The sequence below is a fragment of the Heyndrickxia ginsengihumi genome (assembly GCF_011008565.1).
GTDB lineage: Bacteria > Bacillota > Bacilli > Bacillales > Bacillaceae_C > Weizmannia > Weizmannia ginsengihumi.
This window is the reverse complement of record NZ_JAAIWK010000007.1, coordinates 1-57,671: the sequence shown is the minus strand read 5'-3', so window position 1 is coordinate 57,671 and position 57,671 is coordinate 1. Positions and strand designations below refer to the sequence as shown.

Below are 57,671 nucleotides of genomic sequence, written 5' to 3'. Positions count from 1 at the left end.
AAGCATCGTTTGCACTCTTTGCTGGATATCACGTTCAATTTGATGCTTTATATTCATTTGTTCTGTATAAGCATCTCCTGATGAATCGGAAGAATTTAAATCATAATACTCAAAGTTTTGATTCATAATGACGATATTATCAGTAGGAAGATTAGGGACACTTTTTGAAACTAAATTATACATCGCTTTAATTTGCTTATCGTCAATATTAAATCCCGGCTTCACATTTAGCACAATTGACGCAGATGCTTCTGCCTTTCCATCACTTACAAACACACCTTGATTTGGAAGATTAATCATTACTTTTGCTTTATTAATTCCATCCATTTCCTCAATAAGATTGGAAAGTTCGGTCTGCATCGCATCTAATTTAACAACATTAAACTCATTATCCGTCATACCAAACTTTGAATTCTGACTAAAAAAAGAATAATCAATACTACCAGTCTTTGGCAGACCTTCAGCAGCAAGTTTTACTTTTAAATTATCAACTTGATCTTTTGGCACTTCAATCGTTTTACCACCATCTGTAATTTTCGATTGAACACCATCTTTGTCCAATTCTTCCTTAATTGAACCAGTTTCAGATGCTTCTAAACCGCTATACAATGGTGCATAGCTTGTTCTCGTCGTGAAATATGTTACTAAAGCAACGAGTAAAATAAATAGGATGACTCCTGAAACACTGAATATTTTCTGTTTTTTTGTTCTTTGATTCCAATAATTTTTTGCTTGACTAAAAGTTTGCTTCAATTTATCATTCATTCATCATTATCCCCCAGGATAAAAAATCTCAATCTATCAATTATTTTTTTATTACTATTAAAGCTTTTTATACTTGCATTCTCATCATTTCTTGGTATCCTTCAACTGCTTTATTTCTAATTTCTAAAGCTGTCTGCATCGTAATATTAGCTTTTTGCGTCGCAATCAATACTTGATAAAGGTCAACATCTCCGCCAGTCGCTAATTTATTAATCATCTGGTCAGAAGTATTTTGCTGTTGATTTACTGCGTCTATAGATTTTTTTAGTATATTAGAAAATGTATTTGAAGTTCCTTTAGAGGAATTCGAAGATGTAGTGTTTTGTAGATTTCCACTAATAAGATTTGAAGTAATATTTTGAATAGCCAATCACATAAACCTCCTATTATCTTTTATCATTATTGTCCAATTTCAAGTGTCTTCATTAACATGTCTTTAGACGAATCCAAAGCTGTTACGTTAGCTTCATAAGAACGAGTTGCACTCATCATATCAACCGTTTCATTTAGGATGTCGACATTCGGCATTTGTACATATCCATTTTTATCAGCATCAGGATCATCAGGGTTGTATACTTCTTTAAATGGTGAGTTATCTTCTGTAATTTGTGCAACCTTTACACCATTCCCAGTTTGAGTTGAGCCCAGGGCTGATTGAAACATAGAAGAGAAACTTGTTGGGTTCGATTCTAGAACTACTTGTTTTCTTTTATACGGCTGCCATTTTCCATTCACAAGCGTACTTCTCGTAGTATCAGCATTGGCTATATTAGACGAAATAACGTCCATTCTTAATCTTTGCGCACTTAACGCTGATGAAGTTATATTCATACTAGAGAACATCGACATGTTATTGACCACCTTTCACAACATTTAACAGTGAAGAAAGTTTGCCTTTTTCTAGCTCAATTAAAGACTCATAAAAAATTTGATTGCTAGCTAAATTTGACATTTCATTATCAATATCAACACTGTTGCCGTTATTATTATAGGAACCATTATTTTGTGTAATAGTTACATTACTGTCAGTGCTATCATCGCTTAGATCAAAATGACGTGGATCAGTCCGAATCGTTTTAATCGAATCAATAGAATCCTGTAAGACATTTTTAAAACTGACATCCTGTGCTTTATAATTTGGTGTATCAACATTGGCAATATTGTTTGTAATGACTTTTTGCCTAGTAGATGAGTAATTCAGCGCATTTTCTAAAGTTGAAAATGTATTCGAAAATAAATTCATGATTTAACACTCCGTTACAATAATATGACATTTTTTTCTAATATACGACAAAAAAACCTCTTTTTCTCTATTTTAATTGTTTCATTAAAAACTGTAAATGCACTTTATTAGTCTTTTTTAACATTTTTGTATAATTTATTAAAAAAAAGGCAAATTCATGAACATCATTACATTCTTTTAACAAATTTCTACTATTTTTTAAATGAACAAACTGATAATAAATAGTGGAAATTAAAGCTATTATCATTGTGAGATTAATGTATAATTTTGCGAATATTTCATCGGTTGTGATTCAACAAAAAAGGGTATACAGGAAATCCTGTATACCCTCTTACATCGTTTCTATAAATTAGTTAGATTTAACTTTTTCTAATTCAACTAAGAATTTGTTATTTAATACTTTGATATATGTTCCTTTCATACCTAGAGAACGAGATTCAATTACTCCGGCACTTTCAAGTTTACGTAGCGCATTAACAATTACTGAGCGTGTAATCCCTACACGGTCCGCAATTTTTGAAGCTACTAGTAAACCTTCTTTACCATTTAATTCTTCAAAGATATGTTCGATTGCTTCTAATTCACTATATGATAATGAACTGATTGCCATTTGTACAACGGCTTTGCTTCTTGCTTCTTCTTCGATTTCTTCTGATTTTTCACGAAGAATTTCCATACCTACAACTGTTGCACCATATTCAGCTAGAATTAAGTCTTCATCATCAAATTGCTCTTGAAGACGAGCTAAAATTAATGTTCCAATTCTATCTCCGCCACCAACAATCGGTACAACCGTTGTTAATCCTGAAGCAAATAAATCTTTGTTTTCAATTGGAAAAGCTGTATATTCACTTTCAATTGTTAAATTTGGAGATGTTTCATTAATGTTGAAAAGGCTTTTTGTATATTCTTCTGGGAAGCGACGGTCTTCAAACATTTGTTTCATACGGTCATTTTCGATTTGTTGGTTTACAGCAAATCCTAATAACTTTCCACGGCGACTTACAACGTAAATATTTGCATCAATGACTTCACTTAATGTTTCTGCCATTTCTTTAAAATTAACTGGGCGACCCGCAGCCTTTTGTAGCATTGAATTAATCTTTCTTGTTTTATCTAATAAACTCATGTTTATTCCTCCTAGCTTGATTCACTATACTAATTATTAAATATCCATTTCTGTATGCGGAAGATTTTTTTCTGAATTTTTAATATAATACCCAATTAGAATGTATTACAAACTATTACAAAATAAATTGACTTAAATCCTTATTTTGAGAAATCTTTGTTAATTTCTCATCAACATATTGTGGAGTAATTGTAATCTTTTCTAATGAGATATCAGGTGCTTCAAATGAAAGATCTTCCAATAACTTTTCTAAAATCGTGTGCAATCTTCTTGCACCAATATTATCAGTATTTTGATTCACCTCAAATGCAAGTTCAGCAATTCTAGTTATAGCTTCGTCAGAAAATTCAACAAGTATACCTTCTGTTTCTAATAATGCAATATATTGTTTAATTAATGCATTATCCGGCTCCACTAATATTTTGACAAAGTCTTCAACTGTTAGCTTTTCAAGCTCAACACGAATTGGGAATCGCCCTTGCAATTCAGGAATTAAATCGGACGGTTTTGCCATATGAAAAGCACCGGCGGCAATAAATAATATATGGTCTGTTTTAATCGTTCCATACTTTGTTACAATCGTAGATCCTTCTACAATGGGTAAAATATCCCTTTGGACACCTTCTCTGGAAACATCCTGTGAAGATGTAGCACCACTTTTACTGGCAATCTTATCAATTTCATCAATAAAAATAATCCCCGTTTGTTCAGCGCGGAAAATTGCCTCTTGTGTAACTTCATCCATATCGATTAACTTTTGCGCCTCATCTTGGGTTAATACTTTCCTTGCTTCTTTTACCGTAACTTTACGTTTCTTCATTTTTTTCGGCAGTAAGTTACCAAGCGCATCTTGGACATTTACCCCCATTTGTTCCATGCCTGAACCTTGAAAGAAATCAAACATTGATGATGATTGTTGTTCTTCAACCTTAATCGTAACAATTTGATTTTCAAGTTCACCATCTGCAAGTTTTTGTGCAATTACTCTTTTTTGTTCTTTCTTTGTTAAGTCATCTTCATTTTGCTCTTCATCATTCTCATTTGTAGATTGATTTCCATCACCAAAAATCATTTCAAACGGATTTTTAAAATTCGTCTGCTTCTTTTTTGATGGAACGAGTAAATCAACTAAACGACGATTCGCATTTTTCTCAGCTTGCACCATGACACTGTTCATTTTTTCAGTCTTAACTAAGCGGACAGCAGTTTCAACTAAATCGCGAACCATTGATTCAACATCACGTCCAACATATCCAACCTCTGTGAATTTTGTCGCCTCGATCTTGACAAAAGGAGCCCCAACTAATTTCGCCATTCGTCTAGCAATTTCAGTTTTTCCGACACCTGTTGGCCCAATCATTAAAATGTTTTTAGGAATAATTTCCTCTTTCATTTTTTCGTTTAATAGATTTCTGCGATAACGATTTCGAAGTGCAACCGCAACTGCTCTTTTTGCATCTTTTTGACCTACAATATACTGATCTAATCGTTCTACAATCTGTCTAGGTGTTAAACTGTTTGCAATTTTATTCGCTTCTGCCAAACCGCTCACTCCTTTATGAAAATGCGACCAAACTGATACATGGTAACAAACAATGTAAAATAATTAAATTATAGTTCCTCAACTATAATATTTGAATTTGTAAACACACAAATTTCTGAAGCAATATCTAGAGCTGCCTTTGCGATTTCTTTTGCAGATAAGTTATCCCCAGCATAACGTTTTAACGCCCTGCCTGCAGATAAAGCATAATTTCCTCCAGAACCAATAGCTAGTATACCATCATCTGGTTCGATTACTTCGCCAGTGCCTGAAACGAGAAATAAATTGTTGTCATCCATCACAATCAGCATTGCCTCGAGTTTACGGAGAACTTTATCACTTCTCCACATTTTTGCTAGTTCCACGGCTGCTCTTGTCAAATTCCCGTTAAACTCTTGCAGCTTTCCTTCAAACATTTCTGATAATGTGAAAGCATCTGCAACTGACCCTGCAAAACCTGCTAGTACTTTTCCATTAAAAAGTCTTCGAACCTTTTTGGCTGTATTTTTCATCACAACGGAATTACCTAGAGTAACTTGACCGTCTCCAGCCATAGCACTTTTTCCATTGTGTTGAATGGCGAAAATCGTCGTAGCATGGAAATCACCCATACTAAGCACCTCCTATGTAATCATACAGAGAATTTTTAAACATTCACTATTAAGTTTATGCTCTTGGGTGATAAGACATATACGTTTTACGTAAATGTTCTTTCGTCACATGTGTATACACTTGAGTTGACGATAAACTTTCATGGCCTAATAATTCTTGAACAGTCCGCAAGTCAGCACCATTATTCAATAAATGGGTTGCAAAAGTGTGTCTTAGCATATGCGGATGCATTTTGCCAGTCAGCGCCGCTTTTTGGATCAACTTATTTAATATATAACGGACCCCTCTATCAGTCAAAGGTTCTCCTCGAAAATTAACAAATAAGTAAGAATGTGATGAAGCGTTCTCCATCAAACCCGTTCGTGCTTGATGAATATACTTCCATAAAGCATCGCTAGCAAAGTGGCCAAAAAGGACGATTCGTTCTTTTTTCCCTTTTCCTTTAACAACGATCGTTTCAAAATCGAAATCTATATGTTGTAATTGTATGTTGACACATTCACTTACACGAATTCCTGTAGCATATAAAATTTCAAGCAAAGCCCGGTTTCTGATAGATAAAAACTCTTCTCCATCGCATGCTTGAAATAGCTGTTCCAATTCTTCTTCATAAAAAAACTTCGGCAATTGCACATGTTGTTTAGGTTGAGATAAAAGAGCAAATGGATTTTCATTTACGAATTTTTCACGCATCAAAAACTTGTAAAAACTTCGTAAGCTAGATATCTTCCTAGCCACGCTTGCTCGACTATACTGATGCTGATAAAGTTCAGTTAAATAGAGCCTTCCATCGGAATACTCGACAGTGGTTAATGCGGAGATTCCTTGCTCAGACATGAACAAAAAGAAGTCTTCTAAATCTTGACGATAATATTGAATCGTATATTCAGAGTAATTTTTCTCAACTTGCATATATTCGATAAAGGAATTTAAATAATGATGTTGTTCATCGTTCATGATGCCCAGCACCTTTCAAGGCATATTAAATCATATCATAACACAGTAATTCTTTGCAATGAATGTTACGCACTTTTCATAAATTTTCGAATTGTTTCTAGGTCGTTCATATCAGTCTGTTTTAATATGAAACTTCTTCGATAGATACTTGTAACAAAATAATTATTCACCATGCTCCCCTATTATCAGCATGTCTTACCCTAACGATGTTTACAAAACCTATCACATTGAACCCCCTCTTTTTCAATAAACATTGTATAAAACCATTATATGATCCTTGTTCAAGAAAAAGAGCGCTAAACTTATCATCATGTCCCTTAAGCATTTTACACCACATGTCGAAATATGTAAAAGAAAAATAAGTTTTTTTATGAAAGTTAATAGCAAATGTGGCAAATTTAAAACAACAATCGGAGCAAGTAACTACTTACTCCGTCATGAGCATCTAATTTTTAGCGCTAGGATATGTTATATAGCAATGTAGCTCATCTACACGAATATAGAATTGCTTTACCATTACTCAACCGTTTTCTCTTTATAATCACAATTAGTACATTGAATTTGTGTACCCTTCTTCAACTTTTTCTCTACAAGTAAATGATCACATTTCGGACATTTTCTTTCAATTGGTTTATCCCAGGAAAGAAAATCGCACTCTGGATATCGATCACAGCCATAGAAAATTCGTTTCCTTTTTGATTTTCTTTCGATAATTTCTCCCTCTCCGCATTTCGGACATTTCACACCAATTTTTTTCACAATTGCTTTTGTGTTTCTGCATTCTGGAAAATTGCTACATGCCATAAATTTACCATAGCGTCCCATTTTAAATACCATTGGACTTCCACAAACTTCACAATCTTCTCCGGCAAACTCATCTTTTATTTCAACCTTTTCCATTTCTGATTCTGCTTTTATTAAATTCTTTTCAAAGCTTCTATAAAATTCATCTATAATTTTGACCCATACTACTTTTCCTTCTTCAATTTCATCGAGATCTTTTTCCATTTCAGCTGTAAACTCAACATCTATAATTTCTGGAAAGAACTCAACAATTAAGTCTGAAACAATTTCTCCTAATTCAGTTGGAACGAATCGTTTATTATCTAAAGCAACGTAGCCACGCTTTTGGATCGTATCTAATGTTGGCGCATAAGTGGATGGTCTTCCTATTCCTAATTCCTCTAATGTTTTCACTAGACGGGCTTCCGTATATCGTGGAGGTGGCTGTGTAAAGTGCTGTTTCGGTTCTATCGTTTCGGAGCTTATTTCATCTCCTTTTTCGATATCAGGCAAAAAGCGTTCACTTTCTTCCTGCTGATCATCTGAGCCTTCAACATACACTTTCATAAATCCCGGAAATTTTATCTTCGAGCCAGTTGCGCGAAAAACAACAGGCCCATTGGTTAAATTGACGCTCATCGTATCTAATATAGCAGAAGCCATTTGACTTGCTGCAAATCTTTCCCAAATTAGCTTATACAATCGCAACTGGTCACGGCTTAAAAATGTTTTTAGTGATGCTGGATCACGATAAATACTTGTCGGGCGAATACCTTCATGAGCATCTTGAGCATTCGTTTGTTTTTTTTCCTTTCTTTCTTCATGCTTAACAAATTTGTCACCAAATTTTTCTAGAATATATTTGCTAGCTTCTTCCTTCGCAACATCTGAAATACGAGTAGAGTCTGTCCTCATATACGTGATTAAACCGACTGTTCCCTCTTTTCCTAAATCAATTCCTTCATATAATTGTTGCGCAATCATCATAGTCTTCTTAGCCCTAAAATTTAATTTTCGCGCCGCTTCTTGCTGTAGTGATGAAGTTGTAAAAGGTGGAGCCGGATTTCTTCTTTTCTCCTTTTGCGTAAGTGAACTAACGGTAAATTGCTCTCCCTGAAGCAAGTTTAAAATTTCTTTGACATCATTTTCTGATTTCAATTCTTTCTTTTCACCATTCACACTATAAAATGAAGCCTGAAATGTTTCTTCTTCCTTATTAAATACCCCTGTTATCGTCCAATATTCTTCAGGAACAAAAGCTTTAATTTCATTCTCTCTATCAATAATTAGACGAACAGCTACTGATTGTACACGTCCTGCACTTAAACCTTTTTTAACTTTTTTCCAAAGTAGCGGACTAATATTATATCCTACTAGCCGATCTAGCACACGGCGGGCCTGCTGTGCATCAACAAGATCCATATTAATTGGACGTGGATGTTTAAACGATTCCTTTATTGCATCTTTTGTAATTTCGTTAAAAACGACACGACAGTCAGAATGAGTATCCAATTCTAGACTATTAGCTAAATGCCATGCGATCGCTTCCCCCTCTCTATCGGGGTCAGCTGCGAGATAAACTTTCTTCGCTTTTTTTGCTGCCGTTTTAAGATCCTTTAAAACAGGACCTTTTCCTCTAATCGTAATATATTTTGGTTCATAGTTATGTTCAATGTCCACTCCCATTTGACTTTTAGGTAAGTCTCTAACATGTCCCATAGAAGCTTTTACTTTATATTTTTTTCCTAAATATTTTTCTATTGTTTTCGCTTTTGCGGGTGATTCCACAATTACTAGATAGTCTGACATTCAAAATCCTCCCCAGAGGTGTAAAACATCCTCTATTTACAACATTATCTAATTCATTAGTTTCATCATATAAAATCAAATGTAAATATTAGACTTGATCAATCCTTTTGTCAATGTCCACATTTTTAGACTTATAAATTGTTATTTGTTTAACTACATAAAGACAAAACGAAATCGTTTCCATTTTTTCGTTGATATTCTATTTTCATCTTACTTTCATGATGTATATTTAAATGTATCATTATTTATTAAGAACATATTCATTCATTTTTGTCAATTATTTAAATTATTTTACCAAATATATTTACATTATTTTACTATATTATCACGTTATGATATATCGTTAAAGATATTCGTCTAGAATATCTTTACTAGTTAATACAAGTTTTGCCCCTTCTTGAATTAATCTTAGTGTTCCTTCTGATAATGGATCAAAAAGAGCACCTGGTATGCAAAAGACCTCTCTCCCCTCTTGTAACGCATAATCTGCTGTTATTAATGACCCACTCTTTTTCTCTGCTTGTACAATTAAAACTCCTTGTGATATTCCACTAATAATTCGATTTCTTTCTGGAAAAAACCATTTTTGCGCCCGCATATACGGTGGATATTCAGAAATGATTAAATCATTTTGTTTCAGCCGCTCATATAATTGCAAATGTTCACGAGGATAAATATGAAACAAGCCACTGCCTAAAACAGCAATCGTACGTCCATTAAATTTGATTGCTGCCCTATGGGCCATTGAGTCTACCCCTTTTGCAAGTCCACTTGTAATGACAATATTATGTGCTATAAGTTGTGGTACTAATTGCTCAATCGCCTTTTCAGCATATCCATTTGCCTTCCTTGAACCTACAATTGCCAATGAACGTTTTTTCAATAATGCTATATTTCCTTGAGTATATAAAATGAGGGGCGGCTGATAGGTGTGTTTTAATAGATAAGGATATTCATGGTCGTTAATAGATATGATACCGATTTGATGTTTTCTGTATAAATGAAGGATGGAGTGAATATTAATATGTTGGAAATCATGATAAAAGAGGTCAAATTGTTTTGAAGAGAATTGAAGAATAGATTTTAAAAGGGTAGGCGGCCATTGATAAAGATCTTCTAAATTTGGTTCATAAGCCAATAACTTCATTAAATGTTTCAAGTAGATTCCTCTACAATGTTGAAGATGACATAATTTTACCGTCAATGCATCCATAACATTCCTACTTTCAATTTTTTGTTTAATAAAAACGAAACCGAAGAGAACTGATTATTAAATAAATCAGTTCTCACACGGTTTACATTACAACTTAATGATTAATGGGTTTTACATTTTTCGTATAGACCTTTTTCTTTAATCACACGAATTAATGTTTCACCAATGACTGAAGGCGTATCTGCCACTTCAATTCCGCATTCGTTCATTGTACGAATTTTTTCAGCAGCTGTACCTTTACCACCGGAAATAATGGCACCAGCATGGCCCATACGTTTTCCTGGAGGGGCTGTTACACCACCGATAAATCCTACAACAGGTTTTTTCATATTTGCTTTTACCCAATTTGCTGCTTCTTCTTCAGCTGTTCCGCCAATTTCACCAATCATAATGACAGCTTCTGTTTCAGGATCTTCATTAAAAGCTTTCAAAACATCGATGAAGTTTGTACCGTTTACTGGGTCCCCGCCGATCCCAATTGCACCAGATTGACCAATGCCAGCTTGAGTTAACTGATGAACAGCTTCATATGTTAATGTACCAGAACGGGAAACAACGCCTACATGTCCTTTCTTATGAATATATCCTGGCATAATACCGATTTTACATTCATCAGGTGTAATGACTCCTGGACAGTTTGGACCGATTAAGCGAGTTTTCTTTCCTTCCATATAACGCTTCACTTTAACCATATCCAATACAGGAATATGTTCAGTAATACATATTACTAAATCAAGTTCTGCATCTACTGCTTCCATAATTGCATCCGCTGCAAATGGTGCTGGCACGTAGATAACAGATACTGTCGCACCTGTTGCGTCAACTGCATCCTTTACTGTATTGAAAACAGGAACTCCTTCAACTTCTGTTCCTCCTTTTCCAGGAGATGTTCCACCAACAATTTTTGTTCCGTATTCTAAACATTGCTTAGTATGGAAAAGAGCTGTCTTCCCTGTAATCCCTTGCACAATTACTTTCGTATCTTTATTAACAAAAATACTCACCTTGTTCCCCCTGCCTTTCTGCATTCAAGCATTTTGCTCGTTTTGTTAAGGAAAAGTTTTTATAATGCTATTAGCCTACTAAATTTACGATTTTTTGGGCACCGTCTGCCATTGATTCTGCAGCAACAATATTCAAGCCAGATTCATTTAAAATTTTCTTACCAAGATCCACATTTGTACCTTCAAGACGAACAACTAATGGAATTTGTAAGCCGACTTGTTTAGATGCTGCTACAACACCTGCAGCAATAACGTCACATTTCATAATGCCACCGAAAATGTTTACAAAAATTCCTTTTACTTTATCATCTGATAAAATAATTTTAAAAGCTTCTGTTACTTTTTCTTCAGTAGCACCGCCACCAACATCAAGGAAGTTTGCAGGGTCTCCGCCGTAATACTTAATGATATCCATTGTTGCCATCGCCAAACCAGCACCGTTTACCATACAGCCAATATTTCCGTCAAGAGCGATATAACTTAAATCATACTTAGAAGCTTCAATTTCTTTTGGATCTTCTTCGTCTAAATCGCGATATTCTAAAATATCTTTTTGACGGAATAAACCATTAGAATCAAAGTTTAATTTTGCATCCAATGCCATTACTTTTCCATCACCTGTTACAACAAGTGGATTAATTTCTGCAATGGAACAATCTTTTTCTACGAAAACTTGGTATAAACCAGTCATGAATTTAACCGCCTGATTTACTAGTTTACTAGGAATATTAATATTGAATGCGATACGACGTGCTTGGAAAGGTGTTAAACCAACAACTGGATCAATTGTTTCTTTAAAGATTTTTTCCGGTGTTTTTGCTGCCACTTCTTCAATCTCAGTTCCACCTTCTTCTGATGCCATAAGCACAACTCTTGAAGTAGCACGGTCTAATACTAAGCCAACATAGTATTCCTTTTGAATGTCACAACCTTCTTCAATAAGAAGGCGCTTAACTTCTTTACCTTCAGGACCTGTCTGATGTGTAACAAGAGTTTTTCCTAAAAGCTCTTCTGCATATGTACGAACTTCATCCAAATTTTTTGCAACTTTAACGCCGCCCGCCTTACCACGACCACCTGCATGGATTTGAGCTTTCACAACACAAACATCTGTACCTAAACTTTTAGCAGCTTCTACAGCTTCATTAACAGTAAAAGCGACTTTTCCATTTGGTACAGCTACCCCGTACTTTCTGAGGATTTCTTTGCCTTGATACTCATGAATATTCATTTTCCATCCTCCTATCATACTCTTAAAAAAATAACTGCGCTTTCATTTTAATAAAACAATCATCATATGTCTACCTTTATGAACTAAATTTTCATAATATTATTCAGAAATATTTTTTTGTGAATGTTTCATAGATTGATCAACACGGTAAATAAACGCAAAAACTTCCGCTACAGCCTCATAAAGTTCTTCCGGTATTGCTTCATTCAAATTTAACTGTCCGAGCATGGCCACCAAGTTAGGATCTTTTTGAATGGGGATGTCAAGCTCACTCGCTTTACTCAAAATTTGCTCTGCAACTAAGCCTCTCCCCTTTGCAATGACAATAGGAGCAGCATGAGCTTCAGCTTTATAAGTTAAAGCAACTGCCTCTTTTTGCCTATTCTGATTTTCCTTCATATGCGAATATCAACCCCTTTAAAGTTTGTATAAGCGTTATGAACAGAGTTTGGTTGTTTTGCACTGTGAGCAGCAAAAGGGAGGTAATGGACAGATGATAATGTATAATTCAATTGCTCCAGGCCCGCCTTTAATGCCGGCATAAAAGGCTGTGCCATTTGCTTTAAGTATGGATGTTCATTGCTAACTTTAAGTGTGACAATTCGATGTTGAACATTCATCTCAATTAATATGTCTCCTAAATATTGCAACTGCAAATAAAATAATATTTTACAAAAATTACTGTCTATCTTTCCATCTTCTGTTTTTTTACCGGTCCATTGAAATGTTAACTCTGACTGATGATGTGGAAATTGAAAAGGTATTTGAAACAAGATTTGCTGGATAGCTGTTTGTTCTACCGATAAAATTTGCTGACCATTCATTTTCATTAATAGCAACTCAACATTGTCACGAATTTTCGAATGTTGATCAACCTCTTGCAAATATTGCACTAATAAAGGCTTCAAAGAATCTTCAACATTAAATGAATCGGCTTGTCCAATTTCATTCTCATAAAACATCCCTAGTTTATTTATCGTTGCTTTCAATTGGGAAAGAATATCAGCACGATCAACATCCTGATTTGCCTGATTCAACAACTGTTTAAGTAAATCTGCTTCTTCTTTTGAAATATTTGCTACACCTTGCTCAAGATCACTAAATAACAATGGTTGCAATTTATGTAGAGCAGACTCTAACGTCTCTTTTGTAATCATAGAAGACGGTTTCGCAGGATTTGCATTTTCATTTAAATCAATCTGCTGACGATCAGCAATAGATGGTTCCAACACGAAACCTATTTTTTGTAAAATACGGTTAGCGGCTTCGTTTTGCTGTTGTCCTAAGTTGGTCAATTGACGAATGACTTTTTCAGCTAGATGTAAATGATTCGATTCAAGGATTGAATGAATGATCGCTGACATGCTTTGCGTACTAGGAACTTGCGGTTCATTTTTAAGTTGTGTTAATAAATTATTTAATAATGAATGAAATGTGATAGGCTGTTCAGCAGCTGTTAACGAGCGAAATACATCTTGAGAAATTGGAAACTGATTTGTTATCATTGCTTTAATCGTTTGCATTCCTTTGTTCATATCAGGTACTTCTTTTAACCAACTCCCCATATTTGTAACCATCTCTTTTGTAAAAGGAATATGTTCCTTTGTAAAAAAAGAAACGAGCTCACGGTGTTGCTTTGTGGATGATATGGATAGTTGTGATAAAACTGCTGTAGACTGATTATCCGCATTACTTTGGCTAACAAGTTGCTTTAAATGCACTTCTCCGTCGATTGATGTGACTTGAAACCAATAATTTTTCCCTGCTTCCATCGGGATTTGCAATTTTGCAATAAAACTATGTGATCCCGCTTGTACCATTGCCATATTATTTGGATATAGGTGTTGAATTTTCCCTGAAAAAACTTGACCAACTTTGAACTCGAACGTTTTCATATTCGCTTCTTGTAAATTCGACAGCGCGTTTCCAATGATGGAATTCAGCATGTAAACTCCCGCCTTCTCTTTCCGTTTAACACTTTTTTTATTATATCGTCCCTTCAAGCAAATCTTTTACAGGAGCAAATGTTTTTCTATGTATCGGACACGGACCATATTGTTTTAAAGCTTCGATATGTAATGCCGTTCCGTAGCCCATATGTTGATCAAATCCGTATTCTGGATATTGAATTGCCATTTTCTGCATTAAATGGTCACGTGTAACTTTTGCAACTATTGAAGCCGCTGCAATCGATATACTTTTAGCATCACCTTTTATTAAAGATAGTTGGGGACAAGGTGTTTCTAATTTCATCGCATCGATTAATAAATGATCAGGCATCATTTTCATTTCTTGAATGGCATCTAGCATCGCCTTTTTCGTTGCCTGGTATATATTTAGGCGATCTATTTCATCTGCTTCTATTTGGCCGATTCCTATATGTTGAGCCTCTTCCTGTATGATGTGAAAATATTCTTCACGTCTTTTTTCACTCAATTGTTTTGAGTCGTTTAACCCAGGTAAATAAAACCCGTCTGGCAGGATGACAGCAGCAGCAATAACAGGGCCTGCAAGCGGACCGCGTCCAACTTCATCAATACCGCAAATAAGTTGATATCCTTCTGCTTTTAATTGTTTTTCGTACATCATCATTTGTTGAAATTTTTTTCTAGTTTGTCTTTCTTTTTCCAGCCTTTTTTCCCACTTGATTAATTGTTTTTGAACGCCTTTGCGTTTATCCTTTTTCAATTCCTCAATCAATGGATTATAAGGATCTGTAATCAATGATAATTGCCGCTCTATCTCTTGAATGTTCAATTGAAATCCCTCTCATGACAAAAATAAAACCTCCTAGAAACGGAGGTCATACATCAATATCAAATGTTAAGTTCCCTAATTTTTGTCCACGAATATCACGAATAATCGTTTCTGCCGTTTTATCGTAATTTATTTCTCCTCCTGCCATTAAACAACCACGCAAACGACCGATATGTTCAAACATGTCTACGATTTCTTCCGGGATCGTTTCAAACTGATATCTTTCCATTAATACATTTGGATAGTTAGATTGTAAAAAGCGCAATCCATATACCGCGATATCCTGCAAATTTAATATCGTATCTTTTATTGCTCCTGTTAATGCTAACTTATAGCCAACCTCTTCATCTTCAAACTTCGGCCATAAAATTCCGGGGGTATCAAGTAATTCTAAAACTTTTCCTACCTTTATCCATGCTTGCGCCTTCGTTACACCTGGCGTGTTCCCAGTTTTTGCAATATTTTTCTTTGCAAGCCGGTTAATAAGTGTAGATTTGCCCACATTCGGAATGCCAACAATCATTGCACGAATTGCACGAGGTTTTATCCCTTTTGCGCGCATTCGATCGAATTTAGGTTTTAAAATAGACTCAGCCATTTTGATCATTTTATCTAAACCAGCACCTGTTTGCGCATCAATTGCTAACACATGTTGGTTTTGATTTTCAAAATGCTCTATCCAGCGAGCTGTCATATGCTTATCAGCCATATCCGCTTTATTTAATAATTTAATTCGTGGTTTTTGCTGAATGATTTGGTCAATCATTGGATTGGCAGAAGAGATAGGAATTCGGGCATCTACTAATTCAAAAATAATATCTACTAGCTTTAATTTTTCTGTTACTTCCCGTCTAGCTTTTGCCATATGCCCGGGAAACCATTGAATTGTCATACTTCTTTCAACTCCAACATATTTATTTCACAATATGTGCATCTTTCAGCGGCCAGAAAACAAATTTTGTTTCTCCAACCACTTTTGACAACGGTATTGTCCCGATGTATCGACTATCTTTACTAAAGCGCCGGTTATCTCCCAACACGAAAATTTGCCCTTTCGGTACCCTCTCTTTACCCGTAATTTCTTTTAAAGTAAAATCTTGCGTTAGTGTACCTTCAGTTAATTGACTTTTATATTTATCTAAATATGGTTCTTTATAAGCCTTCCCATTTATATAGAGAACATCATTCTTGTATTCAATCTTGTCGCCTGGCAGTCCGATGACTCTCTTAATATAATCTTTTCCTTCTGGAGCATGAAAAATGACAATATCAAAACGTTTTGGCTTAACTAGTTTATTTACAATCATTCGATCACCATTTTTCAAAGTCGGCATCATTGATGAACCGTTAACCAAAATTGGAGCAAATATGAAATAACGGATTACCCCTGCTAAGGCAACTGCTATTAAAAGCGCTTTGGTCCATTCCCATAGCTCATTTTTTCGTTTTGTTTTCTCTGCCATATTTCCACCGCCTCATAAAGTTTCTCCCTATCACAACCATTAAACCATCATATGTATACATTATATTTCATACTATTCTATTCATTCACTAATGAAATTTTAATGTTTTTCCCTATAGTAAGAAAAGGGGCTATTAGCCCCTTTTCTTAAATAGTATTGATTCAATTTATTAGCGAATTTCTTTAATACGAGCGGCTTTACCACGTAGATTACGTAGGTAGTAAAGTTTCGCACGACGAACTTTACCGCGACGCACTACTTCTAATTTCGCAATTTTTGGAGTGTGAAGAGGGAATGTACGCTCAACACCAACACCATAAGAAACTTTACGTACAGTAAAAGTTTCACTAATTCCACCGCCACGGCGTTTAATAACAACACCTTCGAACACCTGGATACGTTCGCGTGTTCCTTCGATAACTTTTACGTGTACACGTACAGTATCACCTGGACGGAAACTTGGAATATCACTGCGAAGTTGATCTTTTGTAATTTCATTAATAATATTGTGCATCGTATTCAACTCCTTCCAACAGATGCTCTTACAAATCTTTTATCATAAATGTAGCGGAACATCGTTTTCACGCAACCTGAAAGATAACAAGTCACAAAAGAAATCATAGCATATAAGTCAATCGAATGCAATATCTATTTCTTCTCTGCTTCCCATTCTTTCAACCATTTTTTTTGTTTATCATTTAGTCGATAATGTTCTAGTAAATCTTTTCTTCTCGTAAAAGTTCTTCGTAAAGACTCTTTCTCGCGCCATTCATCAATATGTTGATGATTCCCAGATAAAAGAACATCCGGGACTTTCATTCCACGGAAATCCGCCGGTCTGGTGTATTGTGGATGTTCTAACAGTCCTGTAGAGAAAGAATCTGTAATTGGTGAATCCTCATTTCCTAAAACACCTGGCAATAAGCGAACAACACTATCAATGACTACCATTGCTCCAAGTTCCCCGCCAGTCAGTACGTAGTCGCCAATTGAAATTTCATCTGTGACAAGATGTTCGCGAATCCGCTCATCGTAGCCTTCATAATGGCCGCAAATAAAGATGAGATGATCTTCTTTTGCAAGCTCTTCAGCTTTTTTTTGCGTGTATGTCTCTCCTTGCGGACATAGTAAAATAATTCGTGGTTTGCTACTTGCCTTTTTTTCTTTTAAACATTCAACTGCATCAAATATTGGCTGTGCTTTTAAAACCATGCCGGCGCCACCGCCGTAAGGATAATCATCAACGGTTTTATGTTTACTATCACTAAAATCCCGAAAATTGACTGTTTGATACTGAACAATTTCTTTCTCTTTTGCCTTTTTTAATATAGATGAACCAAACACTCCAGAAAACATCTCAGGAAATAATGTTAAAACATCTATCTTCATGACAACAAACCTTCCATTGGCTCAATAATGATCTTTTTCTCATCAATATTCACGTCTTTTACAACGTCCTCAATATAAGGAATTAAATATTCCTTATTATGATCACCTTTGACAACCCAAACATCATTAGCACCTGGTGTTAATATTTCTTTCACAATCCCGATTTTTTCTAGATCAGTTGTAAATACGGTGCAGCCAACAATCTCATGAAAGTAAAATTCATTTTCCTCTAAATCACCTAACTGATCTTTTGAAACTTTTAATAGCCCATTTTTCCATTTCTCTACATCATTAATACTGTTATATCCTTCAAAACTTAGTAGATCAAATTGTTTATGAGTCCGATAACTTTTAATTGTTAATTGAATCGGCTCTTTTTCATTTGCTAAAAACAAGTATAAGTGATTTCCTACTTGATAACGTTCTTCGCGAAAATCTGTTTTTGAGATCACTCTTACTTCTCCTTCAATACCATGTGTATTGACGATCTTCCCAACATTAAACCATTGTTCCATTCTATTCACCTCTCACGTATTTCTGAGATGATTCCATCTTTTATAATAATAATTTTTTCTTGAGTAATCGAATTCCAATCATCTCCAACTTGAACATCGAGTATCGCTTGCACTTCTTTTTCCTTCAACTCAGTTCCAATCGGCAAAATATTCAGCTGTTCTATTTGAAAGTCAACAAGTTTAATTTTTTCTTGTCTACTACTAATTTCTTTATCAAAATGAATTTTTAAACTTGTTCCAGAAAACTTCTTTGCTTTCTCAAGTTTTTTTGATTCAAACCGCAATTGTTCACATTCTTTTTGTAATTGCAATTTCTTTTGATGATATTTTTGTAATAAGTCATTTTTACTTGTTTCTGTTAAAATTTGTTTGACTGTAACCGTTTGTAGTATCTTCAATTTTATCCAATACCTCCTTTATCCAGTTTTCCCTTTTAAAAATGGATGAAATGAAGGATTTATGTAATCATGCCGTCTTTCTTTGTTAAATTGTTCTTTTCAGCCAGCATACAATGAGATTTCAGTTACTGCTGATTGCATTTTAAATTTTAAAATAGACAGAGTCATTTAACAAAGCTCTTTAAAAAGAAATGATGATATGTAAAAAGGGAGGTATGATCCTCCCTTTTTTACTATGCCGCAAACAACGTTATTTATGTTGTTAGTCGACAATTTCTAAATGAATCTTTTTATGTTGATTTGCACCTGCTGCATAGACAACAGTTCGAATCGCTTTAGCAACACGCCCTTTTTTACCAATCACCTTTCCGATATCATTTGGATGAACATAAAGATTCAATTGAAGTACATCATGATCCTCTTTTTGCTCAACCTTCACATCTTCAGGATGATCTACTAAAGGCTTAACGATCGCTAAAATAAGTTCTTCCATCTTGTGACGATTTATTTGCCGTTTTTAGCATTATGGAATTTTTCCATAATACCTTGTTTAGAGAACAAGTTACGAACTGTGTCAGATGGTTGAGCACCATTTTGCAACCATTTTAATGCTAATTCTTCATCAATTTTAACTTCTGCTGGGCTTGCTACTGGATTGTAACTTCCAACAGTTTCAATGAAACGTCCATCACGTGGTGAACGAGAATCAGCTACAACAATACGATAGAAAGGAGATTTTTTTGCTCCCATACGTTTTAAACGAATTTTTACTGCCATTTTAAAAAGCACCTCCGAATAGTTATACACAAGAAATTATATTACCAAAAAAACATTATGGTGTAAAGTGTTTTTTCTTAACACATAAAAAAAGTTACATAAATGGGAACTTAAAGCCCCGTTTTTTCCCTTTTTGCTGAAAATTAGTCATTTGTTTCATCATTTTCTTCATTTCTTCAAATTGTTTTAAGAGACGATTTACCTCTTGTACAGAAGTACCGCTCCCTTTTGCAATTCTCTTTTTCCGGCCAGCATTAATGATTTCAGGCTGCACTTTTTCAGCTTTTGTCATCGATTGAATAATCGCTTCTACATGGGTAATCTGCTTCTCATCAACTTGTAAATTATCCATACCTTTAATCCGGTTAGCACCAGGTATCATTTTAATAAGCTCATTTATAGGGCCCATTTTACGTACCTGTCCAAGCTGTTCTAAAAAGTCATCAAGCGTGAAAGACATATCACGCATTTTCTTTTCTAGTTCTTTTGCTTTTTCTTCATCAACAGTTGCCTGTGCCTTTTCAATAAGAGAAAGCACATCACCCATTCCGAGAATACGTGAAGCCATACGCTCTGGATGGAACGGTTCCAGTGCATCCAATTTTTCACCCATACCGGCGAATTTAATTGGCTTTTCAGTCACCGCCCGAATAGATAAGGCAGCACCGCCACGAGTATCGCCATCGAGTTTTGTTAAAACGACGCCTGTTATACCTAACTGTTCATTAAAGCTTTGTGCAACATTCACCGCGTCCTGACCAGTCATTGCATCGACAACGAGAAAAATTTCATCTGGATTTGCTAATGCTTTAATTTCTTTTAATTCATCCATTAATTTTTCATCAATATGAAGTCGACCGGCAGTATCAATAATCACATAGTCTAGATGATCTTCCTTCGCTTTTTTTATCGCTTCTTCTGCAATTTTCACTGGACTTACTTGATCCCCTAAGGAAAAAACAGGCATACTTAACTGTTTTCCAAGCGTCTCCAATTGTTTAATTGCAGCAGGGCGATAAATATCTGCAGCAACGAGCAATGGGTTACGGTTATATTTCTTCCGCAATAAATTTGCAAGTTTACCGGTTGTTGTTGTCTTCCCTGCACCTTGCAAACCGACCATCATGATTACTGTTGGCGGACGTTTAGCGACAGCAATTTGACTTTGCTCCCCACCCATTAAATTAGTTAACTCTTCTTGAACAACTTTAATAACCTGTTGTCCAGGAGTTAAACTTTTCATAACTTCTTGGCCAACAGCACGCTCACTAACTTTTTTAATAAAATCTTTTACAACTTTAAAATTAACGTCTGCCTCAAGTAAAGCAAGGCGTACTTCACGCATCATTTCTTTTACATCGCTTTCAGATACTTTTCCTTTTCCACGTATCTTTTGCAACGTTCCTTGTAAACGGTCGGCGAGTCCTTCAAATGCCATATTTGTCGCCTCCTAATCTAATTTTTCAAGGGTTTCAATTAAAGATGTTAATTCTTGATTTGAATCTTGTTTATCAAGGATCTTTCGAATTTGTTTAAATATCGTTGAACGTTCTTGGAATTTTTGAAATAAGAGCAGTTTTTGCTCATACTCTTCAAGCATTTGTTCTGTGCGTTTAATATTATCATACACGGCTTGGCGACTAACACCAAATTCTTCCGCAATTTCTCCAAGCGAAAAGTCATCTAAATAATAAAGGGACATATAGCTTCTCTGTTTTGGAGTTAACAACGATTGATAAAAATCATATAAATAATTGATTCTCGTTGTTTTCTCTAGCATCATCACAGCCCCCTGTTAAGTGAAAATCCTTTACATTTGTAAGAATACATAGGTTTCATTTATTTGTCAAGACGATTACACTAAATGAGGTTGGAACAAAAATACATGCACTAACGGGTTCTCACCGATGTCCATCCTCCCGCAGAGGTCTATGTCTATTTCCGGAGCGGGATTGTGCAATGTTTGTCTTTAGCTAACACTTTCGAGTTTTACCCCAGCCTCATTGATCATAACTCATTGTTTTGTTTTTCCTTAGGCTATTTTCATAAACTTTGTTTTTATCAAAAAAGGAGTTGATTTCCGCTTCAGGGTGCTCGCTTTCCGCGGGCGGATGCTGAGCCTTCTTGGCGCTGCACGCCTGTGGGGTTTCATCGATTCCGCTATTCCCGCAGAAGTCTCGCACCTTTCACTCCAATCAACCTTTAAAAATAGCAACCTTTTAGAAAAGAGCCTTTCATTAAGACTCCTCCTCATCACTTTTTTCGATGAGCTCGGAAAATAATCCATAAACGTATTTTTCAGCATCAAATGGTTGTAAATCATCCATTTGTTCTCCAAGGCCGACAAATTTCACTGGAATATGTAGCTCATTGCGAATAGCAAGGACGATTCCGCCTTTTGCAGTGCCATCCAGCTTTGTAAGGACAATACCGGAAACATTTGTAGCCTCTTGGAATGTTTTTGCTTGAATCATTGCATTTTGCCCTGTTGTTGCATCCAAGACTAGTAACACTTCATGCGGTGCACCAGGAATCTCTCTTTCAATGACACGTTTAACCTTTTCTAGCTCCTTCATGAGATTTACTTTATTTTGTAATCGGCCTGCCGTATCACAAAGAAGAATATCTGCCTTTCTTGCTTTTGCTGCCTGAATCGCATCGAACATAACAGCTGCTGGGTCAGAGCCTTCTCCTTGTTTAATTACTTCCACGCCAACTCTTTCCCCCCATACCTCAAGCTGTTCAATCGCACCTGCACGGAAAGTGTCACCCGCCGCCATAATTACTTTCTTACCTTCACTGTTAAATTTGTGAGCTAGTTTTCCAATTGTTGTTGTTTTTCCAACACCATTCACACCAACAAATAAAATGACTGTTAATGCCCCCTCTTGAATGTTCAGTGTATTAGGAGCATCGTCTTTAGAAGAATAAATTTCAACGAGTTTTTCAGATATAACTGATTGTACTTCAGCAGGGTCTTGAATATTTCTTCGTTTCACTTCCATTTTTAATTCATCAATCAGTTCCATTACTGTTTGAAAGCCAACATCGGCTTGAATTAAAATTTCCTCAAGCTCCTCAAAGAAATCTTCATCTATTTTTCGATAGCGTGCAACTAGATCATTTACTTTGTTAGCAAAGTTCGTTCTCGTTTTCGTTAATCCGCTTTTAAATTTATCCGTTACCGAATCAGTTGACTGTGTAAACTTTTCTTTTAATTTTTTAAAAAAACTCATCTCTTTCGTCACTTCCTTTTTCTGTATTCATTCATAATCATATCTTGCCTGCCCGACTAAATGATCAGACTCTTCTAAACGGACAGAAACAAGCTTGGAAACACCGGATTCCTGCATTGTAACACCGTAAAGTACGTCCGCTTCCTCCATCGTCCCTTTTCGATGTGTAATGACTATAAATTGCGTATCTTGACTGAATTGCTTCAAATATTTGCTGAAACGGAAAACATTTGCTTCATCAAGTGCTGCTTCAACTTCATCTAAAATACAAAATGGGACTGGACGAACCCTTAAGATGGCAAATAATAAAGCAATCGCTGTTAAAGCCCGTTCTCCTCCAGAAAGGAGCCCTAAATTTTGTAATTTTTTACCAGGTGGCTGAGCAACAATTTCTACTCCCGTATTTAATAAGTCTTTAGGTTCTGTTAATTTCAAATCTGCTTGACCACCGCCAAATAATTCCGCAAATGTAGGATTGAATTCTGCTCTGATCGCTCGGAATGTTTCATCAAAACGGCGAACCATTTCTTCATCCATTTCATCAATAATTTGCACAAGTGTTTCTTTTGCTTCAGCTAAATCCGTCTGCTGTTCTTTTAAAAATTGATAGCGTTCAGCAACACGCTCATATTCTTCGATTGCACCAAGATTTACTGTACCAAGCTCATCAATTGACAGTTTAATGAGTTTTACTTTTTTCCGGGCTTCTTCAATCGGCATAGACAAAGTATATTCCAATTTAGCTGCCTCAAACGACAAGGTATATTCTTCTCGCAATCGATTTAGACGGTTTTCAAGCTCAACATCAAGGCGGTTTAATTTTACTTCTTGATCTTGAATTGCTTCAAGTACACCTTTTTGCTGGCGTTGCAGTTCTCTAAGATTCAATTCCAAATCTTCCAACTTTGCTTGTAATTGCAGTCTTTCTTCACGACGCATTGAAATTAATGATACAGTATCCTGTTTATCTATTAATTTTTTCTCTGCAGCAATTGCCAGCTCTTCTTCTGTTGTATGATTATTGCTGACCTCATTAACAAGAAAATGAAATTGATCCTCAAAATGATGTTTTCGCGCTAACCACTCTTCTAACGATTGGCTTGTTCTTTCTAATTCATCGCGAGTTCTAGATACTTGCTCATGTTTAACAGCTAGTTTCGCCTTCAAGTCGCTTAATTCATCTTGTAATTGAGCCTTTGATGTTGTATCATCTTGTTTTTTTGATGTAAGCGACTGAATTTCCAGTTCAAGTTGTTTGCTTTGTTCCATACTAGAAGCAAGGAGCGCGTTAATCTCATCAATCCGTTTATGAATCGTTTCAATCTGTGCTTCTGATTCAGATTTTTCCATATCATATAGCATCAGACGATCATTCAAGTTTTTCTCTTCAAGTTCAATTCTTTTTAATTCTGATTGTTGATTTTGTTCTTGCAGACGGAGCTGCTCTCCGTACATCCGGAGCTGCTCGAGTTTTTCCTCTTCCTCCGCAACTTTGCGTTTTAAAGATTTTACCGTTTCCTCAAGAGCGACGGTTTTCTCTTCCATGACAATGAGTTTTTCTTTTAAGTCTTCAAGTTCACCTTTACGGCTCAACAATGAAACATTCCCTTGTTTTGTCGCTCCACCTGTCATTGCACCACCAGGACTCACAACATCTCCTTCAAGAGTAACAAGGCGGTAACGATATTGCAGTGCTTTAGCAATCTCATTGGCCCCTTGTAGATCTTGAGCAACAATTACATTTCCTAACAAATTGCCAATGATGGAACGATACGTTTCTGGAACATCTACTAAATCACTTGCTACACCAATAAAAGCAGTATGTGAACGAATAAGATTTAATTGATTACTTGGAACCGTTTTTGGCTTAATAACGTTTAATGGTAAAAAGGTTGCACGGCCATATCGATTTTTTTTCAAAAATTCAATAGCTTTTCTGCCATAAAGTTCTGACTGTACAACAATGTGCTGCATAGCCCCGCCAAGAGCAATTTCAATTGCTTTCTCATATGATTTAGATACTTGGATTAACTCCGCAACCGCACCTTCAATACCTTCTAATTTCGTATTTCGTGCTTTTAATACTTCTCTTACACCTTGATAAAATCCAGTGTAGTCTTCCTCCATCTCTTCTAAAGTTTCTTTACGAGATTTCGCTTTTTGCACGATTTGATATGCTTGATATAAAGTAGATTGTTGTTTTTGATACTGATTTTTGAGCGATTCTAAATGACGTTGTTCATCACGAAACTCAACTACTTGTTGTTCAATTTCTGCTCCAATTTGCTTTAAGGATGCCGCCATTTGTTCTTTCTCATGTTGAATCCTTTTCCTATCATCAACATACTTTTGATTATCTTCATTTAATTTTTGAATTCGTTGAACATGTTGTTGCAATTGTTGTTCCAAATAATGCTTTTCATTTTTACCAGTTGCTTGCTCGTTTAACAGTTCAATGTAGTCACTTTTTAAAGAATCTATCTTCTCATCGATATCAATATTAAATTGCGATAATCTTTCCGTTTTTTCCTTCAATTCTTCCTTAAGGATGACAGCCGCAGCTTCATTGTCTGCTAATTCCTTTTCAATACGTTCTTTCTGCTCCTTTAAATGGGCAACATTCTCAGAAGCTTCTTTTATATTTTGCTCGAGCTGCTCTTTGTTTTGATGAGCATTTTTCTTTCGCTCTTTTAATACTTCTTTACGCCCTTCCAACTTCTCAAGTTCCTCAGTTGCAGTCAAAAGAACATTTTGTAAATCATTGATCGACTCATCCAACGCCGCCATTTGATCGCGTAATTTTTCAATATTTGCTTCATCTTTTTTTATATTGGAAGCAAATTGTCCTTCATAATTGCGATTTACTTCAATTTTTTCTTGCAGTTGCTCCCAGTTATGATGCAATTCTTCAATCTCATGGACCATGACAGCAACTTCATAATTTTTCAGTTCTTCTTTTTGCTCTAAATAATCTTTAGCAATAGAGGCCTGTATTTTAAGAGGTTCCACTTGACTTTCTAGTTCATAAATAATGTCATTAACTCTATTTAAATTATCTTGTGTTTCAGTTAATTTTACTTCCGCTTTTTTCTTTCTCGTCTTATATTTCAAAACGCCCGCTGCTTCTTCGAAAATTTTACGACGTTCTTCAGCTTTACTATTTAAAATTTCGTCTACTTTACCTTGCCCAATAATAGAAAATGCTTCTTTTCCTAAACCGGAATCCATAAATAAATCAATGATGTCCTTTAGTCGGCAAGCCTGTTTATTAATGAAAAATTCACTATCACCTGTTCGATACACCCGCCTTGTTACACTAACCTCCTGATAATCAATCGGTAATGTATGATCCTCATTGTTTAATGTGATCGTTACTTCAGCGAAATTCAATGGTTTTCTCGATTCACTGCCTGCGAAAATAACATCTTCCATCTTGCCACCGCGCAATGATTTAGCAGATTGTTCTCCTAGTACCCAACGGACAGCATCAATAACATTACTTTTCCCACTGCCGTTCGGCCCAACTACAGCTGTAACACCAGGGACAAATTCAACTGATATTCTTTCAGCAAAAGATTTAAATCCTACAACATCTAAATGCTTGAGAAACAATCACTTCCCCTCCAATCCTCTCCTACAATTAACAAACACTATTGTACATCTTTATTAGAAGCTTCTTTTAAAACATTTAGGGCGATTTGCGCCGCATGTTGTTCTGCTTCTTTTTTAGAACGCCCGGTGCCGATTCCGAGCTCACTTCCGTTTAACGTAACGCGTGATACAAATTCACGGCTATGAGCGGGACCACGTTCATCCAATACTTTATATTCTAAAACACCAGAAGAAAATTTTTGGATATATTCTTGAAGTTGACTTTTAAAGTCCATGACATGAGAAAATGCCCCTTCTCGAATTTTCGGGAATACTATTTTTTCTAAAAAAGAAACAACTGTATCAAGCCCGTGATCTAAAAACAATGCTCCAATAAAAGCTTCAAACACATCGGCTAATAGAGCTGGCCGCGTTCTTCCTCCTGTTAACTCCTCACCTTTGCCGAGTAAAATAAACTCTCCAAATTGCAGCTCATTTGCAAATATAACGAGAGAAGGCTCGCACACAATCGCCGCTCTTAACTTAGTCATTTCTCCCTCGTTCATCGTTGGAAAATGCTTAAAAAGAAAATGGGAAACAGTTAATTCTAAAACCGCATCACCTAAAAATTCAAGGCGCTCATTATCTTCAAATATATGTTTGCGGTGCTCATTTACAAACGATGAATGTGTAAATGCCTTTTTTAGCAGAGAAATTTGTTTAAATTGAATACCTACTTTTTGCTGTAACAATTTAAATTGTTCATCTTGTTTCAATTTTTGATTGATATATTGTTTTTTCATATTGGTATCCACCTTGATCTTATTCATTCACTATGTTAAATAGCTTTGTTAATAGTTTATTAATTCATTATCCGTCTATCCAAAATTGAAAAACAGAGCATGCCCTCCTTGACATTCGGATGGAAAGATGCCCCCTAGCAATTGACTCAGGGATGTGTGAAAAGACATTTCATATTGTGTAAAAGGCTGTTCATTAAAAATAGAGGGATCTACTAGTTAGAAGTATGTCCTCCCCCTCGCATTTTTTCTCTCATATAAATTGACTATTTTAGTTTATAAAAAAATAGGCGATCGTGCAAAGTCTTATCAAAAGAACTTATCTATATAAGCAATCATGCAATCGTAAATAGGCAAAAATAAGTTTTACCCATTTACGATGGCAAGTTCTAAAGATAGCCGCCCTTACACAGCTTCTGCCGCACTATTGCTGCTATGACTAGAAAAATGCCCCGCTATCATTAACGGGACATTTTTTAAAACGATTATTGCTGATTTTGTATGTAATTTACAGCGTCACCCACTGTTACAATCTTTTCAGCATCGTCGTCTGAAATTTCCATTCCAAATTCATCTTCTAATTCCATTACTAATTCAACAACATCTAGGGAATCAGCGCCTAGGTCATCTTTAAAAGAAGCTTCAAGAGTAATTTTAGATTCTTCAACTCCAAGGCGGTCAACGATGATCTTTGTTACACGTTCTAAAACATCTGCCATGCGGTTCACCTCCCCTCAAGCCATTATAGAGGATTTCGTATAAATAATAAAGGAAAACTTCTATTTTAAGACACTTTTTTACAATTACAATGATCATTGTTTCCATTATGAATGAGACTAGTGATTACATCACCATTCCGCCATCAACATGGATTGTTTGCCCTGTTAAGTAATCAGCTGCATCAGAAGCTAAAAATAAAGCTACTTTCGCAATATCTTTCGGTTCACCGAAACGAGCAAGTGGAATTTGTTTTAACATTTCTTGCTTAATTTCTTCTGTTAATGTTTCCGTCATGTCTGTTGTAATAAAACCAGGAGCAATTGCATTAACCGTAATGCCCCTGCTTGCTAATTCTCGAGCTGATGTTTTCGTTAAACCGATAACACCTGATTTAGCAGCAACATAGTTTGCTTGACCTGGATTACCGCTAATTGCAACAATTGAAGTAATGTTAATAATTTTTCCAGAGCGCTGCTTCATCATTGGTCGAGTAGCCGCTTTTGTACAGAGGAAAACGCCTTTTAAATTTGTATTTATAACGTCATCCCATTCAGCCTCTTTCATTCTCATTAATAAATTATCACGGGTAATCCCAGCATTATTTACCAATATATCAATTTTCCCAAACTTTTCTATAGCTGCTTTAAACAACTGCTGTACATCGTCGGCATTAGATACATCTGCTTGAATAGCAATTGCTTCTTGACCGATTGCTTTAATTTCGCTCACAACGGTTTCTGCACGATCAGCATTTCCAGCAAAATTGACAATAACATCAGCGCCATTTTTTGCAAATTCGAGTGCAATTTCACGTCCAATTCCACGTGATCCCCCTGTAACTAATACAACTTTATTTTCTAATATCACACTATTTCCCTCCCTTCATACTATTGCAATTCTTCTAGCATCGCCTGAAAAGATTCAACATCTTGTACAGAGAATGTTTTAACATTGCGATCAATTTTTCTAATTAAACCAGCTAACACTTTACCAGGGCCAATTTCAATGAAAGTATCCACACCTAGTTCAATTAAAGCTACAACTGAATCTTCCCATAAAACAGGAGAGTACAATTGCTCAATTAGTTTTACTTTAATATCTGCTGCCTTTTCAATTGGGGCTGCAAGTACGTTTGCAACAACTGGAATGTTTGCATCATTAATGTCAATTTCATCTAGAACAGATTGGAATTTTTGTGCTGCTGGTTCCATTAATGTTGAATGGAATGGGCCGCTTACTTGCAATGGAATAGCACGCTTTGCACCGTTCTCTTTAGCAAGTGCTGATGCTTTCTCAATTCCTGCAGCTGTACCTGAAATCACAATTTGCCCTGGACAATTTAAATTCGCCAATTGTACAGAATCTCCTTCTGCAGAAACTTGATTCGTAATTTCTTGCAATTTTTCTCGATCTAGCCCAAGAATGGCAGCCATCCCGCCAATACCATTTGGAACAGCTTCTTCCATATACTCGCCACGTTTTCGAACTGCATAAACAGCATCTTCGAAAGATAACGCTTTTGCAGCAACGAGCGCAGAATACTCACCTAAACTATGACCTGCAACGTAATCTGCGGTAATTCCTTTTTCTTCTAGTAATTGTAGAATCGCAGTACTTGTCGTAAGTAAGGCAGGTTGGGCATATGTTGTATTTGTCAGTGTATCCTGCGGACCGTTAAAGATAATATCAGAGAGGGAAAAACCTAATCTCTCATCAGCTTTTGCAAAAATATCTTTTGCTTGTTCACTCGCTTCAACAACAGATTTCCCCATTCCTACTGTTTGTGACCCTTGTCCAGGAAAAACGAAAGCAATTTTCCCCATCTTATATTCCTCCTTTAGTTTCAGAAGTTTGCTTTATAGCATCTTTTATTTTTGTAATGACATCGTGCTGAACCATTTCACGTGCTTGACGTACAGCATGATAAATTGCATTGGCATTAGAGGAACCATGTGCTTTAATGACAGGAGCCTTTAATCCAAATAATCCTGAACCGCCATATTCTGTATAATCCATCATTCCTTTCAGATCTGACAAATCGGATTTTACTAACATAGCAGCCATTTTCGTTTTCATATTCTTATAGAACACTTGCTTAAGCATCGAAAATACAGACGAAGCGGTTCCTTCAATTGTTTTTAATACGATATTACCTGTAAAGCCATCTGTAACAACAACGTCTGCAGGCCTTTGCAATAAATCTCTCGACTCTACATTCCCTATAAAGTTAAGATCTGCATCTTTTAATAACTGAAATGTTTTCTTCGTCAACTCATTTCCCTTTTTTTCTTCTGTGCCAATATTTAAGAGACCCACTCTAGGATTTTTTATACCTCTTACTTTTTCAGCAAAGATTGATCCCATAATGGCAAACTGCAATAAATGCTCTGGTTTTGCATCGGCATTTGCTCCTAAGTCAAGCATTACAAATCCTTGACCATCAATCGTTGGAATAATGGGAGCAAGAGCAGGGCGTTCGAGACCTTCAATACGGCCAACAATAAATAACCCTGAAGTCATTAAAGCGCCCGTATTTCCTGCTGAAATACAGGCATCTGCTTTTCCATCTGCTACAGCCTGTGCCATTAATACCATTGAAGCATTTTTTTTTCGACGTACAGCACGTACTGGCTCATCCGTGCCAGAAATTACTTCATCCGTATGTATAATTTCGACTCTCGTTGTAGGTTCAAGATATTGTTTAATTTTGTTTTCGTCTCCATATAAAGTAAACTCTACATCTTGAAATTGTTTAATCGCCCTGTTGATACCTAAAATGATTTCTTTTGGAGCATGATCTCCGCCCATAGCATCAATTGCTAATCTCATCACTTTCATCCTCATTTCCACTTCACATTCTTACTATCCAAACAATGTGGTTTAATCAATCATGATCTCTATTATGATCAAGTTGTGCTCTATTCCGGTACATTTCAAACTCGCCTTTAAAAACAAGTTCATTTTCAACATAACTTAGGACGTTTACAACAGTTCGATCATGATTTTTATGCAACTTCGATACTTTTGCTTTTGCAATGACACGTTCACCTGCTTTAACAGAACGTAAAAAATGAATATTCGCTTTCGCTGTCAAAGCGACGTCTTCATCAATAACTGCAACTGCTAAAGAATTGGCTTGAGCAAATAGATGATGGCCACGCGCAATTAAGTTTCGACTAAATACATGTTCTTTTTTTACGTCAAAAATGGAAATTGCACTTTGATCAAGTTCTATGTCAATGATTTCACCGATCACTTCATCAATAGGCAACGCTTTAACCTCTTCAGCAAAGCGTTTTTCCGCAACATTTTTAATCCGTTCTCTTAGTTCAGGAATAGACAATTCTAAACGATCAAGCCGAATCGTTTGAACACTGACCTGAAACTGTTCAGCAAGATCCTCATCTGTAATAAAAGGATTTAGTTCTATTGTTTCCTTTAATTTTATTTGTCGATCCTTTTTTTTTAGTTTCATGATGCAAACACCATCTCTACATTTAGGACTTGGTACTAATAGTAGTATATAAAAACAAAGAAAAGTTTGCAACCATCATTGGAATTCATATGAGTATACGATAATTTTATCAAACGTTAACATTAATCTAGTTTTTCCCCTTGTAATACTCCTGACTGTTGCAACCTAGTTCTAAGAAATTTGAATTCAGCATCGTTCCAGAATCTTTCTGATTGAATGAATGTTTGCGCATCGCTCCGGGCCGTTTCCAATGCCCGATAATCATGGACCATGTCTGCAACTTTAAATTCAGGCACTCCACTTTGTTTCCTGCCAAAAAAATCTCCAGGACCACGCAACTCGAGATCTTTCTCACTTAATACAAATCCATCATTCGTCTCAGTCATGATTTTCATTCGTTCTTTCCCAATTTCTGTTTTAGGATCAGCTAATAATATACAGTATGATTGATCATTTCCTCTACCGACTCGCCCCCGTAATTGATGGAGCTGTGAAAGCCCAAAACGTTCCGCATCATAAATGACCATCATCGTTGCATTTGGAACATTTACTCCGACCTCCACAACTGTAGTAGAAACAAGCAGTTGAACTTCATTTTGAGCAAATGCCTTCATGACACTATCTTTTTCTTCTGCTGGAAGTCTTCCGTGCATCAAGCCAACATGATAGTGAGATCCAAAATGTTGCGCTAACATCGCATGAACATCGATCGCATTTTGAACATCTAATTTATCTGATTCCTCGATTAACGGACAAATGACATAGGCTTGTCTACCTTTTTGCAACTCTTTTTCAATAAAACGAAGCACTCTGTCTAACATATCGTGCTTGACCCAATACGTTTCTATTGTTTTTCGACCTGCCGGCAGTTCGTCTATAATTGAAACATCCATTTCACCAAATACTGTAATGGCCAATGTTCGTGGTATAGGCGTTGCTGTCATAAATAAAACATCAGGCGCCTCGCCTTTTTCTCGTAAAATCCTTCGCTGTTCAACTCCAAATCGGTGTTGCTCATCCGTTATTACTAGCCCAAGCTTATGAAAGTTTACATCATTTTGAATCAGCGCATGCGTTCCAATGACAAGATCAATTTCCCCAGCTTGCAATTGTTCTAATAACAATTTGCGTTTTTTCCCTTTTACAGAACTTGTCAATAAAGAGATTCTAATGCCATGCGGTTCAAGTAATTGATGCAAAGAATCGGCATGCTGTTCCGCTAATATTTCGGTTGGAACCATTAATGCACCTTGATACCCAGCTGTTATCGCTGCAAATAAGGCCATTGCGGCAACAACCGTTTTTCCCGAACCGACATCGCCTTGCAGCAGTCGATTCATGCGAACTGGCGATTTTAAATCTCCGCAAATCTCATTTACAACTCGCTTTTGTGCTTCTGTAAGTGGAAAAGGTAAGGATGCAATAAATTGTTTTAATTTCTCCAAGTCATAGTTGATTTCTATACCATGTGAATGTTCTCTTTCAAATTTACGTAACGCCTGCATTTTTAATTGAAAAAGCAAAAATTCTTCATAAACAATTGCACGTCTTGCTTGTTTCAAATCTTTTTCTGATTGCGGGAAGTGCATAGAATGCATCGCGCGTTTTCTGGAGTATAGTTTATAAGAAGTTCGTATATCTTCAGGTAATGACTCTTCAATATAATCACCAAATGTGCTAAAGGCAGAATGAATATACTTTCTTAGTTGTTTGACAGTCAGTTTTTCCTTTACAGCATATACAGGTTCAAAATCAGCAGTGCGCTGGACTGAACCTAATTTCATCTCCTGTACAGTAATCGTTAAACGATATTGATCCCACTTTCCTGTCAATGTAATTATATCTTGCATGTTTATTTTGTTTTTCAAGTAAGGCTGATTAAAGAATACAGCTGTAATTAATGTCTTGCCAACTAATACTTTCATTGTAAGTCGTGACTTTTTTCGCCCGTAATACACAAGAGAAGGTTCACTATGAACCCTCCCTTCTACTGTAATTCTCTCATCATGCTGTACTTCTTCTAAATTTCGTAAGCGAAAGTCATCATAGCGGTATGGAAAAAACTCAAGTAAATCGCGTACAGTATAAATGCCCATGAGCTGAAGATTATGTTCTGTTTCTTCACCAATACCTTTAATCACTGATACAGACTGATCTAACGGATTATTCACGGCTATTTAACGGAATACCGAATATTTTCGCTTCAAGTTTGCGTGCTGTCGGTGTATCCGCCAACCCTCCTTGTGCAGTTTCTTTTAGAGCGGTAGGCATTCTTTGACCAATTTTATACATTGCATCGATAACTTCATCGCATGGAATTCGGCTTTTTATTCCTGCGAGCGCCATATCCGCTGCAATCATGGCATTTGCTGCCCCCATTGCATTTCTTTTTACACATGGTACTTCTACTAGACCTGCTACTGGGTCACATACGAGGCCAAGCATATTTTTTAACGTAATTGCCATCGCCTCTGCACATTGTGATGGTGTCCCTCCGGCCATTTCAACAATAGCCGCAGCAGCCATTCCAGCAGCTGAGCCGACTTCGGCTTGACATCCACCAGCAGCGCCCGATATAAAAGCATTATTCGCAACAACAAAACCGAAAGCCCCTGATGTAAACAAAAATTGAATCATTTGCTCCCTTGTTGGATTTAATTTTCTTTTAACAGCAAAAAGCGTCCCTGGTACTACTCCCGCAGAGCCCGCAGTTGGTGTCGCACAAATTGTTCCCATCGCCGCATTCACTTCATTTGTTGCAACTGCTTTACTTACGGCATCAAGTATAATTTCACCCGATAAAAACTTTCCTTTTTCAATGTATTGCTGCATAAGAACAGCATCTCCGCCTGTTAATCCCGAAACAGAATGAACACCGTTTAATCCGCGTTCAACCGCTTCTTCCATAACAGTTAAATTTTTATCCATTTGTTTTAAAATATCTTCTCGTGATTTCCCAGTTATCTCGACTTCCTGTTCAATCATAATCTCCGAAATTTTTTTATTTTGCGTTTCAGCTAAATTAACTAATTCAGCAACGTTTCGAAACATAGTAGTGTACCTCCTTAAGGTGTGTACGAAAGCGTTACCATAATGTTACTTTTAAAAATTAAAAAAGAATGTTTGATTATATAATCATTTTATACTAATCTACTACTCTTGCTACTTGCGTAATATTAGGTAAGCTTTGAATTTCAGTTAATACAGTATCATTAATATTTTGATCAACTTCAATAACCATTAATGCCATTTTTCCAACTTCTTTGCGAGAGACCTCCATATGACCTATATTGATTTCATGTTTTGAAAGTATATTAGCCACAGCAGCAATAGCCCCAAAACGGTCATCATGTACAACCAGAATTGCTGGATGATGTCCCGATAAGCGCAATTGAAAGCCGTTTAACTCGGTTATTTCAATTTTTCCGCCACCAATTGAAATACCAACAAGTTCCATTTCTCCCAGATCATCTCCAATTACAATTTTGGCTGTATTCGGATGTTCTGGAACTGCTTTTTCTACAAAAAATTCGACTTTCATTCCAACATCTTTAGCGATATTAAGCGAAGAAATAATACGCTGATCAAATGTATCAAAATCTAATAGCCCACCAACAATGGCTACATCTGTACCATGGCCTTTATAAGTATCGGCAAATGAACCATAAAAATAAATATTTGCCCATTTTGGCTGTCTTCCAAATAGATTTCTAGCTACCCTGCCAATTCTTGCAGCTCCGGCTGTATGAGAACTAGAAGGACCAATCATCACTGGTCCTATAATATCAAATACACTTTTATATTTCACTTTATACACTCCCTAGAAGTCCTTCTTCGCTGTTTACATGTTTACACAATATTGAAGATTACTCAATTGCAAATATAAAAGAATATAATGGTTGTTTTCCACTATGAACTTCTACTTCAATTTCATCATATTCTTGTTCAATGTATGTGACTAATTCATCGACTTGTTCAGAAGTAGCATCTTGTCCATAAATAATTGTTATAATTTCGTCATCTTCATCAATCATTTTATCGATTAATTGTTTAGACGCTGTCAGCAGATCTGAACTTGTTTCCACGATCTTACCTTCAAAAATGCCCATGTAATCATCTTTATTAATTGCAATGCCTTCGATGTTTGTATCTCTAACAGCATAAGTAACTTGCCCAGATTTCACATGTTGAAGTGCAGCGAACATCGCTTGTTTATTTTTTTCCAGTGTTGCTGATGGATTAAAAGCTAATAACGCAGCCATACCTTGAGGTACAGTCTTTGAAGGAATAACAACGATTTCTCCATCTGCCATTTCCGCCGCTTGCTCACTTGCCATCACAATATTTTTATTATTTGGCAAGATCATAATTTTTTCAGCATTGACTTCTTTTATAGCGTTCAAGATGTCTTCTGTGCTCGGATTCATTGTTTGTCCGCCTTCAATGACAGCATCTGCACCAATGCTTCTAAAAAGCTCGGCAATCCCTTCTCCCATTGCAATCGCCACAATTCCGTACGATTTTTTCTCTCTTGTCTTTTTCTCCATGACAAGCTCATGCTGTGTTTCGCTACCGACAATAGAACTGTGTTGCTCACGCATATTTTCAATTTTAATTTTAATTAAGCTTCCATATTGCTGACCATAGCTAAGAACAGCACCAGGTTGTTCCGAGTGTACATGTACTTTGACGATATCATCATCAGCAATCACTAATAAAGAATCACCATATTGACTCAAATCTTGGCGAAATTGTTCTTCAGAAAATGGATGTTTCGTTAATTTCTCCTCTTCCAATCTCACCATAATTTCCGTACAATATCCAAACTTAATGTCTGCAGTATTCATAAAGCTTTGAGCGTGTTTGTGATGTTCAGCACTCACTAACTCATTCATCGTTGGAATAGCTGTTGGATTATCAGGAAGCTCTTCTCCTTTTAGTTCGGCAAGAAAGCCCTCATAAATAAAGACAAGCCCTTGACCACCGCTATCAACTACACCTACTTCTTTTAAAACAGGCAGCATTTCGGGAGTTCGGTTTAATGTCTTTTGTGCTTCTAAAAGAATAGCCTCCATTACAACTGTAATATCTTTCTCTTTCCGAGCAACTTGAACACCTTTTTTAGCAGCTTCACGTGCTACTGTCAAAATCGTTCCTTCCACTGGCTTCATAATTGCTTTAAAAGCACTCTCAATCCCAGCTTGAAATGCATCGGCAAACTCAGTGCTTGTAATGGCTGCTTTGTTTTCAATCGATTTTGAAAATCCTCGGAATAACTGCGATAAAATTACACCTGAGTTTCCTCTCGCTCCCATTAATAATCCTTTTGCAAATGAAACAGAAAGGGCTCCTATATGATCTTGAATATGGCTTTTTACTTCTTGTGCACCAGAAGTCATTGTCAAGTTCATATTCGTTCCCGTATCACCATCGGGAACTGGAAAAACATTCAGCGCATCAACGACTTGCGCGTTTGTAGCTAAATGATTAGCTCCCTGTATAACCATTTCAGCAAAGCGTCTTCCATCTAATGATGTAACCACAAAAATTTCCTCCTCATAACATTAAGGATTCGTTACACGAACGCCTTGTACATAAATATTGATACCATCAACAGATAAACCCATTGTTTTATTTAATGTATATTTCACCTTTGATTGAACATTATGCGCAATCTCTGAAATCTTCGTTCCATAGCTTACAATAATATACATATCTATTTCTACGTGATCATCTTGCTGGCGTACAATAACACCGCGTGAGAAGTTTTCTTTTCGTAAAATTTCAGTAATCCCATCGCGGATTTGATTTTTTGACGCCATTCCAACAATCCCGAAACAGTCAATCGCAGCTCCTCCTGCAATAGTAGCGACAACATCATTTGATATATCTATTTGACCGTACGCTGTATTAATTTCAATTGACATCATGCATTCCTCCTTACGCATTTAGCCAAGAAGATGATTGGCTTGATAACGTCATTTTACTATAATACACCTCTGATTAAAAGTCGAAGATATATAACTCTTTAAGTAGCATAACAGATTATTTCTTTTCTACTATGTTATTTAACAGCCTACTTCTGAATTACTATTTATCTAAAAGCTATTTTTCATAAACATTATTGTATTTTATCAAAAAAATGGAGGCGTTAACCTCTGCTCTAGGTTGCTCGCTTTCCGCAGGTGGATGCTGAGCATTCTCAGCACTTCTCATCTTTGGTGTCTCCCCTATTCCGATTTCCCCGCTGATAAACCAATGATTTGTCATATATGTCGATAACATGTTCCCCGCGATAAGTATAGGCATCTTATAAAAAAAATCTTGATCCACTTATTTCTCCTTCCAAAAATGATGTAATCGTGATATTTAACAAAGCTATTTAGAACTGTCATTAATGTTGAAATAGAAAGCCTTTCATTGAAAGAGATATATTGCATTGTCCGTTCTAATATGGTAAATTATTAGAGTGCATTTTCTAGGAAATTTGAAGTCATGAAATTATAAAACAAGTTATATTTCAACTTCGTTAAGTGAGGAGGGAATATCATGCCAAAAAAATGTGCCATCACAGGCCGTAAAACTACTTCCGGTAATGCTCGTTCACATGCGATGAACGCAAACAAACGTACTTGGAAAGCAAACCTTCAAAAAGTACGCATTTTGGTTGACGGTAAACCAAAACGTGTTTGGGTTTCTACACGTGCATTGAAATCTGGAAAAGTTGAACGCGTTTAATAAATAGCGAATTATGTATAGAAATCAGTGTTTTGCTGATTTCTTTTTTATTTGTTTAAATGTTCTTTTTATAAGTCATTTGTGTTGCATATAATCGAAATGATTTGTCATTGAAAAATATTCATCATGAATACCTGTTAGTTTCCCTTTAACATTTAAATCTATTTTTCTATATGATAAAAAAAATCGACGAGCTCGCCGATTTCAGTACACTTCAAATGTATTTAATCATTTTTATCCCTTTTTAAATGTTCCTAACATAGCTCGAACAATCCCGCCTAAAAATTTTGGTAATTTAATGGTATAGAACTTCATTTATGACCCTCCCCATTGATTTAAACAATTCAGTTTCACTTGTTTATGATATTCATACATGATAAAGAAAGTACATACGCCATAAAGAAAATAATATCAATTAAAAAAACCATCAATAAATGCGCTGTTTAATTTGCATAACTATAAACTAATCGCGACTTCTTATCATTATTAATATGCCTTCTTCAAATGAAATAGTACCAATATCTTGGATGAGTTCATTACTAATTGTAAGGGTGGTACCTCGGATGACCGTTTTATTATAAAGAGGATATTTAAAGCCAACTAAAGTGATATTCCTAACTAAACGGGTAATGGGAATAAATGAGACATACTTTAAATCATCACTTTTTACAACAGAATAAACTCCTTTTGTTAATACCGTCATCTTATTTGATTGATCAATCATTTCAATTTCGCCTTCAAATTCCAGACATTCTTTTCTTGTTATTAACATGACATTTGTTAAAAAATGGTCTGCCCTTCCGCCTGTAGCACCAAATATTCGAATCGTATCCGGTTTTTGCTTGAGCGCCCAATTTAATGCTAGCTCCATATCTGTTTCATCTTTTTCAGGTAAAAATTGTTTAATTTCTGTTAGCTGTTCTTTAATCATTGTCCATTCTAATTGATTAACAGAATCAAAATCACCGAATGCGATATCAGGCTGAATCCCCATTTCTAATAAGTAAAATACCCCTCTGTCTACACCAACCCAGCAAACATTTTCATATGAGAAATAAGAATCTAATTTAGGCACATATTCAAGTGGCCCTCCAGCTAATATGTGAATGACTCTTTGCAAAAAAAACACCTTCTATTCATAGTATTAATATTCGATCGATTGCTGTATTTAAATACATTTGTTCACAGAAACTATAACGTGGCGATGGGAGACCGAGGAGGCCCCATGACCGCCCGCTGAAAGCGAACCTTTGAAACGAAAATCAAATGACCATTTTGATCAAACAAGCCAGTTTAAGAGGCAAAAACAAAAAAGAAATCAGCTAAAATATAGCTGACATTCTTTTAAAGGACGTAAAAGTATTCATGTTTAATAGAATACGAACGCGCACCAGCAATTTTTCGATGCTACATTATTATTCTTCACTTTTTAATAATTCAATTGCCTTTTTGCGATCAGAACTTTGATATATATTTGATCCTGCTACTAATACGTTTGCTCCAGCTTGCTTACAAAGCTTAGCAGTCGTTGGATTTACTCCACCATCCACTTCAATTTCAACGTCAAGATTACGCTCATCAACTATTTGTTTAACTTTTTCAATTTTGGTAAGCACAGATTCAATAAACGTTTGTCCGCCAAACCCTGGATTTACCGTCATCAATAGCACTAAATCAACATCATTAATAATTTCTTTAATTGACTCAACAGGTGTAGCTGGATTAATGACTACACCTGGCTTAATACCTAACTGGCGAATATGTTGAATCGTACGATGTAAATGCGGACAAGCTTCAACATGTACAGAAATATAATCCGCCCCTGCTTTGGCAAATGCATCAATAAACTGATCAGGATTTTCAATCATTAGATGAACGTCTAGTGGAAGTTTCGTAATCGGGCGTATCGCTTCAACGATAAGCGGCCCCATTGTAATGTTAGGAACAAAATGTCCATCCATAATGTCAATATGGATATAGTCAGCTCCACCTTTTTCAACATCTTTAATTTCTTCCGCTAATTTTGCAAAATTAGCGGAGAGTATTGAAGGTGCAATTTTAACCATGATCAATACCTCGGCTTTCTATTTTGTATTTCTTCTAAGAATTGAACGTAATGGTTATACCTAAATGTTGGTATCTCATTATGATTCAAAGCATCTTTCACAGCACATTTAGGCTCATTGACATGCAGACAACCGCGGAACTTACAGTCTTGAGCTTTTTCACTTATTTCGGGAAAACAGTGATTCAGTTCTCCTGCTTCGATATCATCAAAATCCAATGAACTAAACCCTGGTGTGTCAGCAATTAAGCCATTGCCTAATGGGATTAATTCCACATGACGGGTTGTATGTCTTCCTCTCCCTAAATGTGTAGATATTTCCCCTGTTTTTAAGTTTAAATGCGGGGAAAGTTCGTTAATGATCGTTGTTTTTCCTACACCTGATTGCCCGCAAATGACAGATGTACAGTCTTGTAAATATCCAAAAAATTGATCAATCCCCATCTGTTCTTTTGCAGAAGTTAACAAAACTGGATAACCGATTTGTTTATAATGCGCGAGCAGTTGATCCAACTCAGCTTTCTCTTCATCTGATAATAGATCATATTTTGTAATTAAAATAATTGGATGAACATTTTTGGCTTCAATTGATACTAGAAAACGATCTAAAAGAACCGTATTAAAATCCGGTTCTTTCGCGGAAAAAACTAAAATGGCTTGATCAACATTTGCAATTGGCGGGCGAACGAGCTCATTTTTTCTGCTTTTAATTTCAAGAATATATCCTTCATGATCGTTTTCTTGCTGATAAACAACATAGTCTCCCACTAAAGGAGTAATTTTATCTTTACGAAATTTCCCTCTGCCTCGACATTGATAAATCGAATGATCATCAATCACATAATAAAAACCACTTAATGCCTTCATTATTTTTCCTTCTGGCATATATACACTCCTTGTTCAAAAAATGACCGATTAATAGCAACAATCATGTAACGCGTTTTCGCAAATTAATCAGGATATGATACTGTATCTTCTGCAATCACTGTTCCGTCACGAACGATTTTATATGTTGCTTGCTTTTTATACTCAATTGTAAATTCTAATTGTTTTTTTGTATCCTCAGTAATATCAAATGTTTCAACTGGCTCGGACATCGTATGATTCATGTCTTCAATAAAAATTTGAACTTGTTGTTTTACCTTTGTATCTTGATCATCTTTCGAGCTTGTACTATCATCGTCATTATTTGCTGATTGATCATCAGTGTTATCTGTATTAGTATCACCAGTATCTTCTGGCTCGTAAGGAATCGTAACCTCCTCTTTCACTGTTTTAGGAGGCAATTCTTTCGGTCCTTTACTTAACACAACTTTTATCGTTGATCCTCTTGTTAATTTTGTTCCAGCTGCAGGTGATTGTGAAATTACTAACCCTTCCTTCACTGTATCCGAGTATTTCGATTTAGAACTGTCAATGATAAAACCAGATTCATTGGCATAATCATCTAAAGCCTTTTTCGTATAATCAGTCAAATCTTTAACTGGAAATTTTTCTAAACCTTTACTAACGGTGAAAGTAATCACAGTATTTTCAGGAATGATCTTTTTATCCGCATCAGGATCTTGAGCAATAATTGTTCCTGGTGCTGCATCATCATAAACTTCTTTGCTTTTTACATCTTTAAAATGTTCTTGACTTAACAGTTTCACAACATCACTAAATTGTCTTCCTACATAATCATTGAAGGTTATCTTCTGTTTACCTGAACTGACATAGACATCAACTTGTGTACCTTCCTTTACCTTTGCACCTGCTTTTGGACTTGATTGAATAATCTTACCTTTTGGAACCGTGTCACTTGTCATTTTAATTTTATCACCAATTGTTAATCCTTGGGTAGATAGGGTTGACTTGGCATCATTTAAATCCATATTCGCAAGACTTGGAACAGATACTTCTTTCGGACCCATCCATTGTGGTAGATACATAGCAACCGCTGCACCGCCAACTAGAAATATAATGAAAAGCAATGCGACAATCCACGGCCATTTTCTTCTTCGTTTTTTTGTCGGGTTTTTATCATTTTTCTTTTTTTTCTTCTTTTTTTCTTCCGACTCCACATCATTTAATATAATCGTTTCATCCTCTTGAATGGATGCAGATTTAAAATGTGACAAAACAGGAATCGTCTTCGTTTTATCATTGTCTTCAGGAACTTCAAATTTCGGTTCATTTATCCGTTCTGGATCCAAAGCCGTTCTAATATCCTCGCCCATTTGATCCGCACTGTCATAACGATGAAATGGATCTTTTGCTGTTGCTTTTAAAATGATATTTTCTACACTTTGCGGAATATCGGGATTCCATCTTTTCGGTGAAGGTGTTTCACTTTGCAAATGTTTTAATGCAATTGAAACGGCGGACTCTCCCGAAAAGGGTAGTCTACCCGTTAGTAGCTCAAACATAACAATTCCTAATGCGTAAATATCCGACTTATACGTTGCCATTCCACCGCGGGCCTGCTCAGGAGATAAATAATGGACAGAACCTAATACTGCATTTGTTTGTGTGATTGAGGTTGCAGTTAAAGCCATGGCAATCCCAAAATCAGTAATTTTTACAACACCATTTCTATCAATCAATATATTTTGCGGCTTTATATCTCGATGAATAATATGATTCTGATGAGCATGGGAAATGGCTGCAGTTAATTGGCTCATAATATCTAAAGTCTTTTCAACCGAAACCGGGCCAAACTGCTGTATGTATTGTTTTAACGTCATTCCATCAACATTTTCCATGACAATATAATTAATATCGTCTTCTTCACCTATATCATAAATACTGACAATATTAGGATGAACAAGGCTTGTCGCGGACTGGGCTTCCCGATGAAAACGCTGAATAAATTCTGGTTCATTAGCAAAATCTAATCTTAATATTTTAATCGCAACATCACGATCTAAAATCATATCACGTGCAAGATACACGTTCGCCATTCCACCGCCACCTATAAAGCTCAGCAGTTTATAGCGATCATTGATTCTTCTTCCAATCAGCATTAATCGCACCCGCCTTTATTACTATCGAACGCGATAATGACAATCGTGATATTATCTTCACCACCGTTAGAATTCGCAATTCCCACTAATTCCTCTGCTTTTTCATACAGTGGTAAATTCTTTTCAAGCACCTCTTCCATTGTTTGCACTGAGACTTTATTTGATAATCCATCCGAACAAAGTAATAAACGATCTCCCTCTTCGAAAATAATCGTTCTAATATCAGCTGAAATATTCGGCTCAGTTCCAAGTGCTTTTAATAATACATTTTTTCGCGGATGATTTTCGGCGTCTTCTTTAGAAATCTGACCTGTTTTCACTAATTCATTAACTAAAGAATGATCTTCTGTTAATTGATGAAAGCCACTTTCATTAAATAAATAACATCTACTGTCTCCAATATTAGCAACCGTAACAAAGCGATCTGTACAAATACCCGCAACTAAAGTCGTCCCCATGCCTTCACACTCAGGATTTTCTTGAGAATGCTGAAATAACAGTTTGTTGGCTTTGCTAATATGTTCTAATAGCCATTCCTCTGCTTCTTCAGCAGTTGAAAAGTTTCCCACTCTTTCAAAGCAATCTTTAAAAAAGTCAACCGTCATTTTACTTGCAATGTCGCCAGCTTTATGTCCTCCCATCCCATCGGCTACGATAGCTAGCTGAGCACCTTCTTGATTGGTAAAAATGCCACCACTGTCTTCATTAAGTTGACGTACTTTACCTCTGTCTGTCCTAAAAACAGACTCCATGTTGGTCACCCCGTCTCTTTTGAACAACTAAATATATTTTGTCGATGTTTATTTCATGTAATCGTTTATTGTAAGTGCAAAGGAGTAAAATAAAACACTCTTTTATATTGTTATAGTACTTTTACGACTGAACTAATCCTTTTTCCTGCCATGAAAGTGGATAAAAGCGAGACTATTCATCATACCATACATTACAGAATTGCCATTTTCTCATTATATTAAAACTTTTTATGCAAATAACCTACGATTAAGCTTGTTTAATGTTTCTTCCTCACACTGGAAATAAAAAATCCATCTCCTCCAAAATCTTGAGGGAAAATTTGCAACCGATAGTCTTCTACAGAAGATTGTAGTACTTGCGGCATATGCAATGGATGTGGCTCAAAGTTTGGATGCTGTTTTAGAAACGTTTCGATCGTTCCTAGATTTTCTTCCTTGTCTACTGTACACGTGCTAAAAACAAGTACACCATCCGGCTTTAATAATTCACTTACTTCATTTAAAATATCAAGCTGAATGCGCTGCAAAGCCTGAATATCGTCAATGCTTTTTGTGTACTTAATGTCAGGTTTTCTTCTTAAGACACCTAAACCAGAACATGGCGCATCAACTAGTATTCGATCAAAGGATTCTTTCTGAAAATGTTCACTAGCATGACGGCTATCCATTGCAATGGTCTCAATACCTTTAACACCTAAACGGTTAGCATTTTCTTTAATCAATTTTACTTTATGCGGATGGAGATCAAGTGCTGTTACTGTTCCAGAAGATCTAAGTTTCTCAGCAATATGTGTTGTCTTACCACCTGGTGCAGCGCAGCAATCAAGAATATGCTGCCCGTCTTTAATGTCAAGTGCATATGCAACACTCATAGAGCTTTCATCTTGAATAGTGATAAATCCTTTTTGAAAGGCAGAAGAATGAACTAAATTCCCTTTTAATGACCGTATTGCTTCAGGAATAATTGGACTGCTTTCAACTTGATAGCCCTCAGCTACTAACATTTCCATTACTTCTTCACGTGAAATCTTTGTAAAATTTACACGGGCTGTTTGTAATGAAGGAATTAGATTGGCTTCACACATCTTTTCTGTTTTTTCAAAGCCAAATTGTTCCACCCATCTTTTCACTAACCATTGTGGATGACTAGTAGAAACAGCCAATCTTTCAATTGGATCCTTTAGTTCACTTAAACTCGGAAGACCCTTTCTTTGAATGGCTCTTAAAACACCATTTACCATACCTGAAATTCCGCGGTGCCCTCGTTTCTTTGCAAGTTCAACCGCTTCAAAAATAATGGCTCGGTCCGGAATTTTATCTAAATAGACCATTTGATAAAGTGATAATCTTAGTAAATTTTTCACCCAGCGCTCCACTTTTTTCTGTAGAAATGGTGCAAGATAAAAATCTAGTGTTAGTTTCCGCTGCAATGTACCATAAGTAATCTCAGTTAGCAGCCCAACATCTGGACCTTTTATTTCATATTTATTAATTAGATGATTTAATAGTAAATTACTGTACGACTGATTTTTTTCAACTGAGTCTAATAGTTCCAATGCAGCCTCACGTGCATTTTTTCTTGCTTTTGTCATTGTTCATCTCCTAATTTCATTCCGATTGAAAGATGGGAGCCTACCCCGTTTAAAAACTGTTCCACTGTCATACGTTTTTTTCCTGCAGGCTGCAATTCTGTAATCTTAATACCCGTGTCATTTCCAGTACTGATAATAAGAGCATCCTTTTGAATGTTTACAATCTTGCCAGGTTCCCCTGTTTTCCCGTGTAATGATACTTTCTCACTGCGCCATATTTTTATATTTTTACCATCAAGCGTCGTGAAAGCAACAGGCCATGGGCATAATCCCCTAATTTGATTATAAATCGTCTCACCATCTTGTTCCCAATCTATTTTTTCCTGCTCACGCTTAATATTTGATGCAAATGTAGCCTTGCTCTCATCTTGTTGTATTGGTGTAATATCATGCTGAATAATCTTCGGTAAAGTTTCAGACAACAAGTTTGCACCAGCAATACTTAATTTTTCATGTAATATACCGACATCATCCGTTTCTTTAATTTCAACTTCAACTTGGCTAATGATATCGCCCGCATCAAGCTTTTCAGCCATATACATAATCGTAATTCCTGTTTTCTTTTTACCTTGTAAAATAGCATAATGAATAGGCGCACCACCACGAAGTTCAGGTAGCAAAGACGCATGGACATTGATACAGCCTAGAGGTGGTGTATCTAATAATTCTTTCGGCAAAATTTGGCCATAGGCACATGTGACGACAATATCTGGTTTTAATTCTAAAATAGGTGCTAAGCTCTCAGGCAAACGAATCTTTTCAGGCTGAAAAACAGGAATATGATACTTTTCCGCTGCTTGCTTTACTGGTGGCGGCGTTAATATCCGCTTTCTTCCGACAGGACGGTCCGGCTGCGTAACGACACCAATTACGTCATATTGATCCTTAATTAATGTTTCTAAAACTGGGACAGCAAAATCTGGTGTTCCCATAAAAATCACTTTTGTCATGATTATTCAACCTCCTCTAAATCTTCTTCATCAATATATTGCAAAACTTTAGAGGTAAATAATATCCCGTGCAAATGATCAATTTCATGTTGGAGTGCTCTCGCTAAAAAATCTTCAGCTTCAAGGATGAACGTCTTCCCATGGGCATTTTGCGCTTTGAGCTTAACATACTGAGCCCTTGATACCGTACCGTACAAGCCTGGGAAACTTAAGCAGCCTTCAATATCAACTTGCTCACCCCTTTTAACGAGGATTTTAGGATTAACGAGATCAATTCTTCCGCTACCATCACCGACATCAACAACGGCAATTTGTTGATTGATTCCTACTTGCGGGGCAGCAAGACCTACACCATCTGCTGCTAACATTGTTTCATACATATGATTAAGCGTTCTTTTTAACTGTTGATCGAATTTTGTAACAGGTTTGCATTTCTGTTCTAAAATGTCAGCTGGATATTTTACAATTTCTAAAGTTGTCAACGTTCTCACTCGTTTCTCTTTAATCTACATCATGATAAAAGGATTCATATCAATTGCTATACTTAATCCTTCTGAAGCAATTTGCTGTTGATAGTGCTCTAATATCATTTGTAATGTTTCTTTTAGGTTTGGTTCTCGTTTGTATTTTATCAAACATTGATATCGATATCTATTTTTGATACGCGGAATCGGTGATGATGCTGGTCCTAATACTGTTGTTTGCTCAGATAATCGTGATTTTAAAAAACTTGTAATTTTATCAGTTACTGATATTGTTTTCATTAAGTTTTCATGGCTGATCGTGATTAAAGTCAAATAGTAAAAAGGTGGGTACAATCCCATTTTTCTCATAACCATTTCTTGACGATAGAAATTATCATAGTTTTGTTTTCCTGCTAATTCAATACTATAATGCTCAGGTGTATATGTTTGGATAACAACTTCACCGGTTAATTCATGACGGCCAGCTCGTCCGCTCACTTGTGTCAACAATTGAAACGTTTTTTCTGAAGCACGAAAATCCGGCAAATGTAAACTTGTATCAGCATTTAGGACACCGACAAGTGTAATATTTGGAAAGTCCAAGCCTTTTGCAATCATCTGTGTTCCTAATAAAATATCTGCTTCACCGTCTTCAAATGCTTTTAACAGTTTTTCGTGTGCACCTTTTCTGCTCGTTGTATCGACGTCCATCCTAATCACTCTTGCTTCCGGCAAAAGCTTTCCAAGTTCTTCCTCCACTTTTTGCGTACCAGTACCAAAATAGCGAATATGCTCACTTTGACACTCTGGGCAAGTATTCGGGACATATGTTTCAAAGCCACAATAGTGACATCTCATTTGATTTGTATGGCGGTGATACGTTAAAGAAATATCGCAGTTTGGACATTGCAAAACATAGCCACAGTCACGGCACATAACAAATGAAGAATGGCCTCTTTTATTTAAAAGCAGCACTGTCTGCTCTTTCTTTTCAATCCTCTCTCTTAGCTTTGTAAATAATTCCTCAGAAAACATGGAACGATTGCCTTTTCGCAATTCTTCTCTCATATCTACAATCGATACATGGGGAAGTTCATGGTTGTTCATACGTTTACTCATTGTAAGCAGCGTATAGACCCCCTTCTGTGCGCGGGCAAATGACTCTAAAGCAGGGGTGGCACTGCCTAAAATAACAGGACATTGATGTCTCTTACTTCTGTAAATTGCAACGTCCCGTGCATGATAGCGTGGATTATCTTCTTGTTTATAACTATTTTCATGTTCTTCGTCAATAATAATAATGCCGATATTTTCAAAAGGTGCAAAAATTGCAGATCTTGCCCCTACTACAACCTTTGCCTCCTTTCGCACAATCTTCCGCCACTCATCATATTTTTCACCAACGGATAGACCGCTATGTAATACGGCAACATCTTTGCCAAAGCGACTTTTAAAGCGATTGACCATTTGCGGGGTCAAAGAAATTTCTGGTACAAGTACAATCGCTTCTTTCCCCTCTTCAATCACCCTTTGAATAGATTGCAAATAAATCTCTGTTTTTCCGCTTCCAGTGACACCATACAATAAAAAGGTTTCACTTTTTCTATCTTTAATAGACTGTAATATTGGAGAAATGGCTGTTTTTTGTTCATCTGTAAGCTTAAGGGGCGCAGTTTGCTGAAAGATACGATCTTCGTAAGGATCACGATACATTTCTTCTTGTGTTTCACGGAGTTGTCCTTTTTGAATTAAAGCTTTTATCGTACTTTGTGAGGTTGCTGTTTGTTGAATAAGATCTGTAGCTGCAATTTTTGTATTTGGATGTTCTAAAAAAAATTGCAAAATATCTTTTTGCTTCATTGCCCGCTTTGATAACGAATCAATTGCTGTTATTAAATCTGAGTGTGAAAGAGGACATGAAATGATTCTGACCGTTTTCTTTTTAGCTTTGTTTTTTACAACATAGACAACCTCTGCCGTTCCTTTTTTCACTTCTCTTTGTAAATCAGCAAGTATATTTCTCGTCTCCGCCTCTTGCCAATCAATTTCTTCCTTCGCGCCAAACAACTTATCTAATACGTCATTTTGCGACCCATCTAGTCTTCTAATGATTTTTTCGTATTTTGCCTTCATTGCAGCAGGAAGCATCGCCTGATATGCAGATATTTTCAAACATAACGTTTCCGATGTAAGCCAGTTGCCGAGTTCTAATAATTCTTCATTTAATACAGGAAGTAAATCCTGTGGCTCAATAATTTCCCGTAACTTATTAAACTGAGATTCTTGTTTTATTTGAATGACATATCCCTGAATCTTGCGGGGCCCAAATGGTACGATGACACGCATACCAGGTTGGATCGTCTCCTTCCACTTTTCAGGAATTAAATAATCAAACATTTTATCAACTTGCATACTTGGAATGTCTACAATCACACTGGCAATGTTCATTTCCGACAGTCCTTTTCCAATGTTTTACAAATTTCTTTTAAAATATGTTGTGCCGTTTCATTTTTAGATAACAACGGTAATGGAACGCTTGAACCATCTCTTTTAAAAATGGTCACAATATTAGTATCACCGGCAAATCCTGCTCCCGTTTGGCTTACATTATTCGCCACAATCATATCTGCATTCTTTTTAATTAGTTTTTGTTGGGCGTAGGTATCCACATTTTCCGTTTCTGCAGCAAACCCAACTAAAAAAGGCTTGTCAGCTTTCCTACCTAATTCTTTTAAAATATCTTTTGTTCGTTCTAAGCGTAATGTGAGTTCTCCATCTTTTTTCTTCATTTTTTGTTCAAATACCAGCGCTGGCGTATAATCAGCTACAGCTGCGCTTTTTATAACAATGTCAGCTTGTTTGTAATGTTTCATTACTGCTTCGTACATATCATTAGCACTTCGGATTTTAATACATTGAACACCGTTTGGAATAGGCAATGTTTCAACACTAGTAATAAGCAGAACATTAGCACCCATTTTTGCGGCTTCCTCTGCTAATGCAAAACCCATTTTTCCTGAAGAACGATTCGTAATATAGCGAACAGGATCAATCTTTTCAATTGTAGGCCCAGCGGTAATAAGTATCGTTTTCCCTTTTAACGGTTTCGTATCAGAGCGAAAAAAATTTGAAACAATATCTACTATTTTTTCTGGCTCTTCCAATCTTCCTTTCCCAACATATCCGCAAGCTAAATAACCTTCACTCGGTTCAATAAATTGATAGCCAAATTGATGAAGGGTTGAAATATTTTGCTGAACAGCAGGATGGTCATACATATGTACATTCATAGCAGGTGCAAGCCAGACCGGGGCAGTACTAGCTAGAATTGTTGTCGTCACCATGTCGTCAGCAATACCATTTGCCATTTTTCCTATGATATTTGCAGTAGCAGGTGCGACTAAAATAAGGTCAGCCCAATCGGCTAAATCAATATGAGCGATTTTTTCGGGATGCTTTTCATCAAAAGTATTCGTATATACATCATTTCTAGAAAGCGCTTGAAAGGTTAATGGTGAAACAAAATGACATGCCGATTCCGTCATAATAACTTTCACTTGAGCTCCTGCTTGTACTAATTTACTTGTTAGTGCAGCAGCTTTATAAACAGCAATGCCTCCTGTAACGCATAGTAAGATGTTTTTTCCAAGCATTTCATAAATCCCCCATCACATTTTATCTCTAGCACTCAATACAAGTATTTAAGTAATGTCTCTCATATTTTTACTCAATATATAAGAAAAAGGGCTGATCCTAAAGGGTCAGGCCCGAAGTTTTAGTCTTCCTTAATACGAAGCGTCCCAGCATTAATTTCTTCCAGTGCTTTACCAACATATTTATCTGAAACATAATGATCTAACGTTTCATTTCCATTTTCCTGTAAATCACGGGCACGCTTTGCAGCAACTGTCACTAATGAATATTTTGAGTCAATAATTTTTAATAAATTGTCAATTGATGGATATAACATAATTATTCAGCCTCCAAAATTTTTTTATAAATAGGTGCTACACGTGTTGTTCTGCAATGTTCTGCAACAACAATTGCTTTTATTTTTTCACAAGCGTTCTCTATTTTATCATTTTCTACAACATAATCATATAAGTTCATAAGTTCAATTTCTTTCCTTGCTGTTTCCATACGATTTTTAATTAACTGCTCATCTTCAGTGCCGCGATTTGTAATTCGTGATTCAAGTTCTGATAAGCTTGGAGGAGCAAGAAAAATAAACAAACCATCAGGGAATTTTTCCCGTACTTGCTTAGCACCTTGTACTTCAATTTCTAAAAACACATCTTTTCCAGTTTCAAGTGTTTCCCGTACATAATCAACTGGTGTTCCGTAATAATTGCCTACATATTCAGCATACTCCAGAAGTTTCCCTTGTTCAATTAACCGTTCAAATTCTGCTCTTTCCTTAAAAAAATAGTCGACTCCATCAACTTCACCTTCTCTTGGCTTACGGGTTGTCATGGAGATGGAGTATTCAAATTTTGTATCCGGCTGCGAAAAAAGCGCTTTTCTAACCGTTCCCTTTCCAACCCCCGACGGTCCAGACAGCACGATTAACAATCCTTTTTCTTTCATATATAATTAAACCTCCTCGCTTGATTCTTCTTTATCCATTAATCGGTGTGCGACTGTTTCAGGCTGTACAGCTGACAAAATAACATGTCCGCTATCCATGATAACAACAGCACGAGTTCTTCTTCCATATGTAGCGTCGATTAAACTGCCTCGATCGCGTGCGTCTTGAATCACACGTTTAATTGGTGCAGATTCTGGGCTGACGATTGAGATAATGCGATTTGCTGAAACAATATTTCCAAATCCTATATTAACAAGGTTTACCAACTAAATCATCTCCCACTCACCATTCATGTTTTTTATCTATCTAAGGCTTTGCAAATTATTAACAGAGCCCTTCATTTCATGGTGGTCACTCAATATTTTGCACTTGTTCACGCATTTTTTCTAATATTGTTTTTAAGTCTACAACAGCTTTTGAAATATCAGAATGATTTGCTTTAGAACCAATCGTATTCACTTCACGATTCATCTCTTGTATCATGAAGTCAAGCTTCCTTCCAATCGGTTCTTGTAGATCCAACGTATGTCTAAATTGCAAAATATGGCTATCTAATCTTGTAATTTCTTCATGGATATCAGCTTTATCGGTAAAAATTGCAACTTCCTGGAGTATCCTTTGTTCATCAATGAAACCATTGGTAAATTCTAGAATTCTCTTTTCAAGCTTTGATTTATATGTATCCGTTACATTATTAGAATTTTCCTTTATTTGCAGCAAACAATTTTCAAAAAGCATAAGCTGCGTTTGTAAATCTTTTTGCAGTTCGAGTCCTTCTTTTTCTCGCATGCTTTTTAATTGTGCCGCAGCTTCGGTTACTGCCTCTAATACAATTAATTCTATTTCCTCATTTCCTTCTTCTATTTCTTCTATTGTAACTAAATCTTCATGATTTAATAACTCATTTAAACTTAATTTCGATGTAATTCCATATTTACGTTGGACATTCCCTAAAAATTGATGAAACTCATCCAATAGTTCCCAATCAATATGTAATCGCCGCTTCATTAAACCTTCACCGGTAATTGTGATAAAAACATCTACGCGGCCTCTTTTAATATACTTGCTGATTGCCTTTTTTAGCCTATCTTCGATTTTGAATAATTGCTTCGGCATCCTCATTTGAAATTCACAAAATCTATGATTAACAGATTTCATTTCAACTGTCACTTGACTACTAGCAAATGCTTTATGGCTTCGTCCGAAACCAGTCATACTTAAAACCATTAGATCACGTCCAATCGAGAACGAACTTTCTCTTATAATACTTGATGCTACAAACAAAATAAAGGTAATAGAGAACGACTCTATTACCTTTAAGATTATAGCATAAGTTATGCCTTTTTTCTTAAATAAAATGTTCCTGCTAATAAAAACGTTGGAATCATACTCAAGCAAATAATGAGAAGCCAATCTTTCGGCTGAATCGGGAGCGTATGGAATATTGGCTGGAATAACGGTACGTAAATCACAACGAGCATTAATAAAATTGATGATAAAACTGCCATTACTAAATACATATTGCCAAACGGATTACGTGCTAATACAGAATGTTCACTGCGGCAATCAAATACATGAATCAATTGCGCTAACACTAATGTAGCGAATGCAACAGTTTGGGCGTATGCTAAATTGTCTGTGTTTTGATAATAGATCGTCATAAAAGCAACTAATGTAACGATACCAATCAAGAAACCTCTCGACACCACTTTCCATCCTAATCTCCTTGCAAATACTCCTTCTTTTGGATGTCTTGGCTTTCTTTTCATCACATTTTCTTCTGGTTGATCTAAACCGAGCGCCATAGCTGGAAGTCCATCTGTCACTAGATTGACCCAAAGAATTTGAATTGGAATTACTGGTAAAGGCAAGGACAATAACATGGCAAATAACATAACTAAAATTTCTCCCACATTGGAGGCTAGTAAGTAACGTACAAACTTGCGAATATTTTCATAGATATTTCTACCTTCCTTAATTGCTGATTTTATTGTGGCAAAATTGTCGTCCAATAAAATTAATGAAGAGGCTTCTTTTGCAACATCCGTTCCCGTTATCCCCATTGAGATACCGATATCAGATGTTTTGATGGCCGGAGCGTCATTTATCCCATCACCTGTCATCGCCACAATATGCCCACGATTTTGAAAGGCTTTAACGATTTTAAGTTTATGATCCGGTGAAACACGGGCAAAAACAGAGATATCATCAATAACATCCTCTAGTTCGTCTACACTCATTTGATTAAGTGTTTGTCCGTCGATCACCTTTTTATGATGCTGCAAAATACCAAGCTGCTTGGCAATTGCTTTTGCTGTAATGAGATGATCACCAGTAATCATGACCGTTTTAATTCCTGCTTCCTTACATTCTTTAATTGCTTGTCTCACTTCAGGTCGAGGAGGGTCAATCATTCCTTGGATACCAATCAGAATTAAATCTTTCTCTGCAGCGTTCTCATCAGCAATGACGTCATAATCTTTAAGTGGTTTAAAAGCGATAGCAATTGTTCTTAACGCTTGCGATGCTAAAGACTCAATAGCTTGTTGGACATTGCGCTGATACTCTTGTGTGAGCAATTGTTCGCGATTGTTCCACAAGACTGATTTACTTATATTTAACAATACATCTGGAGCACCTTTTGTAATTACGAACCGTTTACCATGTTGATCTTTAATGACCATACTCATCATTTTCCTTGTAGAGTCAAAAGGAAATTCCTGCTCAATTGCAAATTGCTTCAGCAATACTTCTCTTGTTAAACCAGCCTTTAAGGCGGACACGAGTAACGCTCCTTCTGTCGGGTCCCCATCAACAACATACTCTTTATCTTTCAGCTTTAATTCAGCATGATTACATAAAAGACCAAATGTTAATAACTGGTACACGCTTTTTTCTTTAATAGGGTTGATTTCTGTATCTTCTTTATAAAAACTTCCTTCCGGCTGATAGCCTGTACCTGAAACTTGCCATGTGTGACCACCGCTCCATAAATGGGTTACGGTCATTTTATTTTGTGTCATCGTCCCTGTCTTATCTGAACAAATAACAGAAGCACAGCCTAATGTCTCGACTGCAGGCAATTTACGGACGATTGCATTTTTACGAATCATTCTTTGGACACCTAATGATAAAGCGATTGTAACAATTGCCGGTAATCCTTCTGGAATAGCAGCCACTGCTAGGGAAACCCCAGCTAAAAACATTGTATATATGTCATGACCATGCCATACACCGACAAGAACAACAAGCAATGTCAGTAAGAGGGCAACAACAATTAATATTTTCCCTAATTGCTCCAATCTCCTTTGCAAAGGAGTTGTTAATGTTTCCGCGTTTTGAATCATGTCCGCAATTTCACCCATTGCAGTTTTCATACCAATACCTGTCACGATACCAATACCGTTTCCTCTTGTTACCATCGTGCCCATAAAGGCCATATTATTCAAATCTCCTAGACTAGGATGCTCTTGCGTAAGGGGATCACTGCTTTTTGGTGATGGAATAGATTCACCAGTTAAAGCTGATTCTTCTATTTCTAAATTATTGGCTTCGATAATTCTGACATCGGCACCAATGCGATCACCACTTTCAAATTTTACAACATCACCAACCGTGACTTCTTTTGACGGGATTTTCATCCACTGACCATCACGACGAACTACTACTTGAGGCGCGGAGAGCTCTTTTAACGCTTGCAGTGATTTTTCTGCCCGGCGTTCTTGGAAAAAGCCAAGAAATCCATTAATAAGGACAATTGCGATGATCGCAATCGCATCAATATATTCTCCTAAAAATCCTGAAATTAAAGTGGCAGCTAGCAATACAATCGTCATAAAGTCTTTAAATTGACTAATAAAAAGGACGAGAGCTGACTCTTTTTCTCCCTCATCAAGAACATTATCCCCAACTTGCCTTCTTCTCTTTTCTACTTCATCGGTCGATAGGCCTGTTTGTACATTTGTTTTTAATGCTTTTTCTACATTTTCCTTGTTCATTTCATGGAACATCATTGTAATTACCCTCTCCTCTAACTACAACCAAGTTATCGTCTTAATAGCAAGATATTCAGCCTCGTCCCAAAAAATGATATAATTTAGAAAGATTATCGTACAAACTATAAACAATACAGACGGTATATATTGATCCGTTGATAGTATAGAATTGAGGAATGTGACAATGTCATTTGATGGATTATTTACTAGAGCCATTACGAAGGAACTTACTGAAACAATAAAAGGTGGGAGAATTAATAAAATTCATCAACCATATCAAAATGAATTAATCATAATTGTCCGTGCAAATGGAAAAAATCATAAATTATTGTTATCCGCTCATCCAAGCTATGCCCGCGTGCAACTGACAAATGAACAATATGACAACCCGCAAGATCCACCAATGTTTTGTATGCTGCTAAGGAAACATTTAGAAGGGGCGATCATTGAAGATATATACCAAATTGGGCTAGATCGCGTTATTGTTTTTGAATTCAAAGGCCGTAATGAAATTGGCGACATTTCTTATAAACAACTATTCGTAGAAATTATGGGGAGACACAGTAATATCATTTTAGTTGAGAAAGAGCGAAACCTTATTCTCGATAGTATTAAGCATGTCCCCCCTGCTGTAAATACGTATCGCACGATTTTACCAGGGCAAACATATATCTTCCCTCCAGCACAGCATAAACAGGATCCGCTTTTAGCCACAAAGGAAGATATATTAAAAGCACTAGACTTTAATAGTGGAAAACTGGATAAACAAATTGTCGAACATTTTGCTGGAGTCTCTCCTTTATTAGCAAAGGAAATTCTATTTCGAGCAAAACTTCCTCATCCCGATCAATTAACAGATGCATGCTTGACGATATTTCGCATGATAAAGGCACATGAGGAAATTCCAACAATGATCGTTAATGAGAAAAAGGAAACTTTCTATTTCTTTCCGCTTGAACATATTAATGGTGAGACAAAAACGTTTACCACATTAAGCGAATTACTTGATCGCTTTTATGTTGGAAAAGCAGAAAGAGACAGAGTGAAACAAAAAGGACATGATCTTGAAAGATTCGTGAAAAATGAAATTGAAAAAAATGAAAGTAAAATAAAAAAGCTTCATAAAACATTAGAATATGCGCAAAACGCCGAGGAATTTCAATTATACGGTGAATTATTGACTGCAAATATTTATGCGATGACAAAAGGTATGAAGCAAATTGAAGTACAGAATTATTATGATGAAAATGGTGCCAGTATAACAATTGAGTTAGATCCAAGAAAGACACCTGTCGAAAATGCACAGCAGTATTTTTCAAAATATCAAAAAGCCAAACATGCGCAAACAGTTGTTGTCGAACAGATACACAAAGCCGAAGAAGAGCTTCTATATTTTGAAAATGTATTACAGCAGCTTGAAAATGCCTCTCCAAAAGATATCGAAGAGATTCGTGATGAACTAGCAGAAGAGGGGTATATGAAACAAAAGCAAAGAAAATCTTCAAAACAAAAAACACAAAAAATTATTTTAGAAAAGTATATTGCAACAGACGGAACAGAAATTTTAGTTGGGAAAAATAATAAACAAAATGATTATTTAACAAATAAAGTAGCGGCACGTGATGAAATTTGGCTCCATACAAAAGATATTCCAGGATCACATGTTGTCATTCGCAGTAAACATCCAAGTTCCGAAACAATTGCCGAAGCTGCTCATTTAGCGGCATATTTTAGCAAAGCACGCAACTCTAGCTCCGTTCCAGTAGATTATACAAAAGTCCGTTATGTGAAAAAACCGAACGGCTCAAAGCCCGGGTTTGTCATTTATGAAAACCAGCAAACCATTTATGTAACACCAGATATCGAAAAAGTGCTGGCAATGAAAGAAAATTAACGAAGAGGCTGGGATAAAACTCAAAAGTGGTTAGCTAAAGACGAACATTGCACAAATCAGCTCCGGAAATATACGTAGACTCCTGCGGGAGGATAGGCATCGGTGAGACCCCGCAGTGCTGCACTGCACCCCGATTATTAGACACAATTTGAAAATAATAATCGGGGTGTTTTATTATGAAAAAACGATTTACAGAAAAAGAAAAATATGTAGCAGTA

At 36.2% G+C, this 57,671-nt stretch carries 58 protein-coding genes (1 of these 58 running past the window's edge); 2 read left to right on the top strand and 56 right to left on the bottom strand.

Translation table 11 applies throughout. The features are described from left to right. The 39 genes from fliF to G4D61_RS06300 all read right to left on the bottom strand — a co-directional run. Window positions 1-765, bottom strand: partial view of a flagellar basal-body MS-ring/collar protein FliF gene (gene fliF / locus G4D61_RS06490; RefSeq protein WP_163173541.1) — the beginning only. Its footprint begins 831 nt before the window's first position; 765 of the gene's 1,596 nt are visible here — the first part of the coding sequence; its start codon is at window positions 763-765; the stop codon falls past the left edge of the window. 67 nt (window positions 766-832) lie between these two features. Next, entirely contained in the window at window positions 833-1,135 is a 303-nt protein-coding gene (fliE, locus tag G4D61_RS06485; RefSeq protein ID WP_081979015.1) for a flagellar hook-basal body complex protein FliE, read from the bottom strand. A gap of 29 nt (window positions 1,136-1,164) precedes the next feature. Then, window positions 1,165-1,614 carry a flagellar basal body rod protein FlgC gene (gene flgC, locus G4D61_RS06480; protein ID WP_035352906.1) on the bottom strand — a complete coding sequence of 150 codons (450 nt, stop codon included), beginning with the start codon at window positions 1,612-1,614 and terminating at the stop codon, window positions 1,165-1,167. A 1-nt stretch (window position 1,615) separates the two neighbouring features. Continuing rightward, window positions 1,616-2,008 carry a flagellar basal body rod protein FlgB gene (gene flgB, locus G4D61_RS06475; RefSeq protein WP_035352903.1) on the bottom strand — a complete coding sequence of 131 codons (393 nt, stop codon included), beginning with the start codon at window positions 2,006-2,008 and terminating at the stop codon, window positions 1,616-1,618. A gap of 349 nt (window positions 2,009-2,357) precedes the next feature. Beyond that, window positions 2,358-3,137 (bottom strand): GTP-sensing pleiotropic transcriptional regulator CodY, encoded by a 780-nt coding sequence (gene codY, locus G4D61_RS06470; RefSeq protein ID WP_025727914.1) that lies wholly within the window; start codon window positions 3,135-3,137, stop codon window positions 2,358-2,360. 115 nt (window positions 3,138-3,252) lie between these two features. Beyond that, the gene (gene hslU, locus G4D61_RS06465; protein ID WP_025727916.1) at window positions 3,253-4,662 is read right to left on the bottom strand and encodes an ATP-dependent protease ATPase subunit HslU; all 1,410 of its coding nucleotides are present in this window, start codon (window positions 4,660-4,662) and stop codon (window positions 3,253-3,255) included. 86 nt (window positions 4,663-4,748) lie between these two features. After that, window positions 4,749-5,291, bottom strand: coding sequence for an ATP-dependent protease subunit HslV (hslV, locus tag G4D61_RS06460; protein ID WP_025727918.1), 543 nt, complete (start codon window positions 5,289-5,291; stop codon window positions 4,749-4,751). A gap of 55 nt (window positions 5,292-5,346) precedes the next feature. Further along, entirely contained in the window at window positions 5,347-6,249 is a 903-nt protein-coding gene (gene xerC, locus G4D61_RS06455) for a tyrosine recombinase XerC (protein WP_035356198.1), read from the bottom strand. Between the two features lie 516 nt (window positions 6,250-6,765). Further along, on the bottom strand, window positions 6,766-8,841 hold the full coding sequence (gene topA / locus G4D61_RS06450; protein ID WP_025727922.1) for a type I DNA topoisomerase: 2,076 nt from the start codon (window positions 8,839-8,841) through the stop codon (window positions 6,766-6,768). Between the two features lie 343 nt (window positions 8,842-9,184). Continuing rightward, window positions 9,185-10,054: a DNA-processing protein DprA gene (gene dprA, locus G4D61_RS06445; RefSeq protein ID WP_025728668.1), complete on the bottom strand. Its 870-nt coding sequence runs from the start codon at window positions 10,052-10,054 to the stop codon at window positions 9,185-9,187. Between the two features lie 101 nt (window positions 10,055-10,155). Beyond that, window positions 10,156-11,058 carry a succinate--CoA ligase subunit alpha gene (gene sucD, locus G4D61_RS06440; RefSeq protein WP_025728670.1) on the bottom strand — a complete coding sequence of 301 codons (903 nt, stop codon included), beginning with the start codon at window positions 11,056-11,058 and terminating at the stop codon, window positions 10,156-10,158. A 70-nt stretch (window positions 11,059-11,128) separates the two neighbouring features. Continuing rightward, entirely contained in the window at window positions 11,129-12,289 is a 1,161-nt protein-coding gene (gene sucC, locus G4D61_RS06435; RefSeq protein ID WP_025728672.1) for an ADP-forming succinate--CoA ligase subunit beta, read from the bottom strand. Window positions 12,290-12,388: 99 nt separating this feature from the next. After that, complete coding sequence (locus tag G4D61_RS06430) at window positions 12,389-12,688, bottom strand: EscU/YscU/HrcU family type III secretion system export apparatus switch protein (RefSeq protein WP_025728674.1); 300 nt, start codon at window positions 12,686-12,688, stop codon at window positions 12,389-12,391. Further along, on the bottom strand, window positions 12,685-14,235 hold the full coding sequence (locus G4D61_RS06425) for a TP0910 N-terminal domain-containing protein (RefSeq protein ID WP_163173539.1): 1,551 nt from the start codon (window positions 14,233-14,235) through the stop codon (window positions 12,685-12,687). Before G4D61_RS06425 ends, G4D61_RS06430 begins: the two co-directional genes overlap by 4 nt. A gap of 40 nt (window positions 14,236-14,275) precedes the next feature. After that, window positions 14,276-15,046, bottom strand: coding sequence for a ribonuclease HII (gene rnhB, locus G4D61_RS06420; protein ID WP_025728678.1), 771 nt, complete (start codon window positions 15,044-15,046; stop codon window positions 14,276-14,278). Between the two features lie 46 nt (window positions 15,047-15,092). Next, a complete protein-coding gene (gene ylqF / locus G4D61_RS06415) occupies window positions 15,093-15,938 on the bottom strand; it encodes a ribosome biogenesis GTPase YlqF (RefSeq protein WP_025728680.1) in 846 nt (281 codons plus the stop codon). A gap of 22 nt (window positions 15,939-15,960) precedes the next feature. Further along, complete coding sequence (gene lepB / locus G4D61_RS06410; RefSeq protein ID WP_025728682.1) at window positions 15,961-16,509, bottom strand: signal peptidase I; 549 nt, start codon at window positions 16,507-16,509, stop codon at window positions 15,961-15,963. Window positions 16,510-16,678: 169 nt separating this feature from the next. After that, window positions 16,679-17,023, bottom strand: a complete 345-nt coding sequence (gene rplS, locus G4D61_RS06405; protein WP_025728683.1) for a 50S ribosomal protein L19 — start codon at window positions 17,021-17,023, stop codon at window positions 16,679-16,681. A gap of 134 nt (window positions 17,024-17,157) precedes the next feature. After that, the gene (gene trmD / locus G4D61_RS06400) at window positions 17,158-17,898 is read right to left on the bottom strand and encodes a tRNA (guanosine(37)-N1)-methyltransferase TrmD (RefSeq protein ID WP_025728684.1); all 741 of its coding nucleotides are present in this window, start codon (window positions 17,896-17,898) and stop codon (window positions 17,158-17,160) included. Continuing rightward, complete coding sequence (gene rimM / locus G4D61_RS06395) at window positions 17,895-18,413, bottom strand: ribosome maturation factor RimM (RefSeq protein WP_025728685.1); 519 nt, start codon at window positions 18,411-18,413, stop codon at window positions 17,895-17,897. The genes trmD and rimM overlap by 4 nt, the downstream gene beginning before the upstream one ends. A 5-nt stretch (window positions 18,414-18,418) precedes the next feature. Continuing rightward, window positions 18,419-18,811, bottom strand: a complete 393-nt coding sequence (locus G4D61_RS06390) for a YlqD family protein (protein WP_025728686.1) — start codon at window positions 18,809-18,811, stop codon at window positions 18,419-18,421. Window positions 18,812-19,073: 262 nt separating this feature from the next. Then, window positions 19,074-19,304, bottom strand: coding sequence for a KH domain-containing protein (locus tag G4D61_RS06385; RefSeq protein WP_025728688.1), 231 nt, complete (start codon window positions 19,302-19,304; stop codon window positions 19,074-19,076). 11 nt (window positions 19,305-19,315) lie between these two features. Then, window positions 19,316-19,588, bottom strand: coding sequence for a 30S ribosomal protein S16 (rpsP, locus tag G4D61_RS06380; RefSeq protein WP_025728690.1), 273 nt, complete (start codon window positions 19,586-19,588; stop codon window positions 19,316-19,318). A gap of 94 nt (window positions 19,589-19,682) precedes the next feature. After that, the gene (gene ffh, locus G4D61_RS06375; RefSeq protein WP_025728692.1) at window positions 19,683-21,026 is read right to left on the bottom strand and encodes a signal recognition particle protein; all 1,344 of its coding nucleotides are present in this window, start codon (window positions 21,024-21,026) and stop codon (window positions 19,683-19,685) included. Between the two features lie 12 nt (window positions 21,027-21,038). Continuing rightward, window positions 21,039-21,371, bottom strand: a complete 333-nt coding sequence (locus tag G4D61_RS06370; protein WP_025728694.1) for a putative DNA-binding protein — start codon at window positions 21,369-21,371, stop codon at window positions 21,039-21,041. A 454-nt stretch (window positions 21,372-21,825) separates the two neighbouring features. Beyond that, a complete protein-coding gene (ftsY, locus tag G4D61_RS06365; protein ID WP_035353613.1) occupies window positions 21,826-22,824 on the bottom strand; it encodes a signal recognition particle-docking protein FtsY in 999 nt (332 codons plus the stop codon). Window positions 22,825-22,851: 27 nt separating this feature from the next. Next, on the bottom strand, window positions 22,852-26,436 hold the full coding sequence (gene smc / locus G4D61_RS06360) for a chromosome segregation protein SMC (protein WP_035353617.1): 3,585 nt from the start codon (window positions 26,434-26,436) through the stop codon (window positions 22,852-22,854). Between the two features lie 38 nt (window positions 26,437-26,474). After that, a complete protein-coding gene (gene rnc / locus G4D61_RS06355; protein ID WP_025728706.1) occupies window positions 26,475-27,218 on the bottom strand; it encodes a ribonuclease III in 744 nt (247 codons plus the stop codon). A gap of 482 nt (window positions 27,219-27,700) precedes the next feature. Further along, window positions 27,701-27,934, bottom strand: a complete 234-nt coding sequence (locus G4D61_RS06350; protein ID WP_025728708.1) for an acyl carrier protein — start codon at window positions 27,932-27,934, stop codon at window positions 27,701-27,703. 124 nt (window positions 27,935-28,058) lie between these two features. Then, window positions 28,059-28,799: a 3-oxoacyl-[acyl-carrier-protein] reductase gene (gene fabG / locus G4D61_RS06345; RefSeq protein WP_035353652.1), complete on the bottom strand. Its 741-nt coding sequence runs from the start codon at window positions 28,797-28,799 to the stop codon at window positions 28,059-28,061. 23 nt (window positions 28,800-28,822) lie between these two features. Then, entirely contained in the window at window positions 28,823-29,758 is a 936-nt protein-coding gene (gene fabD / locus G4D61_RS06340; RefSeq protein ID WP_163173537.1) for an ACP S-malonyltransferase, read from the bottom strand. 1 nt (window position 29,759) lies between these two features. Beyond that, window positions 29,760-30,764 carry a phosphate acyltransferase PlsX gene (plsX, locus tag G4D61_RS06335; protein ID WP_025728714.1) on the bottom strand — a complete coding sequence of 335 codons (1,005 nt, stop codon included), beginning with the start codon at window positions 30,762-30,764 and terminating at the stop codon, window positions 29,760-29,762. A 55-nt stretch (window positions 30,765-30,819) separates the two neighbouring features. Beyond that, the gene (fapR, locus tag G4D61_RS06330; protein ID WP_025728716.1) at window positions 30,820-31,410 is read right to left on the bottom strand and encodes a transcription factor FapR; all 591 of its coding nucleotides are present in this window, start codon (window positions 31,408-31,410) and stop codon (window positions 30,820-30,822) included. A gap of 122 nt (window positions 31,411-31,532) precedes the next feature. Continuing rightward, window positions 31,533-33,581, bottom strand: coding sequence for an ATP-dependent DNA helicase RecG (recG, locus tag G4D61_RS06325; RefSeq protein ID WP_025728718.1), 2,049 nt, complete (start codon window positions 33,579-33,581; stop codon window positions 31,533-31,535). Beyond that, window positions 33,574-34,461 (bottom strand): L-serine ammonia-lyase, iron-sulfur-dependent, subunit alpha, encoded by an 888-nt coding sequence (gene sdaAA, locus G4D61_RS06320; protein WP_025728720.1) that lies wholly within the window; start codon window positions 34,459-34,461, stop codon window positions 33,574-33,576. The genes recG and sdaAA overlap by 8 nt, the downstream gene beginning before the upstream one ends. Before the next feature lie 94 nt (window positions 34,462-34,555). Continuing rightward, complete coding sequence (gene sdaAB / locus G4D61_RS06315) at window positions 34,556-35,218, bottom strand: L-serine ammonia-lyase, iron-sulfur-dependent subunit beta (RefSeq protein WP_025728722.1); 663 nt, start codon at window positions 35,216-35,218, stop codon at window positions 34,556-34,558. A 58-nt stretch (window positions 35,219-35,276) separates the two neighbouring features. Further along, window positions 35,277-36,953, bottom strand: coding sequence for a fatty acid kinase ATP-binding subunit FakA (locus tag G4D61_RS06310; RefSeq protein ID WP_025728725.1), 1,677 nt, complete (start codon window positions 36,951-36,953; stop codon window positions 35,277-35,279). Window positions 36,954-36,974: 21 nt separating this feature from the next. After that, window positions 36,975-37,337 carry an Asp23/Gls24 family envelope stress response protein gene (locus G4D61_RS06305; RefSeq protein ID WP_025728728.1) on the bottom strand — a complete coding sequence of 121 codons (363 nt, stop codon included), beginning with the start codon at window positions 37,335-37,337 and terminating at the stop codon, window positions 36,975-36,977. 178 nt (window positions 37,338-37,515) lie between these two features. Then, the gene (locus tag G4D61_RS06300) at window positions 37,516-37,743 is read right to left on the bottom strand and encodes a hypothetical protein (protein ID WP_163173535.1); all 228 of its coding nucleotides are present in this window, start codon (window positions 37,741-37,743) and stop codon (window positions 37,516-37,518) included. A 216-nt stretch (window positions 37,744-37,959) separates the two neighbouring features. On the opposite strand from G4D61_RS06300, the gene rpmB reads away from it, so the two are divergent. Beyond that, window positions 37,960-38,148, top strand: a complete 189-nt coding sequence (gene rpmB / locus G4D61_RS06295; RefSeq protein ID WP_025728732.1) for a 50S ribosomal protein L28 — start codon at window positions 37,960-37,962, stop codon at window positions 38,146-38,148. A 234-nt stretch (window positions 38,149-38,382) separates the two neighbouring features. Here the strand turns inward: rpmB and spoVM are convergent, their stop codons facing one another. From spoVM to G4D61_RS06215, 16 genes are all read right to left on the bottom strand, one after another. Continuing rightward, window positions 38,383-38,463, bottom strand: a complete 81-nt coding sequence (gene spoVM, locus G4D61_RS06290) for a stage V sporulation protein SpoVM (protein ID WP_017551496.1) — start codon at window positions 38,461-38,463, stop codon at window positions 38,383-38,385. A gap of 148 nt (window positions 38,464-38,611) precedes the next feature. Next, a complete protein-coding gene (locus G4D61_RS06285) occupies window positions 38,612-39,268 on the bottom strand; it encodes a thiamine diphosphokinase (RefSeq protein WP_025728738.1) in 657 nt (218 codons plus the stop codon). Window positions 39,269-39,563: 295 nt separating this feature from the next. Further along, window positions 39,564-40,214 (bottom strand): ribulose-phosphate 3-epimerase, encoded by a 651-nt coding sequence (gene rpe, locus G4D61_RS06280; protein WP_025728740.1) that lies wholly within the window; start codon window positions 40,212-40,214, stop codon window positions 39,564-39,566. A 2-nt stretch (window positions 40,215-40,216) separates the two neighbouring features. Further along, window positions 40,217-41,098, bottom strand: coding sequence for a ribosome small subunit-dependent GTPase A (rsgA, locus tag G4D61_RS06275; RefSeq protein WP_025728742.1), 882 nt, complete (start codon window positions 41,096-41,098; stop codon window positions 40,217-40,219). A gap of 65 nt (window positions 41,099-41,163) precedes the next feature. Next, the gene (gene pknB / locus G4D61_RS06270; protein ID WP_163173533.1) at window positions 41,164-43,218 is read right to left on the bottom strand and encodes a Stk1 family PASTA domain-containing Ser/Thr kinase; all 2,055 of its coding nucleotides are present in this window, start codon (window positions 43,216-43,218) and stop codon (window positions 41,164-41,166) included. Then, the gene (locus G4D61_RS06265) at window positions 43,218-43,970 is read right to left on the bottom strand and encodes a Stp1/IreP family PP2C-type Ser/Thr phosphatase (protein ID WP_025728746.1); all 753 of its coding nucleotides are present in this window, start codon (window positions 43,968-43,970) and stop codon (window positions 43,218-43,220) included. Before G4D61_RS06265 ends, pknB begins: the two co-directional genes overlap by 1 nt. A 257-nt stretch (window positions 43,971-44,227) precedes the next feature. Continuing rightward, window positions 44,228-45,562, bottom strand: coding sequence for a 16S rRNA (cytosine(967)-C(5))-methyltransferase RsmB (gene rsmB / locus G4D61_RS06260; RefSeq protein WP_163173531.1), 1,335 nt, complete (start codon window positions 45,560-45,562; stop codon window positions 44,228-44,230). Then, window positions 45,559-46,512, bottom strand: a complete 954-nt coding sequence (fmt, locus tag G4D61_RS06255; protein WP_025728750.1) for a methionyl-tRNA formyltransferase — start codon at window positions 46,510-46,512, stop codon at window positions 45,559-45,561. Before fmt ends, rsmB begins: the two co-directional genes overlap by 4 nt. Before the next feature lie 2 nt (window positions 46,513-46,514). Then, window positions 46,515-46,994: a peptide deformylase gene (gene def / locus G4D61_RS06250; RefSeq protein ID WP_025728752.1), complete on the bottom strand. Its 480-nt coding sequence runs from the start codon at window positions 46,992-46,994 to the stop codon at window positions 46,515-46,517. Between the two features lie 24 nt (window positions 46,995-47,018). Continuing rightward, window positions 47,019-49,424 (bottom strand): primosomal protein N', encoded by a 2,406-nt coding sequence (gene priA / locus G4D61_RS06245; protein WP_025728754.1) that lies wholly within the window; start codon window positions 49,422-49,424, stop codon window positions 47,019-47,021. After that, the gene (gene coaBC / locus G4D61_RS06240; RefSeq protein WP_035353630.1) at window positions 49,421-50,629 is read right to left on the bottom strand and encodes a bifunctional phosphopantothenoylcysteine decarboxylase/phosphopantothenate--cysteine ligase CoaBC; all 1,209 of its coding nucleotides are present in this window, start codon (window positions 50,627-50,629) and stop codon (window positions 49,421-49,423) included. Before coaBC ends, priA begins: the two co-directional genes overlap by 4 nt. Window positions 50,630-50,751: 122 nt before the next feature. Continuing rightward, the gene (gene rpoZ / locus G4D61_RS06235; protein WP_269318630.1) at window positions 50,752-50,949 is read right to left on the bottom strand and encodes a DNA-directed RNA polymerase subunit omega; all 198 of its coding nucleotides are present in this window, start codon (window positions 50,947-50,949) and stop codon (window positions 50,752-50,754) included. Continuing rightward, the gene (gmk, locus tag G4D61_RS06230) at window positions 50,949-51,563 is read right to left on the bottom strand and encodes a guanylate kinase (RefSeq protein ID WP_025728760.1); all 615 of its coding nucleotides are present in this window, start codon (window positions 51,561-51,563) and stop codon (window positions 50,949-50,951) included. Before gmk ends, rpoZ begins: the two co-directional genes overlap by 1 nt. A gap of 6 nt (window positions 51,564-51,569) precedes the next feature. Then, entirely contained in the window at window positions 51,570-51,830 is a 261-nt protein-coding gene (gene remA, locus G4D61_RS06225) for an extracellular matrix/biofilm regulator RemA (RefSeq protein WP_025728762.1), read from the bottom strand. Window positions 51,831-51,915: 85 nt separating this feature from the next. Further along, complete coding sequence (locus tag G4D61_RS06220) at window positions 51,916-52,791, bottom strand: YicC/YloC family endoribonuclease (protein ID WP_025728764.1); 876 nt, start codon at window positions 52,789-52,791, stop codon at window positions 51,916-51,918. 107 nt (window positions 52,792-52,898) lie between these two features. After that, window positions 52,899-55,577, bottom strand: coding sequence for a cation-translocating P-type ATPase (locus G4D61_RS06215; protein ID WP_163173529.1), 2,679 nt, complete (start codon window positions 55,575-55,577; stop codon window positions 52,899-52,901). 166 nt (window positions 55,578-55,743) lie between these two features. Here G4D61_RS06215 and G4D61_RS06210 point away from each other — a divergent pair, with 166 nt between their 5' ends. Beyond that, window positions 55,744-57,453 (top strand): Rqc2 family fibronectin-binding protein, encoded by a 1,710-nt coding sequence (locus G4D61_RS06210; RefSeq protein WP_025728768.1) that lies wholly within the window; start codon window positions 55,744-55,746, stop codon window positions 57,451-57,453. A gap of 34 nt (window positions 57,454-57,487) precedes the next feature. Here G4D61_RS06210 and G4D61_RS17975 read toward each other — a convergent pair. Continuing rightward, a partial coding sequence (locus G4D61_RS17975) for a hypothetical protein (protein ID WP_205603221.1) occupies window positions 57,488-57,671 on the bottom strand: 184 nt, incomplete at its 5' end.

Bases quoted from the DNA above. Each gene is read 5' to 3' on its own strand.
- flgC (WP_035352906.1), bottom strand. From the start codon at position 1,614: ATGTCGATGTTCTCTAGTATGAATATAACTTCATCAGCGTTAAGTGCG.
- flgB (WP_035352903.1), bottom strand. From the start codon at position 2,008: ATGAATTTATTTTCGAATACATTTTCAACTTTAGAAAATGCGCTGAAT.
- codY (WP_025727914.1), bottom strand. From the start codon at position 3,137: ATGAGTTTATTAGATAAAACAAGAAAGATTAATTCAATGCTACAAAAG.
- hslV (WP_025727918.1), bottom strand. From the start codon at position 5,291: ATGGGTGATTTCCATGCTACGACGATTTTCGCCATTCAACACAATGGA.
- xerC (WP_035356198.1), bottom strand. From the start codon at position 6,249: ATGAACGATGAACAACATCATTATTTAAATTCCTTTATCGAATATATG.
- topA (WP_025727922.1), bottom strand. From the start codon at position 8,841: ATGTCAGACTATCTAGTAATTGTGGAATCACCCGCAAAAGCGAAAACA.
- dprA (WP_025728668.1), bottom strand. From the start codon at position 10,054: ATGGATGCATTGACGGTAAAATTATGTCATCTTCAACATTGTAGAGGA.
- sucC (WP_025728672.1), bottom strand. From the start codon at position 12,289: ATGAATATTCATGAGTATCAAGGCAAAGAAATCCTCAGAAAGTACGGG.
- G4D61_RS06430 (WP_025728674.1), bottom strand. From the start codon at position 12,688: ATGAAGGAAAATCAGAATAGGCAAAAAGAGGCAGTTGCTTTAACTTAT.
- G4D61_RS06425 (WP_163173539.1), bottom strand. From the start codon at position 14,235: ATGCTGAATTCCATCATTGGAAACGCGCTGTCGAATTTACAAGAAGCG.
- ylqF (WP_025728680.1), bottom strand. From the start codon at position 15,938: ATGACAATTCAATGGTTTCCCGGGCATATGGCAAAAGCTAGACGGGAA.
- lepB (WP_025728682.1), bottom strand. From the start codon at position 16,509: ATGGCAGAGAAAACAAAACGAAAAAATGAGCTATGGGAATGGACCAAA.
- rplS (WP_025728683.1), bottom strand. From the start codon at position 17,023: ATGCACAATATTATTAATGAAATTACAAAAGATCAACTTCGCAGTGAT.
- trmD (WP_025728684.1), bottom strand. From the start codon at position 17,898: ATGAAGATAGATGTTTTAACATTATTTCCTGAGATGTTTTCTGGAGTG.
- rimM (WP_025728685.1), bottom strand. From the start codon at position 18,413: ATGGAACAATGGTTTAATGTTGGGAAGATCGTCAATACACATGGTATT.
- G4D61_RS06385 (WP_025728688.1), bottom strand. From the start codon at position 19,304: ATGGAAGAACTTATTTTAGCGATCGTTAAGCCTTTAGTAGATCATCCT.
- rpsP (WP_025728690.1), bottom strand. From the start codon at position 19,588: ATGGCAGTAAAAATTCGTTTAAAACGTATGGGAGCAAAAAAATCTCCT.
- ffh (WP_025728692.1), bottom strand. From the start codon at position 21,026: ATGGCATTTGAAGGACTCGCCGACCGTTTACAAGGAACGTTGCAAAAG.
- G4D61_RS06370 (WP_025728694.1), bottom strand. From the start codon at position 21,371: ATGATGCTAGAGAAAACAACGAGAATCAATTATTTATATGATTTTTAT.
- ftsY (WP_035353613.1), bottom strand. From the start codon at position 22,824: ATGAGTTTTTTTAAAAAATTAAAAGAAAAGTTTACACAGTCAACTGAT.
- rnc (WP_025728706.1), bottom strand. From the start codon at position 27,218: ATGAAAAAACAATATATCAATCAAAAATTGAAACAAGATGAACAATTT.
- G4D61_RS06350 (WP_025728708.1), bottom strand. From the start codon at position 27,934: ATGGCAGATGTTTTAGAACGTGTAACAAAGATCATCGTTGACCGCCTT.
- fabD (WP_163173537.1), bottom strand. From the start codon at position 29,758: ATGGGGAAAATTGCTTTCGTTTTTCCTGGACAAGGGTCACAAACAGTA.
- plsX (WP_025728714.1), bottom strand. From the start codon at position 30,764: ATGAGATTAGCAATTGATGCTATGGGCGGAGATCATGCTCCAAAAGAA.
- fapR (WP_025728716.1), bottom strand. From the start codon at position 31,410: ATGAAACTAAAAAAAAAGGATCGACAAATAAAATTAAAGGAAACAATA.
- sdaAA (WP_025728720.1), bottom strand. From the start codon at position 34,461: ATGTTTCGAAACGTTGCTGAATTAGTTAATTTAGCTGAAACGCAAAAT.
- G4D61_RS06305 (WP_025728728.1), bottom strand. From the start codon at position 37,337: ATGTCAATTGAAATTAATACAGCGTACGGTCAAATAGATATATCAAAT.
- rpmB (WP_025728732.1), top strand. From the start codon at position 37,960: ATGCCAAAAAAATGTGCCATCACAGGCCGTAAAACTACTTCCGGTAAT.
- spoVM (WP_017551496.1), bottom strand. From the start codon at position 38,463: ATGAAGTTCTATACCATTAAATTACCAAAATTTTTAGGCGGGATTGTT.
- rpe (WP_025728740.1), bottom strand. From the start codon at position 40,214: ATGGTTAAAATTGCACCTTCAATACTCTCCGCTAATTTTGCAAAATTA.
- rsgA (WP_025728742.1), bottom strand. From the start codon at position 41,098: ATGCCAGAAGGAAAAATAATGAAGGCATTAAGTGGTTTTTATTATGTG.
- pknB (WP_163173533.1), bottom strand. From the start codon at position 43,218: ATGCTGATTGGAAGAAGAATCAATGATCGCTATAAACTGCTGAGCTTT.
- G4D61_RS06265 (WP_025728746.1), bottom strand. From the start codon at position 43,970: ATGGAGTCTGTTTTTAGGACAGACAGAGGTAAAGTACGTCAACTTAAT.
- rsmB (WP_163173531.1), bottom strand. From the start codon at position 45,562: ATGACAAAAGCAAGAAAAAATGCACGTGAGGCTGCATTGGAACTATTA.
- fmt (WP_025728750.1), bottom strand. From the start codon at position 46,512: ATGACAAAAGTGATTTTTATGGGAACACCAGATTTTGCTGTCCCAGTT.
- priA (WP_025728754.1), bottom strand. From the start codon at position 49,424: ATGAACATTGCCAGTGTGATTGTAGACATTCCAAGTATGCAAGTTGAT.
- coaBC (WP_035353630.1), bottom strand. From the start codon at position 50,629: ATGCTTGGAAAAAACATCTTACTATGCGTTACAGGAGGCATTGCTGTT.
- gmk (WP_025728760.1), bottom strand. From the start codon at position 51,563: ATGAAAGAAAAAGGATTGTTAATCGTGCTGTCTGGACCGTCGGGGGTT.
- G4D61_RS06220 (WP_025728764.1), bottom strand. From the start codon at position 52,791: ATGGTTTTAAGTATGACTGGTTTCGGACGAAGCCATAAAGCATTTGCT.
- G4D61_RS06215 (WP_163173529.1), bottom strand. From the start codon at position 55,577: ATGATGTTCCATGAAATGAACAAGGAAAATGTAGAAAAAGCATTAAAA.
- G4D61_RS06210 (WP_025728768.1), top strand. From the start codon at position 55,744: ATGTCATTTGATGGATTATTTACTAGAGCCATTACGAAGGAACTTACT.